The organism is Salipaludibacillus neizhouensis, from assembly GCF_002886185.1.
GTDB lineage: Bacteria > Bacillota > Bacilli > Bacillales > Salisediminibacteriaceae > Salipaludibacillus > Salipaludibacillus neizhouensis.
On the sequence record NZ_KZ614146.1, the window covers coordinates 1,867,973 to 1,925,643 of the forward strand.

General features: G+C 35.7%; 51 protein-coding genes and 2 pseudogenes (2 of these 53 running past the window's edge). 40 read left to right on the forward strand and 13 right to left on the reverse strand.

All coding sequences use genetic code 11. The features are described 5' to 3' along the window. The 4 genes from gerPC to CEF18_RS08680 all read right to left on the reverse strand — a co-directional run. On the reverse strand, window positions 1–214 hold the 5' end (the start) of the coding sequence (gene gerPC / locus CEF18_RS08665; protein ID WP_110936096.1) for a spore germination protein GerPC. Its footprint begins 404 nt before the window's first position; 214 of the gene's 618 nt are visible here — the first part of the coding sequence; its start codon is at window positions 212–214; its stop codon lies beyond the left edge, outside the window. A gap of 34 nt (window positions 215–248) precedes the next feature. Then, complete coding sequence (locus CEF18_RS08670; protein WP_110936097.1) at window positions 249–467, reverse strand: spore germination protein GerPB; 219 nt, start codon at window positions 465–467, stop codon at window positions 249–251. 12 nt (window positions 468–479) lie between these two features. Beyond that, entirely contained in the window at window positions 480–701 is a 222-nt protein-coding gene (locus CEF18_RS08675; RefSeq protein WP_110936098.1) for a spore germination protein, read from the reverse strand. Between the two features lie 297 nt (window positions 702–998). Further along, complete coding sequence (locus CEF18_RS08680; RefSeq protein ID WP_110936099.1) at window positions 999–1,214, reverse strand: spore germination protein; 216 nt, start codon at window positions 1,212–1,214, stop codon at window positions 999–1,001. Window positions 1,215–1,408: 194 nt separating this feature from the next. On the opposite strand from CEF18_RS08680, the gene CEF18_RS08685 reads away from it, so the two are divergent. From CEF18_RS08685 to CEF18_RS08700, 4 genes are all read left to right on the forward strand, one after another. Then, complete coding sequence (locus CEF18_RS08685; RefSeq protein WP_110936100.1) at window positions 1,409–2,038, forward strand: class I SAM-dependent methyltransferase; 630 nt, start codon at window positions 1,409–1,411, stop codon at window positions 2,036–2,038. Continuing rightward, window positions 2,025–2,879, forward strand: coding sequence for a metallophosphoesterase (locus CEF18_RS08690; protein WP_223292273.1), 855 nt, complete (start codon window positions 2,025–2,027; stop codon window positions 2,877–2,879). The genes CEF18_RS08685 and CEF18_RS08690 overlap by 14 nt, the downstream gene beginning before the upstream one ends. Window positions 2,880–3,228: 349 nt before the next feature. Then, window positions 3,229–3,765, forward strand: coding sequence for a ribonuclease H-like YkuK family protein (locus CEF18_RS08695; protein WP_110937635.1), 537 nt, complete (start codon window positions 3,229–3,231; stop codon window positions 3,763–3,765). Between the two features lie 285 nt (window positions 3,766–4,050). Further along, a complete protein-coding gene (locus CEF18_RS08700; protein ID WP_110936102.1) occupies window positions 4,051–4,449 on the forward strand; it encodes a hypothetical protein in 399 nt (132 codons plus the stop codon). A 128-nt stretch (window positions 4,450–4,577) separates the two neighbouring features. Here the strand turns inward: CEF18_RS08700 and CEF18_RS08705 are convergent, their stop codons facing one another. After that, window positions 4,578–5,237 (reverse strand): haloacid dehalogenase type II, encoded by a 660-nt coding sequence (locus CEF18_RS08705; RefSeq protein ID WP_110936103.1) that lies wholly within the window; start codon window positions 5,235–5,237, stop codon window positions 4,578–4,580. Between the two features lie 380 nt (window positions 5,238–5,617). Here CEF18_RS08705 and CEF18_RS08710 point away from each other — a divergent pair, with 380 nt between their 5' ends. The 12 genes from CEF18_RS08710 (at window position 5,618) to CEF18_RS08765 (ending at window position 16,008) form a co-directional block, all read left to right on the forward strand. Next, entirely contained in the window at window positions 5,618–6,703 is a 1,086-nt protein-coding gene (locus CEF18_RS08710) for an NAD(P)/FAD-dependent oxidoreductase (RefSeq protein ID WP_110936104.1), read from the forward strand. Between the two features lie 182 nt (window positions 6,704–6,885). After that, entirely contained in the window at window positions 6,886–8,148 is a 1,263-nt protein-coding gene (locus tag CEF18_RS08715; protein ID WP_223292274.1) for an ABC transporter substrate-binding protein, read from the forward strand. Then, window positions 8,126–8,989, forward strand: a complete 864-nt coding sequence (locus CEF18_RS08720) for an ABC transporter permease (protein ID WP_110936105.1) — start codon at window positions 8,126–8,128, stop codon at window positions 8,987–8,989. The genes CEF18_RS08715 and CEF18_RS08720 overlap by 23 nt, the downstream gene beginning before the upstream one ends. A 1-nt stretch (window position 8,990) precedes the next feature. Next, on the forward strand, window positions 8,991–9,794 hold the full coding sequence (locus tag CEF18_RS08725; RefSeq protein ID WP_110936106.1) for an ABC transporter permease: 804 nt from the start codon (window positions 8,991–8,993) through the stop codon (window positions 9,792–9,794). Window positions 9,795–9,804: 10 nt separating this feature from the next. Beyond that, a complete protein-coding gene (locus tag CEF18_RS08730; RefSeq protein ID WP_110936107.1) occupies window positions 9,805–10,770 on the forward strand; it encodes an ABC transporter ATP-binding protein in 966 nt (321 codons plus the stop codon). A 5-nt stretch (window positions 10,771–10,775) separates the two neighbouring features. After that, entirely contained in the window at window positions 10,776–11,399 is a 624-nt protein-coding gene (locus CEF18_RS08735) for a TVP38/TMEM64 family protein (protein ID WP_223292275.1), read from the forward strand. Window positions 11,400–11,436: 37 nt separating this feature from the next. Then, window positions 11,437–12,027 carry a CDP-alcohol phosphatidyltransferase family protein gene (locus CEF18_RS08740; protein WP_110936109.1) on the forward strand — a complete coding sequence of 197 codons (591 nt, stop codon included), beginning with the start codon at window positions 11,437–11,439 and terminating at the stop codon, window positions 12,025–12,027. Next, on the forward strand, window positions 12,024–13,460 hold the full coding sequence (locus CEF18_RS08745; RefSeq protein ID WP_223292276.1) for a dihydrolipoyl dehydrogenase family protein: 1,437 nt from the start codon (window positions 12,024–12,026) through the stop codon (window positions 13,458–13,460). The genes CEF18_RS08740 and CEF18_RS08745 overlap by 4 nt, the downstream gene beginning before the upstream one ends. 170 nt (window positions 13,461–13,630) lie before the next feature. Beyond that, window positions 13,631–13,861: a spore coat associated protein CotJA gene (locus CEF18_RS08750; protein WP_110936111.1), complete on the forward strand. Its 231-nt coding sequence runs from the start codon at window positions 13,631–13,633 to the stop codon at window positions 13,859–13,861. After that, window positions 13,858–14,124 carry a spore coat protein CotJB gene (locus tag CEF18_RS08755; RefSeq protein ID WP_110936112.1) on the forward strand — a complete coding sequence of 89 codons (267 nt, stop codon included), beginning with the start codon at window positions 13,858–13,860 and terminating at the stop codon, window positions 14,122–14,124. The genes CEF18_RS08750 and CEF18_RS08755 overlap by 4 nt, the downstream gene beginning before the upstream one ends. A gap of 134 nt (window positions 14,125–14,258) precedes the next feature. Further along, window positions 14,259–14,828, forward strand: coding sequence for a manganese catalase family protein (locus CEF18_RS08760; protein ID WP_110936113.1), 570 nt, complete (start codon window positions 14,259–14,261; stop codon window positions 14,826–14,828). A gap of 283 nt (window positions 14,829–15,111) precedes the next feature. Beyond that, entirely contained in the window at window positions 15,112–16,008 is an 897-nt protein-coding gene (locus CEF18_RS08765; RefSeq protein ID WP_110936114.1) for a phosphotransferase, read from the forward strand. Between the two features lie 127 nt (window positions 16,009–16,135). On the opposite strand, the gene CEF18_RS08770 is transcribed toward CEF18_RS08765, so the two are convergent. Continuing rightward, the gene (locus tag CEF18_RS08770; RefSeq protein WP_110936115.1) at window positions 16,136–18,088 is read right to left on the reverse strand and encodes an LTA synthase family protein; all 1,953 of its coding nucleotides are present in this window, start codon (window positions 18,086–18,088) and stop codon (window positions 16,136–16,138) included. Window positions 18,089–18,787: 699 nt separating this feature from the next. Here CEF18_RS08770 and CEF18_RS08775 point away from each other — a divergent pair. The 4 genes and pseudogenes from CEF18_RS08775 to CEF18_RS08790 all read left to right on the forward strand — a co-directional run bounded on the left by CEF18_RS08775 (window position 18,788) and on the right by CEF18_RS08790 (window position 20,615). Beyond that, on the forward strand, window positions 18,788–19,084 hold the full coding sequence (locus CEF18_RS08775; RefSeq protein ID WP_110936116.1) for a hypothetical protein: 297 nt from the start codon (window positions 18,788–18,790) through the stop codon (window positions 19,082–19,084). 179 nt (window positions 19,085–19,263) lie between these two features. Continuing rightward, on the forward strand, window positions 19,264–19,371 hold the full coding sequence (locus CEF18_RS08780; protein WP_110936117.1) for a YjcZ family sporulation protein: 108 nt from the start codon (window positions 19,264–19,266) through the stop codon (window positions 19,369–19,371). A 228-nt stretch (window positions 19,372–19,599) separates the two neighbouring features. Further along, window positions 19,600–19,854 carry a small, acid-soluble spore protein, alpha/beta type gene (locus CEF18_RS08785; protein WP_110936118.1) on the forward strand — a complete coding sequence of 85 codons (255 nt, stop codon included), beginning with the start codon at window positions 19,600–19,602 and terminating at the stop codon, window positions 19,852–19,854. Between the two features lie 321 nt (window positions 19,855–20,175). Beyond that, window positions 20,176–20,615: pseudogene (locus CEF18_RS08790) on the forward strand (OsmC family protein). 194 nt (window positions 20,616–20,809) lie between these two features. Here CEF18_RS08790 and CEF18_RS08795 read toward each other — a convergent pair. Beyond that, complete coding sequence (locus tag CEF18_RS08795; protein ID WP_110936119.1) at window positions 20,810–21,496, reverse strand: Crp/Fnr family transcriptional regulator; 687 nt, start codon at window positions 21,494–21,496, stop codon at window positions 20,810–20,812. A 447-nt stretch (window positions 21,497–21,943) separates the two neighbouring features. Between CEF18_RS08795 and CEF18_RS08800 the strand changes: the two genes are divergently transcribed. The 6 genes from CEF18_RS08800 (at window position 21,944) to CEF18_RS08830 (ending at window position 34,771) form a co-directional block, all read left to right on the forward strand. Then, entirely contained in the window at window positions 21,944–22,564 is a 621-nt protein-coding gene (locus CEF18_RS08800) for a flavodoxin family protein (RefSeq protein ID WP_110936120.1), read from the forward strand. A 230-nt stretch (window positions 22,565–22,794) separates the two neighbouring features. Further along, the gene (locus CEF18_RS08805) at window positions 22,795–23,487 is read left to right on the forward strand and encodes a TVP38/TMEM64 family protein (protein WP_223292277.1); all 693 of its coding nucleotides are present in this window, start codon (window positions 22,795–22,797) and stop codon (window positions 23,485–23,487) included. A gap of 400 nt (window positions 23,488–23,887) precedes the next feature. Beyond that, window positions 23,888–25,756: a squalene--hopene cyclase gene (gene shc / locus CEF18_RS08810; RefSeq protein WP_110936121.1), complete on the forward strand. Its 1,869-nt coding sequence runs from the start codon at window positions 23,888–23,890 to the stop codon at window positions 25,754–25,756. A 1,189-nt stretch (window positions 25,757–26,945) separates the two neighbouring features. Further along, the gene (pelA, locus tag CEF18_RS08820) at window positions 26,946–32,192 is read left to right on the forward strand and encodes a pectate lyase (RefSeq protein ID WP_110936122.1); all 5,247 of its coding nucleotides are present in this window, start codon (window positions 26,946–26,948) and stop codon (window positions 32,190–32,192) included. Window positions 32,193–32,701: 509 nt separating this feature from the next. Further along, window positions 32,702–33,952: a YeeE/YedE family protein gene (locus CEF18_RS08825; protein WP_110936123.1), complete on the forward strand. Its 1,251-nt coding sequence runs from the start codon at window positions 32,702–32,704 to the stop codon at window positions 33,950–33,952. Between the two features lie 336 nt (window positions 33,953–34,288). Then, window positions 34,289–34,771, forward strand: a complete 483-nt coding sequence (locus CEF18_RS08830; RefSeq protein ID WP_110936124.1) for a DinB family protein — start codon at window positions 34,289–34,291, stop codon at window positions 34,769–34,771. Window positions 34,772–35,251: 480 nt separating this feature from the next. On the opposite strand, the gene CEF18_RS26415 is transcribed toward CEF18_RS08830, so the two are convergent. After that, the gene (locus tag CEF18_RS26415; RefSeq protein WP_223292278.1) at window positions 35,252–35,464 is read right to left on the reverse strand and encodes a hypothetical protein; all 213 of its coding nucleotides are present in this window, start codon (window positions 35,462–35,464) and stop codon (window positions 35,252–35,254) included. A gap of 323 nt (window positions 35,465–35,787) precedes the next feature. Here CEF18_RS26415 and CEF18_RS08840 point away from each other — a divergent pair, with 323 nt between their 5' ends. From CEF18_RS08840 to CEF18_RS08890, 10 genes are all read left to right on the forward strand, one after another. Continuing rightward, entirely contained in the window at window positions 35,788–36,501 is a 714-nt protein-coding gene (locus CEF18_RS08840; protein WP_110936125.1) for a cytochrome c biogenesis CcdA family protein, read from the forward strand. Between the two features lie 93 nt (window positions 36,502–36,594). Further along, window positions 36,595–37,758, forward strand: a complete 1,164-nt coding sequence (locus tag CEF18_RS08845; protein ID WP_110936126.1) for a F510_1955 family glycosylhydrolase — start codon at window positions 36,595–36,597, stop codon at window positions 37,756–37,758. Between the two features lie 197 nt (window positions 37,759–37,955). After that, window positions 37,956–38,480 carry a thiol-disulfide oxidoreductase ResA gene (resA, locus tag CEF18_RS08850; protein ID WP_110936127.1) on the forward strand — a complete coding sequence of 175 codons (525 nt, stop codon included), beginning with the start codon at window positions 37,956–37,958 and terminating at the stop codon, window positions 38,478–38,480. 170 nt (window positions 38,481–38,650) lie between these two features. Beyond that, window positions 38,651–39,343: an urease accessory protein UreH domain-containing protein gene (locus CEF18_RS08855; RefSeq protein WP_110937638.1), complete on the forward strand. Its 693-nt coding sequence runs from the start codon at window positions 38,651–38,653 to the stop codon at window positions 39,341–39,343. A gap of 82 nt (window positions 39,344–39,425) precedes the next feature. Continuing rightward, complete coding sequence (locus CEF18_RS08860; RefSeq protein ID WP_110936128.1) at window positions 39,426–41,333, forward strand: copper resistance protein CopC; 1,908 nt, start codon at window positions 39,426–39,428, stop codon at window positions 41,331–41,333. Between the two features lie 130 nt (window positions 41,334–41,463). After that, the gene (locus CEF18_RS08865; protein WP_110936129.1) at window positions 41,464–42,369 is read left to right on the forward strand and encodes a hypothetical protein; all 906 of its coding nucleotides are present in this window, start codon (window positions 41,464–41,466) and stop codon (window positions 42,367–42,369) included. A gap of 219 nt (window positions 42,370–42,588) precedes the next feature. Beyond that, window positions 42,589–42,804, forward strand: a complete 216-nt coding sequence (locus CEF18_RS08870; protein ID WP_110936130.1) for a hypothetical protein — start codon at window positions 42,589–42,591, stop codon at window positions 42,802–42,804. A 785-nt stretch (window positions 42,805–43,589) separates the two neighbouring features. After that, window positions 43,590–44,288 carry a response regulator transcription factor gene (locus tag CEF18_RS08875; protein WP_110936131.1) on the forward strand — a complete coding sequence of 233 codons (699 nt, stop codon included), beginning with the start codon at window positions 43,590–43,592 and terminating at the stop codon, window positions 44,286–44,288. Then, window positions 44,285–45,709, forward strand: coding sequence for a sensor histidine kinase (locus CEF18_RS08880; RefSeq protein WP_110936132.1), 1,425 nt, complete (start codon window positions 44,285–44,287; stop codon window positions 45,707–45,709). Before CEF18_RS08875 ends, CEF18_RS08880 begins: the two co-directional genes overlap by 4 nt. Window positions 45,710–45,979: 270 nt before the next feature. Then, window positions 45,980–46,213 carry an SHOCT domain-containing protein gene (locus CEF18_RS08890; protein WP_110936134.1) on the forward strand — a complete coding sequence of 78 codons (234 nt, stop codon included), beginning with the start codon at window positions 45,980–45,982 and terminating at the stop codon, window positions 46,211–46,213. 229 nt (window positions 46,214–46,442) lie between these two features. Here CEF18_RS08890 and CEF18_RS08895 read toward each other — a convergent pair whose 3' ends face one another. Then, window positions 46,443–46,562 carry a YjcZ family sporulation protein gene (locus tag CEF18_RS08895; protein WP_110936135.1) on the reverse strand — a complete coding sequence of 40 codons (120 nt, stop codon included), beginning with the start codon at window positions 46,560–46,562 and terminating at the stop codon, window positions 46,443–46,445. 424 nt (window positions 46,563–46,986) lie between these two features. Between CEF18_RS08895 and CEF18_RS08900 the strand changes: the two genes are divergently transcribed. The 4 genes from CEF18_RS08900 to CEF18_RS08915 all read left to right on the forward strand — a co-directional run bounded on the left by CEF18_RS08900 (window position 46,987) and on the right by CEF18_RS08915 (window position 50,983). Continuing rightward, window positions 46,987–47,850 carry an MBL fold metallo-hydrolase gene (locus CEF18_RS08900; RefSeq protein ID WP_110936136.1) on the forward strand — a complete coding sequence of 288 codons (864 nt, stop codon included), beginning with the start codon at window positions 46,987–46,989 and terminating at the stop codon, window positions 47,848–47,850. Window positions 47,851–48,413: 563 nt separating this feature from the next. Then, complete coding sequence (locus tag CEF18_RS08905; protein WP_110936137.1) at window positions 48,414–49,157, forward strand: metal ABC transporter ATP-binding protein; 744 nt, start codon at window positions 48,414–48,416, stop codon at window positions 49,155–49,157. After that, window positions 49,154–50,026, forward strand: coding sequence for a metal ABC transporter permease (locus CEF18_RS08910; RefSeq protein WP_110936138.1), 873 nt, complete (start codon window positions 49,154–49,156; stop codon window positions 50,024–50,026). Before CEF18_RS08905 ends, CEF18_RS08910 begins: the two co-directional genes overlap by 4 nt. Window positions 50,027–50,041: 15 nt before the next feature. After that, on the forward strand, window positions 50,042–50,983 hold the full coding sequence (locus tag CEF18_RS08915) for a metal ABC transporter substrate-binding protein (RefSeq protein WP_110936139.1): 942 nt from the start codon (window positions 50,042–50,044) through the stop codon (window positions 50,981–50,983). 918 nt (window positions 50,984–51,901) lie between these two features. Here CEF18_RS08915 and CEF18_RS08920 read toward each other — a convergent pair. The 4 genes and pseudogenes from CEF18_RS08920 to parC all read right to left on the reverse strand — a co-directional run. Next, the gene (locus CEF18_RS08920; protein ID WP_110936140.1) at window positions 51,902–53,059 is read right to left on the reverse strand and encodes a Ger(x)C family spore germination protein; all 1,158 of its coding nucleotides are present in this window, start codon (window positions 53,057–53,059) and stop codon (window positions 51,902–51,904) included. Further along, the gene (locus CEF18_RS08925; protein WP_110936141.1) at window positions 53,056–54,156 is read right to left on the reverse strand and encodes a GerAB/ArcD/ProY family transporter; all 1,101 of its coding nucleotides are present in this window, start codon (window positions 54,154–54,156) and stop codon (window positions 53,056–53,058) included. The genes CEF18_RS08920 and CEF18_RS08925 overlap by 4 nt, the downstream gene beginning before the upstream one ends. Before the next feature lie 38 nt (window positions 54,157–54,194). After that, a pseudogene (locus CEF18_RS08930) lies at window positions 54,195–55,646 on the reverse strand (spore germination protein). Window positions 55,647–56,174: 528 nt separating this feature from the next. Further along, window positions 56,175–57,671, reverse strand: partial view of a DNA topoisomerase IV subunit A gene (parC, locus tag CEF18_RS08940; protein ID WP_110936144.1) — the 3' portion only. It continues 969 nt past the right edge of the window; the window shows 1,497 of its 2,466 coding nt (coding positions 970–2,466); its start codon lies beyond the right edge, outside the window — the gene reads right to left on this strand; its stop codon occupies window positions 56,175–56,177.

Here is a 57,671-nt window from a genome sequence, read left to right on the forward strand (position 1 = left end):
TATTCAAAGTACCTTCCAGTCGCTCAATTTTTAATTGATCAAATTTATAATCAATCCTGTCAACTCGTGAAACATGATTTTCTTTTAAAGTCGCCATCTCATTTTTGAGTTGCTCATTGTCTGTCTCAAGCTTAGAAATCCTTTCATATTGGGAGTTTAAATGCCAATACAATTGTTGGATTTGCTGTATTACATCTGGGTTATTATTATACATACAACCTCCTCCTTAAATTATCATCTTTAAAAATCTAACCAGTAGGAGGAGCAAGAGGCACGAGCGGAGTTACCTCAGGTGCTTCCTGAGAGGTTTCAGCTCCCGGTGCCGGTTCAGTAAATCCTCCTGTATTATAAAGGTTAGATAATGATTTAATAATTCCAGCACTCCCAATTTGAAATACAGAAGAGTTCGTTATCCCGTCAATTTTCAAATTGTGGATCGTTATATTTTGATTTATGTGGAAGTTCATACTTTCCTCCTTTTAAATAACTGAACTGACATTTGAATCCGCTACATCTCTGTCATACGTATTGGTGGAACTTTGATTGTTTCTAACCCTTAAACCATCACCTGTGTTAAATGATCCGGATCCTGCAAATGTTTTAGCGGTGCTAACGGGGGCAATCGTAAATACATCACCTATATTAAACACGCCACTGCTCGAGACAGCTATTACTTTCACGGCACCTACCAAAGCTGGCATAAATAATCATCCTTTAATAAACTGTTTAACTTATAGTAGCCTATGTAAATCCGTGAAAATTGTTCATATTATTAAGTAAAAAGGAATAGTTGAGAGGGGATATAGGAATAATGGAATCATTTTAAGAATTTATCAACGAAGAGATAAAACCAGAAGGAGATGGAGGGGAGAGTAGTAATAGTACTTAGTACTGAATTTAATCGATGCGTTTATTCCTACTACCTCCTTTATTACAGCTAATACTCATTGCTTATCCTCCAGTCTTCAAAGGAGAATTTTGTTTAAGTCTCATTCCCCTTAAGCATTACCAGTTTGATTTTGATCTACAACATCTGGATCTGCTGTATTGTTTATGTTAATTCCGTTATTGGTCACGATAAAATCCCCCGTATTACCTGCTCCAGAACCAGAAACTGATTTTGTAGTGCTTTTTGGAGAAATATTTTGAGTATCGCCGAAGTTAATGACTCCTCCATTTGAGTTAATTTTAAAGGAACCGACAATTGAAGGCATAGAAACACCCTTTTCAATTTCTGTATTTCTATATTTTTATTCTGCCACAGAAAAATGGTTACATCTCAGCTAATAGTTGTATTATCTTTCGCTCACACCTACAATATAAATTTGAATTATGAGAACTTCTTTTAATATTTTGCGCCTTGAACATGTTAGTATTACTATACAATCACTGATTTTGGAGGTAAGGCATGAGCAATTGGTTCCCGAAACTTTATAACCCGCTTATGAAGCCATTGGAAAAAATAGGCTTCGGAAATATCCGAAAAGAACTGCTTTTAAATGCAAAGGGGCAGGTTCTGGAAATAGGTTCTGGAACAGGATTTAATTTCTCTTATTATAAACATGCCGATAAGGTCGTAGCAGTTGAACCGGCAACGCAAATGAAGGAACAGTCCTTTATCCAGATAAAAAAAGCCTCTGTTCCAATAGAAGTAATATCAGCAAGTGGTGAAAAACTACCATTTGCTGATAATTCTTTTGATACGGTCGTAGGAACTTTGGTCCTGTGTACTATTCCTAATCCTGAGCAAGCTTTAAAAGAAATGCGAAGAGTTTGTAAACCAAATGGAAAAATCCTGCTTTTTGAACATGTCCGCTTAGAAAATAAGTTTTTCGGTTCGCTTCAAGATTGGTTGACTCCTTTTTGGAAACATATATGTGACGGGTGTCATCTAAATCGAAATACTCTTCAATTAATCGAACAAACAGGGCTTCAAGTCGATATGATAGAAAAACATTATAAGAAAATCTTTCTTGTTATTGAAGCTTCAATAATAAGTAATGACTATGAAAGGCGGTCCGAGATTGAAAACATCTAGAAAAAAGCTTGTCACTATAGGTGCAGCGTTAACTTCTATTGTTTGTTTTTCTTATGAGCAAAACAATCGCATTTCAAGCAGTGAAATTACTATTAAGTCAGAGAAGCTTCCACAAAGCTTTGATAATTTCAACATTGTTCAGCTGTCAGATTTACATAATAAATCTTTCAGAAAAAATCATAGTAAGTTAGTGAAGAAGGTGATTCATGCAAACCCTAATATCATTCTTTTTACAGGCGATTTAGTTGATAAAAGAAGTTACCGTCCAGAGATAAGTTTAATTCTTATGAAGAAATTAGTTAAAATTGCTCCAGTCTATTATGTGACCGGTAATCATGAATGGGCAACAGGACACTTTCATGAATTCGAGAATAGTTTAATCAATCTTGGTGTTCACGTACTGAGAAACACCTATAAAGAGCTTGTCGTTGGGGATGAGATCATTCATTTACTTGGAATCGATGATCCGTCAAGCTTGGCCGAACCTATCAGAGAAAGACAATCAACTGGTGAGACATTAAGAACCCTTTTTAAAGAAATAGATAATAAGAGTAGCTATAAAATATTATTATCACATCGTCCAGAATTTTTGTCACTGTATGCACAATTTGACATTGATCTGATATTTTCAGGACATGCTCACGGGGGCCAGTTTAGATTTCCCGTTTTAGGGGGCTTATTTGCTCCTCATCAAGGATTTTTACCTCGTTATACTTCAGGTATAAATATAGAAAAGAATTCCACATTGATTGTCAACAGGGGACTTGGTAACAGTCTTTTTCCGCAAAGAATTTTCAACAGACCGGAAATCATTGTAACAAAATTATCCGTAATGAGATAATTTTGTTTAGATTAAAGTTTGTGAAAGATATAGTTAAAGGGATGTTTTTTTATTTTTAACATATCCTAAGAAGACTACAAGGTAACCCTTGTAGTCTTTTTCTCTTAAATCAATTCCAGTAGAAGAAGCATATAAATAAAGTATTGCTAATTCAAACGAGCTCATTCACCTCTTGAAACTAATCTTTTAATAATATAAAGGCTCTGTTAAATCCGAATGCTGTCAACAATTGATTAAGAGGGAAACTTGTCCCCACAACAAATGATTTTTGTTTGCAACGCCAAAATTGCCGAAAACAGCCTTCCATGTAACAAAGCCTATTGAAAAGAAAGATGCAGGTGTAGTTATGATGAAAAATTTAACCGTATTGAACTACTCATTTGAAAATTCTCAAGAAAAAAATATGACTTTCGACCATGTATTCAACAGAATCGTTCGTTTTATGAAACGAAACCCAAATGGAAATTATCGTTTGATGGTAGGAACGGATTCGCAAATTCACCCTAGGTGCACAAGATATATTACAGGGATTGTTATTAAACAAGAAGGAAAAGGCGCATGGGCCTGCCTACGGAGAAACGTAGTCTCTAGAAAAATGACAAATTTACATGAAAGAATATCATATGAGACATCTTTAACTGAGGAAGTAGCTTCTCTTTTCACACCCGAAAGAAAAGACGAACTAATAAATATTGTTTTACCATACATTTACAAAGGATCGTCCTTTACCATTGAAGGGCACATTGACATTGGATCTGGAGAAAGAAACAAAACAAGAATTTATGTTCGGGAAATGGTATCAAGAATTGAATCGATTGGTATGGACCCGAAAATAAAACCAGATTCCTTCGTAGCAAGTGGTTATGCAAATAGATATACAAAATAAATTCTGCTTGATCTATGAAAGGGAGAGTGCCTTAAATATTGTTTAGAGGGATACCTTTTTTTTAAAAGGGTGTTTTTACTATGATAAATATGGTATTATTCTTCATGGTGGCATGTATTGGATAAAACCTATCGCAGTAGGGTATTAGACTATTACTTATCCCGCTAGAGTCCTCGCCTTTAGCTTCTTTAAAACATTTTCCAAATACCGGAAATATTTTTGGGGGTCACTTTCTAAAAAAGTAATATTTTATGATAACAAAGCCGTAAATTAAGGAGAAACACAATGAAAAAGTTTTTAGTAATAATAACTATTCTGCTACTAGGCTTTATAGGACTTTCTAAATATATATTTGCCCAAGATGGGTTTGATATTAAAGTCATAAATGAAACAAATAAAGAGATATCAGGTATATACTTAACTTATGATCATATAAAGTCAGATATAATCGTACCTTCAATTGAACAAGGGGAAGTATATAAACTTAACGTAAATCCGACCGAGACCTTTGTGGAAAATGCGATGAAACTACAATATAAAGATAAGGAAGAAAAATTACACACAGAATATGTTATTGGCTATTTTGAAAAAGGGTATTCTGGTAAAGCTGAAATTACAATAAAATCAGTGGATGAAAACGGAAAACTAGACATTGAAATCGTACAAAACGCATCGGCATATTGAACTTAGTTTATTAATAACAATGTATTTTTCCAGAATAATAGATTCACTTAACCAAAAAACTGCCTTGAGTTTTTAACTATCAAGGCAGTTTTAATATTGTATCTTATATTCCATGAGATCAATTATTACTAATTCACTATCTCACTAATTTTCTTAATATCATTGGCTATATAATCCGGTCTGACTTCCATTTCCTCAGTTGGGGCATCTTTTCGGTTTACCCATAATGTTTTAAATCCAAAGGTTTTTGCGCCAATAATATCCCAACTATTTGATGACACAAACAGTACTTCTTCCCGGGTAAGATTGAGTTTCTTCAAAACTTGGTAATAAGATGCTGCACTTGGCTTATATTGTTTATGATCATCTACACTTATTACTTGATGAATATGTTCTGCTAGGACCGAATTTTTGACTAACGGTTCTAACATATCTCGTGAACCATTCGAGAAAATTACCAACTGTTTGTTATTTACTTGCTCAAGAACTTTTTCTACCTCTGGATAGACATCCAAAGATAAGTATTCTTTAAGAAGAATGCTTTCTTTCTCTTCATCAAGACTCACATCACATGCTTTACAAGCGTATCTTAATGCTTCTTTAGTTACAGTATAAAAAGGAACATAATTTCCTGTTAGCTGCCTTAAAAATGAATACTCAATTTGCTTTTCTCTCCAAAGAACACTTATCCTTTTACCCAGGTTTGGAAAAACTATTTCACATTTTTTCTCAATGGAATAGACATTATACAGTGTTCCGTATGCATCAAATACAATTGTTTTTATCATAGGTAAATAACCTCCGATAATTAATTATGGCTGAAATCCTATATACTATTGTTTTAATAAGAATAGGGACACACTTGCATTCGCGGCAAGCAGAGTCTTCCCACTAACAATACTTTACCTCTTCTACAACTGCTAGTCTCTACAGAGCCATTGCCTTTAGCTTCTTCAAATTGCTCTCGATTTACGAAATCGTTCGATCTTTGACCCAATCATAGTGCAAATGGATGAAAAAGTGAAGAAAACTTGTCTAACTTTTTTTCCGGTGTATGATAGCTTACATTCATAATTGTTTATTATCCTGTACTTTAGGTAATAGCAAGCTAATGAGACAGTGCACGGGTAAACTTGAAAATGGGCACTCTTATTGAAAGGATGAGTGTATGAAAAGAATCCTATTAGTAGGTGGCGGCCATGTTCACCTTTATTTTATGAAACAACTTATTAATAATCCTATCAAGTCCATAGAAATCTTTTTAGTTTCGCCTAGTACATATCACTATTACTCTGGAATGTTCTCAGGATTCGCTGAGGGATTATATTATGCTGAAGAGATTCGAATTAACTTAGAGAAAATCTCCGAAAGAGCCAACGTACGATTTATCAGAGATTCCATTATTAAACTCGCTCCAAACGAGAACTCTGTAACCACTAAAAATGGTGAATTGATAAAGTATGATGTCGTATCTTTTGATATAGGATCAGAAACATTAGGGAATGATCACCCTGACTTTCAAACTCATGCAAGGTTCATTAAACCGAATCATCGATTTACGCGAACGATTGAAGCAGTAAGATCAGCTTCTAAACCAGTAATTGTAGGTGGCGGCGCTGCTGGCAGTGAAATAAGTCTGGCTATTCAAGCGTGGAGGAACAAACAAGGACTGGAAACACCTGTTTCTATTATAACCACTTCAAATCTATTAGAGAGTGAAGGCAAAAATGCTTCAAATAAACTTCATACATACATGAAGGCTACTCCAGTTAAACGATACACACATGTAAAAATTAACAGTATGGATACACGTTTTATTTATCTGAACAACAACGACAAAGTTGAATATGACAAAATAATCTTACTGACAGGTGCTAAAGCATCAAACATTTTTAAAGAAAGTGATCTTCGAACCGACGAAAGAGGTTTTTTAGCAGTCCAAAATTCATTACAGTCTCGAGAATACGCAAACATTTTTGGAGCAGGTGACTGTGTAACTTTATTAGACCATCCCTTTTTACCTAAAAATGGCGTTTATGCGGTTAGGCAAGCTCCCGTTCTGTATAAAAATGTACTTCGTTTTATAAAAGGGCAAAAACTAGATGATTTCATCCCTAATGATAAATTTCTGTCGATTTTATCATTAGGGAATAAACGCGGTCTCCTTTTGTACGGTAAAAAAGTGATTGCAGGAAGATTCCCCTGGCGATTAAAAAACTATATCGATAAGAAATACATGGCCAGTTTCAAATAGACAGAGAAGTACATTATATCTGAAGCATTGCCCGCGGAAAGCGTTCGCCTGGAGCGAATTCGAGCACCTCTGTTCGAAAGCATAAAATTATCTCTAAAAATCATGTTTTTTAAAAATTCTTATCTTGTGACAAAGACAATCTAAAAAGTTACTATTTAAGGTATAAGAAAGGGGTAAATTTTTTGTTTAAATACATAAGATTGGAAACGAAGAATATTGCATACTTGTTTCCGTTTATTGTCATTTTACTATCTGCTTGCAGCAACAGCACCGATAACACCGCAGTTGACGAAGAAATACTTCTAAAAGAGTGGGATTCCTATAAGGAAAATGCTTCTGAGAGTGAAGTTAGCATTTTTATGTGGGGTGGAGATGAAGGAATTAATGCTTATATGGATGAATTTGTTTCCCCTGAATTAAAAGAAAAACATAACATTACGCTTAATAGAGTAGCGATGGATACGAATGAAATATTACAAAAACTAATGAATGAAAAGCGTGCAAATCAAGAAGAAGGGACGATCGATATAATATGGATTAACGGCGAGAACTTTTTGAATGCAAAAGAAAATGATTTATTGTTTGGACCTTTTACGGAAGTTCTGCCAAATTACCAGGAATATGTTGATACAGAGAGTTTAGACATTTTATATGACTTCGGCACGGAGGTAGAAGGTTTAGAAGCTCCATGGGGAAGTGTCCAATTTGTCTTTCAATATGACTCCGCAAAAGTTTCAGATCCTCCTAAGTCTTTTGAAGAACTATCAACTTGGGTGAAAGAAAACCCTGGAAAATTTGTATATCCGGAGCCTAGTGATTTTACAGGAAATGCTTTTTTACAACATCTGCTATATGACCAAATAGGCGGTCCCGATAAGCTTTTAGAAAATGGATTCGATGAAGAATTTGTTACGAACAATACAGATGGAATGTGGGAGTATTTAAGAGACATTGAACCTTTTCTATGGCGAGATGGGGAGACATATCCTGCCTCATTAACAGAGCTTGACCGTTTGTACAGCCAGGGAGAAATATGGATGACAATGGGTTATAACGAAGCTCGAGCGGAAAGTTTCATAAACGATGGAACTTTCCCTGAAAGTACGAAATCATTTGTACTTGATTCAGGTTCTATTGGTAATACACACTTTTTAGCGATTCCATATAACTCGCCAAATAAAGAAGGAGCTCTCGTAGCAATTAATGAATTACTCTCCCCAGAGGCTCAAATGACCAAATATGACACAACATATTGGGGAGAAAGCATGGGTATTGATCCAGAAAAGCTTTCTAATGACAACAAAGAAAAATTAGCTGCAATGGAACGTGGCGGTTCTGTTTTACCGGCAAATGAATTAAACGAAGCATTCCTTCCAGAAGTGGATACACAATATGGAGGGTGGATAAGAGAGAAGTGGTTGAATGAAGTGGTTCAAACAGACTAAATATGTGTGGCCACTGGTCCCAGCTGTACTTTTTGTTTTTATCTTTGTAGGATACGCAATCATGATGGCATTGCTTGAAAGCATTACTATTAATGGACAATGGACACTAGATGCCTATAAGCAATTACTTGAAAACCAGTCATTTCGTGATTCTATTTTATTTAGTTTGAAGGTAACACTTACATCAACTTTTATCTCGCTGTTTATAGGAGTAGTCATTACACGCTGGATGTATTATTATTTACGCAATTATTGGGTGAAAGTGCTTATCTGGATTCCTATGCTCTTTCCTCACTTTGTCTGGGGATACATCGTTATCCTTTTATTTTCACAATCCGGTTGGTTTTCAGGCTTATTATACGAATTGGGACTCTTAGAAGACTTTACTCATTTTCCAGTCCTAACTCAGGATCAGCATGGTATTGGCATTATATCTACGTATATTTTCAAGGAAGTTCCTTTCGTGATTCTAATCATTCTTCCTGTCTATATTCAAATGAATCACCAGTACAAGCACGTCGTCCAAACGTTAGGCGGTTCTAAATGGGAGATATTTAAAACAGTGGAATGGCCAACTATTTTCCCGGTACTTAGCGAAGCAGGAATTATTATTTTTGCATTCGTGTTATCTGCCTTTGAAGTTCCTTTTCTATTAGGAGCGACTTATCCTAAAATGGTTTCTATTCTATCTTATGATTGGTTCTTTCAAGGGGATTGGAGTCAACGTCCTATGGCTTTTGCTGCAATGATTATCGTTACTAGTATCATAGTAATTTGTTCTATAGTACTTTTTTCCATGACAAATCGTTTAAGAATACGTGTATCGAAAGGTGAGAGGTAGGATGAAAAACAGACATTATTCCTTTCTCTTCTCAATCATTGGCTTACTAGTTTTTTTCCCCGTCGCCTTTCTTATCGTTACTAGTTTTGCTTTACAATGGACTTGGCCACAAATCCTTCCTACTGAATGGAGTACAATAGGTTGGAATGCATTAATAGAAGAACCCAAATTATTTCTTGCGCTAAGAACATCTATTGGCATTGGTGCAATCGTTGTTTTTATAAATTTAGCAATCGGGTTTCCCGCTGCGAAAGTTTTAGCATTTCAGTCATTTAAAGGGAAAAGCTTTATTGAAGCCTTTCTACTAATGCCGATTCTTATCCCTGGTTTGGCAGTTGCCATGGGACTGCATTTAACAATGATACGTATAGGAGTTGCAGATCACTGGGCGGGGGTAGCGCTTGTTCATCTCGTACCAACAATTCCTTACACGATAAAAATATTTAGATCGGGGTTTGAACGTGTTGGGTCGTTTTATGAATTACAAGCTCTTAGTTTAGGGGCATCGCAAAAAGAAGTATTTACTAGTATTTATCTTCCACAACTTATTACTAGCATTCGCAGTGCTACTTTCCTGATATTCGTAATCTCTTTAAGTCAATATGCTTTAACGGCAATAATCGGTGGAGGAAACGTGGTGACGTTAGCGATGATTTACTTTCCTTATTTATCTTCTGTAAATAATGCTGTTATTGCAAGCTTTTCTTTGTTATTTGCTGGTATACCACTCTTGTTTATTTTAATTATTGAAATTGTTATTCGTATGTTTATACCATATCGGAGCTTAACTAACACACAACAATAAGAGGTGCAGCATGTCTTATATTACATTTACAAACTTGACGAAATCTTATTCAGAGGATGTTATTATCGATCATCTCTCCTTTTCCATTGAAAAAGGAGAAACACTATGTATCGTTGGTCCTTCAGGGGCAGGGAAATCCACATTATTAAGAGGGATCGCAGGACTTGAGGATTTTTCATCAGGAAACGTATTTTTAGAGGATAAAGACATTACCCGCTTTTCGGCAAAACAACGTCCTTTTGTCTTAATGTTCCAGCAACCTCTTTTATTCCCACATATGACAGTATTCGAAAATACTATTTATGGTTTAAAGTTCACTGCTTTAAGCAAAAAGGAAATCGCACAAAAAGGAAAGGAATTCCTTGAAAGGATTGGTCTTTTATCCTATCGTCAAGCATTTCCTCATGAATTATCAGGTGGACAGCAGCAACGTGTTTCTCTAGCAAGAGCTTTGATTACGCAACCTCAGTTACTGCTGCTTGATGAACCATTCAGTCACCTGGATCAAACGTTGAGAAAAGAAATGCGGTACTGGGTAAAGGAAATGCTTCGGGAACATAGGACCACAGCCATTTTTATTACTCACGACATTGATGAGGCAATGGAAATCGGGGACCGAATTGCTCTATTCGAAAATAAGAAAATCCAGCAAATGGGAAAACCTGAAGACCTATACGAATACCCGAAAAATCTTTTAGTTGCCAAATTTCTTTCTGAAGGACTAATTATAGAAGGGACTAAATTCATTCATGCTAATCATTTAGCTGTTCAAGGAGACCCCACTAATTTAATTAAGTATTGGAAAGCTTTCGTACAATCTGTTTCTTTTAAATTTGGTAAAAAAGTTTTTTTCCTGGATATTCCGCAACTGAACCAGCAAATCTCTTTACAGATTGATGATGACTTACAATTGTTCGAAGAAATTAGTATTGGTGTAACAGATTTATCTCATATTGTCACCTTTGGAGAGGAATGATTGGTTTGCAAATCAAATCATTTATAAAATGGAGCCTTGTTCTATTTGTTATATTACTCCTTTTATTTTTCAACTATCGTTACTTAAATATCAAACCAATTGAAATAAGAGAATGGATATTGAGCTTTGGTATCTTAGCTCCATTATTTTATATTATTGTTTATACGTTACGACCTTTGATTTTGTTTCCCGCATCCATTTTATCTTTAGCCGGTGGATTAGCTTTCGGGGCTGTATGGGGTACCATTTTAACGGTAATTGGTGCAACAGGTTCTGCAGCAGTCGCATTTTGGGTTTCCAGAAAACTCGGGAAAAATGTAGCTAAGAAAGAGTGGAAAGGGAAGGGTGAAAAAGTTCAAGAACAACTTGAGATAAATGGTTTTATTTATGTCATTATCGTGAGACTAATTCCGATTTTTAATTTTGATATGATCAGCTATCTGTCAGGCATATCAAGAGTGAAGTTTATCCAATTTATACTAGGTACAGCGCTAGGAATTATTCCTGGAACATTCGCTTATAACTTTTTAGGGTCCAGTCTCGTGGAACCTAGACTTGAGACTATTTTGCTGGCCGTCGGTTTGTTTCTAGTCATTTCTACCTTCCCACTGCTGTTCAATCAAAAATAAAGAAATAAGTTCGGTTTCAAAAGAAAGGAGCGTTAAGATGCTCGATACACACGCAAGAAAATATGTACAACCCATTATTGATAAAACAGCTACGCTTTGTGTGCAGGGAGGTCTCTCAGCAAATCAAGTGACCGTCATTTCCTTTCTGATTGGTTCATCTTCCGGAGTATTTTTTTATTTTGACCATCTGTTTTTTTCGGTATTTTCGCTTTGGCTATCAGGATTTCTAGACGCAGTCGATGGCTCTATTGCGAGGCAAACAAGAACGCAGTCGTCCTGGGGAACAGTCATGGATGTGACATTTGATCGTCTTGTGGAAATTAGTGTGATATTAGGGATAGCATTTCGCTTCCCAGAATTACAATGGGCCCTGTTAATATTGTCGGTATCGATTATTTTTTCTATGACGGTATTTCTAACAGTAGGTGCCGTATCGGACAAACAAGGAATAAAGTCGTTTTATTATCAAGCAGGACTTGCTGAAAGAACAGAAGGTTTTATCCTTTTAACTTTGATGATGGTCGCTGGTGATTACAGATTGCTCTTTACGCTTATCTTCTTTGCCGTTGAAACATTTACGGGGATACAACGCTTTCTAGAGGCTAAGAAAATATTAAATGAAGGATGATTATAGTGGAAAAATATGATCTTATCGTTTTAGGTGGAGGCGCCGCTGGTTTAACCGTTGCCTCTGGAGCGAGTTCACTTGGTGCAAAAGTAGCTCTAGTCGAAAAAAACGAACAACCTGGAGGAGATTGCCTTCATGTTGGATGTATTCCTTCAAAAGCATTGATTGAAATTGCTAATACCATTTATTCGAGTAAAAATACGGAACAATATGGCATGACATCGAGTGGGGAAGTCAACATGAAACAAATCAATTCCCGGGTACATGAATCGATTGCCCACATTCAAAAGCATGATGATGCCGATCGGTTCCGCGACTTAGGAATCGATGTATACATAGGATCAGGAGCTTTTTTATCCAAAAATGAGATCATTATTGATGGTAAGGAACGTATATTTGGAAAGAGAATTGTCATTGCTACTGGAACTCGTCCCCTTATTCCTCCTATTGAAGGTCTTAAAGAAAGTGGATTTCTAACGAATGAAATGGTTTTTGACCTGGAGGAACTTCCTAATCGTATTGTATTTATAGGCGGTGGACCAACCGGAGTCGAGCTTGCTCAAGCTTTTTCAAGACTAGGAAGCAAGGTCACAATTATTGAACGGTCTTCTTCCATATTTAAACAAGAAGATAAGGAGATTAGAGAAAACGTCCAAATAGAATTAGAGAAAGAAGTTTCTTTTGTATTTAATGCTTCCGTAACCAATGTACACTCTAGTCATGGGGAAAAAATAGTAACGATTCAAAAGAAAGATAAATCGACGGAGGAGCTAACGACAGACGAGATATTCCTAGCTACAGGCAGAACTCCCAACTCGGATAAACTAGATTTAGATAACGCAGGCGTGAAGCAAACAGATTCAGGTCATATATCAGTTAACAACAAGCTTCAGACAAATATCCCATCGATTTATGCTATAGGTGACGTTAATGGCACATTACCTTTTACTCATATTGCCGGGATGGAAGGAAAACTTATCGTTCAAAATGCGGTTTTAGGACTCAGAAGAAAAGTTGATTACACGAATGCTCCTTGGGTCATCTATACGAATCCGGAAGTGTTTCACCTCGGTAACACGGAAGAGGAACTGCAAGAAAAAAAGTTGAAGTATGATGTTTTCAAAGTGTCGCTAGCTAATGTAGATCGTTTTGTCGCTGACCATAAAACGGAAGGACTGGTTAAAATACTTACGAATAAACGGGGCTATATATTAGGTGCTCATGCAACTGGTAAGGGAGCTGGGGACTTTATGCAAGAGGTTATATTTGCTAAACAGTATAAAAAAAAGATAGGGGATTTATCCCAAGTCATACACCCATATCCCAATCATGCTGCGGCAGTTCAAAGTACAGCCGATTTATATTGGCGAAAAAAACTGTTTGAAGGTTCGTTGCCAAAGGTGATAAAGAAATATATTAAATGGTTTAGGTGAAATGCTAGGAGGAGCCTCACCGAGCGTTAACCGAAAGCGAACGGTACAAGAAAACACAGAAGACTTATTATTAGTCTTCTGTGTTTTCTTGTACCGGAACTTCGTCATAGGACATCTGTGAACTGCATATTAAGATAATGGCGTTCTATAAATTGAAGGAGGGGTGATCCGTGAAAGATTTTACAACGAGAAAAGTATATTATCCCTATGTGAGTCCTTTTGATCCTTGCCCACCAATTACGGAAAAGGTGTATTCCACACCTGCTCAGCTTTATTTAGGATTTCAACCAGAAAATTTACAGCAGTTCACACCACAAGAAGCTCTTTATGCCGGTACTTTATGGAAAGTGTTTTATGACCCTTATTACGGATGGTATGAAAAAGGGAGGGAAGATCAATGAGCAAGAAACAGCTCCCTAATGAATTTTATACCATGATGGAAGAACTGCAAACGGTAGATTTTGTTTTAGTAGAGTTGACCCTTTATTTGGATACTCATCCAAATGATTACGATGCAATTAATCAATTCAATGAGTATTCTCACACAAGACAGACACTAAAAATTAAATTTGAAGAGCTATTTGGTCCTTTACAACAATATGGGAATAGCTACAGTGGCTATCCTTGGAATTGGGATGATCCACCTTGGCCATGGCAAATTTAGAGGACGTAGGTTACTAGACAGAGAGCAGCTCCCTTCTACCACATTTCAGCCATTAGAAGGGCTGTTCTTGAAGGTTTAAGCTATTAAGGCAGATAAGAATGGTAGATATCTTAGTTAAAAGGGGGAGAACTCACTTGTGGATTTATGAAAAAAAACTGCAGTATCCTGTAAAAGTGACGGAATGTAATCCTAGGTTAGCTAAGTACTTAATCGAACAGTATGGGGGAGCAGATGGGGAACTGGCCGCAGCTTTAAGGTATTTAAATCAGAGGTACACAATCCCCGATAAAGTCATCGGATTATTAACCGATATTGGAACAGAAGAATTTGCTCATTTAGAGATGATTGCAACGATGATCTATAAATTAACGAAGGATGCCACTCCAGAGCAAATCAAAGCTGCAGGTATAGAGGATCATTATGTTAATCATGATAATGCCTTATTCTACACAAATGCTAGTGGAGTCCCTTTTACAGCTTCATACATTCAAGCTAAAGGTGATCCGATTGCAGATTTATATGAAGATATTGCTGCGGAAGAAAAAGCGAGAGCTACTTATCAATGGATCATAGACATGTCCGATGATGTTCAATTAAATGACAGCCTCCGTTTTCTGAGAGAAAGAGAGATTGTTCATTCTCAACGTTTTCGAGAAGCAGTAGATATGCTTATAGAGGAAAGAGACAGAAAGAAAATATTTTAAAGGATGTTCAAAAAGGGAGTTATTTACCTTTTTTGAACATCCTCTAAGCAATGAGCGAATCCGCTGCATAGTCTTAAGCATGGTCTGAGTGGTTTTCTCAGAACAGGCGTGCAGCGTGTATAGCCATTGCACATATTAATTAAAAGTCACTTCATCTAAAGAGATGCAACCTCACTTCGATATCCCATCGAAGTAAGGTTGTTTATTATGATAAAACTCTGTTATCTTTAGGGAAGCTGTAGAACAAATTAAGTACCAAATTACTTTCGAAACGGAGATAAGTATGGATATTCAAAAAATTATTAACGAATTATTTTATAATGGTATCATTCATTCAAATACAATAACATTTGAAGAATTAAACGGAGGGACTTCAAGTAAATTGTATTTACTAGAGAGAAGTGGGACTGAGAATTGTGTCGTTAAAATGAATGACCCACAAGTTCTTAAATCAGAAGTACTCTATTTAGACTCATACAAAAAGATAAATCTATTACCTAACCTTTTATACGTTGAACAATCTTACAAGTACATCGTTTATTCTTACATTGCTGGTGATACAGACCAAGTTAGAAATGATAAAAGTTACATACTTCACAAACTTGTGCTTGAACTTATTAATAACTATACGACCGTGCCTACTTCGAATCGCTGGGGATGGGAAGATGATTCTGCTGAAACATGGCCAGATTTTCTTTTGAATGAAGGAAATGAAGCAAAGACAATTTTAGGTACTCTTCTTAAAAATGAAGATTATATCTTAATAGATCATCTTATAAAAAGTCCGAAAAGAATTCCATTAAACGAAGAACCTTTTTTATTACATGGCGATTGTGGTATACATAATTTTATTTTTAATAACGCTCAGTTGTCTGGGGTAATCGATCCAACTCCTCTTCTCGGACTGCCACTCTACGATTTAATTTATGCCTTTTGTTCTTCACCCGATGACTTATCTAAACAAACAATAGAATATGCCGCAAATCACTTAGTAACAAAATGGGACGGCAAAGAGCAACATTTATATGAAGAAGTTCTTATCGGTTTGTTCCTAAGGTTAGCCACGTGTATGAAACATCATCCTAGTGATTTAGAAGACTATCTAAAAGCGTGGAGTTATTGGAAAACCATTGTGAGAAATAGTTGCAACACGACCGAGGGGAGGAGTACAGAACCCTAATAGGTATAATCTATCAGCCTTAATAACTATATCAATAAGAAAAAAGCCGACTTCCAGATTTGATATTAAACTGGAAGTCGGCTTTTTATATGTTTTACGTACCTAAATGCTTTAGAAGAAATCGGCTTTAGTGCTCTTGTTCATTAAAGGTATTTTTATTGATTGATTGGATCGGTTGTTGCTCTTTAATACTTTCACTAAAACGGAGTAAATCTCCTTGAATAATACTGTCCGAGAGCTGCAATTCTTCTTGAACCTTTTCTTTATAAGATTCACATAAAGGGGTTTCCGCAGGTTCACCTGTTGTTTTGTCATAACACGTATTGCCAATAAACATCGCTTCATCTGTAATAAAATCACCATTTCTCAATATAACTAACTCTTCGCGGTCTTCAGAAAAGAGATTGTTACCAAAAATCGTTTGATTCTCTATCTCCAGACCGAGTAAATGAAAGAGTGTCGGACGAACATCTATTTGTCCTGAGACAGTTGAAATTGTCTCACCTTCAGCACCAGGTATATGGATGATAAGTGGGACCTGTTGAAGTTCGACTTCAACGAATGGTGTAACTTCTTTATCTAAATATTGACCCATAGCCTTGTTATGGTTCGTTGAGATACCGTTATGATCTCCGTAGATGATGATCATAGAATCTTCATAGAGTCCGTTTTCTTTTAACTCATTAAATAACTCCTTAATCGACTCATCCATATATCGAACGGTTGGAAAGTATTTATTCAACGTATTACTGTTGGAATCATACCTGTCGATATACATATCTTCTTCGCCTAAATCAAAAGGGAAGTGGTTTGTTAATGTAATCAAATTCGTATAGAAAGGCTGAGGCATATCAAGCATATGATCGACTGACTGCTCCATGAAAGGAATATCCTTTAATCCCCATCCAATACTGTTTTCCTCTGTAACATTATAATCATCTTTTGTGTAAAAACGATCATACCCGAACTGCTCATACATGACATTACGGTTCCAAAAGCTTCCATTATTTCCGTGAAGAGAAGCTGTATAATATCCATTTTCCTTCATGACCTCAGGCATAGCATAATAGTCATTACTGGAATGTGTGAAAAACACTGCGCCTCTTGCTGATGGATAAAGCGAATTTGCAATCAGGAACTCGGAATCGGACGATTTCCCTTGAGCACTTTGATGATAAAACTCTTCAAAATACAAACTATCATCGATTAAATCATTCAGAAACGGAGTGATTTCTTCACCGTTAACGGTCTCGTTAATGACGAAATCCTGAAGTGATTCTGCAGCAACAAAAATAACATTTTTTCCTTCTGCAATACCAAATAAATCTTTTTCTTCGGATTTTTCCATATCTTCGTTATCTTCTTTAATAATATAATCAATAGCTTCCTCATTAATATAATCATTGACTTCTTCAAGTTCTGACTCGTTTGCAAAAACTCTGGGAACACTGGATGTTATGTGCAATTGGGCATCATAAATGTGATAACTATAGATCCCAAGATTCTTTACTAAAAGATCTCGGTCAAATGTGCGGGTTAGTAATTCTGGTCTTTCAATGTTTGCTAGACTGATATTCGCGATAGTTATAAGAATAATCAAACCATAGAGCGGACTAAGTTTTTTAAAACTGTATTTTTCGTCTGGTGTATTCCTAACTTTTTTCCATTTATAAAGCAATATCGCTGCAATGGGGATGTCTATGAAAAACAATAGATCATATCCGTTCACAAGCGTTTGAACACTAGAGCCTAAATCATTAATATTATTCCCCATGAGAAGTAATGGTATAGTGATGAAATCCGTAAATTCCCTATAGTAGACAATATTGGCATAAAGAATAGCTGAAATTAAACTCATGAAAATAAGTAGAAGACCAGTTTGTCTTTTTTCTTTTTGCATCAGTATAAATGTAAATGCTAATAAAAGCACAGGCAGTGGATTTAACAGCAATATAATCAATTGATTCACATTTTCTAAAGAAAATTGAAATTCTGTTAAACTAACAATGATTGTTTTAACCCATAAGAAAGCTAATACTACCCAAAAAACTAGTGGTTTACTGCTGATTATTTGTTTCATGATCTTTCCCCCATATATATTACATTATTAATTCCAAATAATTTTTGTGTTTTCTACTCATCTTTCATGTAAAAAATTTCACATAGTTTCACATAATTAATTACACTTTGAAGATCCTTGTTTCACTAATGTATCGACTATAATAACCCCTTTTTTCATATAATTGGAAGTAAAAAAACGAGTCCATACTCCTCATAAAAAAGAATATTTCCATTTTAAAAGGGATAAAACTATTGATTTCACCAAGTATAATGGCTATTTCAAACTATTTGTAGATAACTTCAAAATAGTAACGAGTCAAAAATACATCAATAATTATTCTAGAAGTTCGAGACATTAGATTATTGTATCATTAAAATTAAGATTAGCAAGAATTTTTGGGTGCAAATTGCTTTAGTCTAATCTTTTGCTTTTCATATTTCCATTCTTAAATAAAGAGATGATAACCGCATTTCTCTTCATTTCAATACGTTAGATAAAAGGGGGGAAGAAGGGCTACGGTTCAATTTTAAATGATCGATGGCAACCTAAAAGACGATTAGCAATTATTGTGCTAAAAATAGCTGGTTGGGCGAATTCATCAACAACTCAAAAAAAGGTATATGCCCATGACACATCTATCTTAATATCATAGGCTAGAGTGAAAGCCGATAAGGACATAAACACAAATTTACTGTTGTGTTTGAGAGGAGATCTAAAATGTACAATCAAGGAATGCGTTCGAATCCAATGTACAATCAACAAACAGCTCACACAAGAGATTCGAGATTAGGATACGGTAGTATAGGTCCGCTGAGTGCAGGGCTTTTGGGCGCTGGATTAGGTTATCTCGGCGAGGAATTATTCGATAATGATGTACCTGCAGGAGTTGCCCCCGGTGGTTACGGTGGTTATCCGGGTCCCTCTGGCTATGGTGCTTATGGTTATTCAGGAGCTAACTATGGTGGATATGGAGGATACAATAACTATCCAGGTAACAGACCCGGTTTATTTTAATTAGAAGAATGTGAACAGAAGAATGATGTAGTGTTTGTCTATATCACCCAAAATATATGTTTTTAAAGAAATGGTGTATTACTATAGTTTTCTTGTTTTCAGTTGAGTTTTTAAAGTCCAAACGATTTTAAACATTTTTGCATACGATTTACTATGTGATAATAATTGGTGGTATTAGAATGAGTGCAGTTGGAGGTTATGCTGGCGGTGGTTTCGCTTTAATTGTAGTCTTGTTTATCCTATTAATCATTGTAGGGTCAGCAGGTTATTTTACACCAACTTATTAATTTTTAATAAAGCAGGGAAACCTTTGCCCTACTTTGTTTATGTTTTTAGGTTGCGCTTTAAAACCAATCCAATCCCTATTACACTAATTTAATTTAACTCCCATCCAAAAAAATTATGGTTTTATGTATAGTTATATGCAGTTTTTCCATTCGTCCCCCATAGTACTTAGGATATTTTTAATACTTCCCGCTAAGAATGAGAAGAATATAGAAAGGGGAGGTTATTTAGTGGGGAAAAGGAATAAGATTCTTGTTCCAGAAGCAAGAGAACAATTAGATCAGTTAAAGGCAAGGGTGTCCAATACCAATGATCCAGATAATGCAAAATTTGAATCGGCCCAAGAACAAAGGATTCCTTTCGTCAACGGTTACAATGGAGAAATAAAAGCGAAAGACGCAGGAAAAATTGGTGGAAATATAGGTGGAAAGATGGTTCGAGAATTAGTTAAAATGGCGGAAAACCAACTAACCAAGAAAAACTGAAGTAAAATTTCTAATTAAAAGTTAATACAATTAGTGACGATAAACTTTTCATTAAACTTTAAGACTTCTTATGAACAAAACACTACCTTTTAATGAAAATAATACTGAAGGACAATAATCATAGCAAAAGACACCGTTACCCTAGAAATTGGTACTGGTGTCTTTTTCAATTTTGTAGTATTCAAAAGTTAAAAATAATGATGAGAGAGATTTAAAAGCTAATCTCATGCATCAGAAACCTAAACGTAAGCTAGCTTACGTTTGAATATGATCGTTTCCGGAAACCCATTCAATATAAGATAATAAGGAGGCAATATTAATATGAGTAATAAAATGACGTTCCAGGTTACTGGTACAACAAAGAACATGAAATCAACACTGAAGGCGAAGCAACATGAATTATTATAGATGAACCACCTAATATGGGTGGTACGGATGATGGACAAGATCCACTATCAAATTTACTCGCCTCATTAGCAGGCTGTGAAAACGTGATTGCCAATATGGTTGCAAAAGAAATGGAATTTGATTTAAAGTCCATCGAATTTGATGTAAATGGTGAATTGGATCCTCGAGGTCTAATGGGACAGGCAGATGTACGCCCTTATTTTGAAAAAGTATCTGTTCATGCAAAAGTAACGACAAGTGAATCTCAAGATCGAATAGATGAGTTAAAAGAAAAAACAGATGCACGTTGTCCTGTCTATACAACATTAAAAGCTGCTGGAGTGGAGCTAGAGGCTAATTGGACAAAAGCATAAATAAAAAATATTTCTATCACAACGCAAAACTTGGTCAAAAAGTCCTTCTTTTTGGCAGATTAAGCGCTTAATGATTGTTGAATAAAAGTAAATCATACCACTTTCATTCGCTATGACGGAAGTAACTCTTCAGTCAAAAATCCCCTTCCTCCGAAGATCGAGGAAGGGGATTCTTTTGTATTACAGAAATAAAGCTATTCTTCTTTATTTAAAATGCTAGTGATCTCGTCAGCTTTGATTGAGTACCCAAACAGACTTTTTTTCACAAGCCCTTCTTTACGAAGTTTACTCATGAGCAGTGTAATCGTTTCTCTTGTAGATCCTACCATAGTTGCAATATCTTCGTGTGTAAGTGTCATTCGAATGGATTGCCATTCTTTCTCACGCAGACCACTTTTTTCACTCATTTTCATCAGTAAAAACAATGATCTGTAGCGAACGCTACCGAGGGCAATCTTTTCACTAATTTCATAAATTTCTTTTAATCGATTGGATAATATTTCGATAAGCTTTAGTGCGGCAGGGGGGTGTGAGGCAATAAAATCTTCAAACTTTTCTTTATTCATCGTGCATAAATTACAGTCAGTCATGGCCTCGGCATAAGTCTCTTGGTCACTTAACATTAAGTTTTCCGTTTCACCAAATATATTTCCATCTAATAATATATCAGTCGTAAACTGTTTTCCGCTTGAGTTTATTCGATACAGTCGAACTTGTCCTTTTTTCAGAATAAATAATACTTCTAATAGTTTATCAGGAGAAAGGATTAATGTCCCTTTTTTTACAGGAGTCATTGTACTACTTCGATCAATCAACTGTAATTCTTTCATTTCAAGTTCTTCAAAAATATTGATATTAGATAGGAGTGTTAGTTTATCCATGATCGTACCCTCTCATTTCCAGAGTTATTAGTTATATTTATAACAATACTATTTCTACATAAGAAAAAATGAGTGTATCTAAAACTATCTTCTTCGTATTGTACCTCATTATCTATAAGCAAAGAAGAAAAGTGAGAACGGAATAAGAGACACCCACCAAAATATATAATTTATTTCGTAACTCATAAAGATAAAACGTAAGATAGCTTACATTTTATCTTTATGAGTGTTTACGGCAACTGAATTCAGGTTAAAGAACATACATCACGACAGTTACAATCTTTTATGTAACCGAAGCCTATGCGTGATGCCTGATAACATCTTCTAACAGAGCCGGAATGGGAGCATGCTTATAGAGGCTGTTTCCTGAACTAGTCTTAAAGTTTGGACAGATCAATAAATTATTTTGCGGTAACATATATCAAAGCTCTATAAAATATAGAAAGGATGTTTAAAATGAAAGCATTAATGTTAAATTGTTCCTTAAAGACAAGTGAAGAAGAGTCACATACGAGTAGTTTGTTACAAAAAGCTGCCGAATGGTTGAATAAAGAGGGCACGGAAACCGAAGAAATCCGTATCGCCGATTACCAAGTTTCGCCGGGAATGGCACCAGACATGGGAAATGGAGATGAATGGCCAAAAATTATGGAAAAAGTACTTTCTGCTAATATAGTTATTATTGGAACTCCAATTTGGATTGGAGAAAAAAGTAGCATTTCTACTCTTGTGGTGGAGAGATTATATGCGTCTAGCGCGGAAACAAATGAAAAAGGGCAGGCGATTTATTATAATAAAGTTGGGGGCGCTGTTGTTACAGGTAACGAAGATGGAGCGAAAGAGTCGGCGAAGTCCATCTTGTATGGCTTGCAACATATTGGTTTCACCGTTCCTCCTAACGTTGATGCATATTGGGTTGGAGAAGCAGGTCCAGGACCCTCATATATAGAAGGCGGAAAAGATAACGAATTTACCAATAAAAACACAAAGGTAATGTCTTATAACTTATTGCATTTTGCACGAATGCTTCATAAACACCCAATACCTGCAATTGGAAATACGAATTAAACTTGTTAGGATAACTACTTTGTTAACAGTTGAAATTGATAAAGTATAAAATTACCTGTTAATGACTTCGCTCATTTTATCAAAAAGTCATGAACATCAACTTCTTTAAAAAGCAGTCCGTATAGGGCAATAATCCGAAAAGAGTGGTCATACCCACTCTTTTTTCCTTCACTAGTGTATCCTAAAATATTCATACTAGAATTCAGAACGGATAGAAAGAGGCAATAGATTTGGTTAACAACCGGAAAAAGTATAGTTATGTCTTGGCCTTATTGATGATTCTATTATTCGCTTTATATGCATTGTCACAGAACTTCCGTAATTTTATCTTTGAAGCTATCACACAATTATCCCATGGCGATATAGAAACCGTGAAAAACTATCTTTTGACTTTCGGTGTTTGGGCTCCTGTAATATCTGCATTGTTAATGGTTTTATCTGTTCTGATTGCACCTTTACCAGCTTTCATTCCCACATTTGCTAATGGTCTTATTTTTGGAGCATTTTGGGGAGGGATACTTTCATGGTCGAGCGCACTGATTGGTGCAACACTATGTTTTTATATAGCTCGAACACTAGGAAGACCTGTTGTGGAAAAACTGGTTAATCGAAAAGCATTGGACTGGTCCGATCGATTTTTTGTGCGCTATGGAATGTACGCTATAGTTATCAGCAGAATTGTACCCGTTATGTCATATGGTATCGTCAGTTACGCTGCTGGTTTTACAAAGATGAAATTTAGGATTTATATAATTGGTACAGCGATTGGTCAAACACCGGCTACTATGTTGTATTCCTATTTGGGAGAACATTCAACGGAGTCCATAATGATGATCGTGTGGGCGTTTGTGGCTGTCGCTGTTATAGCCATTGCAGGAACGGCACTTAAACCATGGTTAGAACGAAAAATGAGAAAAAAGTAATTTAAAATTTAGTATACCCTCCATATGAACTGTAACCTATAAAATGGACAGTTTATAAAAAAGACCTATGCTGTGTGGATGAGTAGTTCGATATCATACAATTTCAGATAGAGCAATCCTCGGTAGACGCTTGGTACTCAAGGAAATTTTAGCATATATAAAGGACTATCGTGCTGAAAAGAAGAATGAGGAAGTTAATCAATACTATATCCCCGCTCTAAACACGATAAAAATGCAAAGTGTGCACTCTATTTTCCCTTTTTTGAAGTTAAAATAGATATAATTTCAAATGAGAATTTTTTATTCATTAATTCAGCGGGTAATATCATGTTTCTGACAATTAGAAAGAGATGCATAATAGCCGTCCTATTAATATACCTTTATGTATAGGAGGTGGCTAATGGAAAAAAAAATTCATCACACTATAGAATATTTAACCAACGTATTAAGAACAGCCCAAGAAGAAGATGGTTCTTGGCACTACTGCTTTGAATCTGGCCCTATGACAGATGCTTATATGATTATTTTATTAAGATCTTTACATGACGATGATGAAGAACTCATTAAAATTCTTGTCAATCGACTTCTTGCAATTCAGAATAAAAATGGCGCATGGAAATTATTTAAAGACGAAACAGATGGGAATCTTTCCGCAACTATAGATGCCTATTTTGCATTACAATATTCAGGGTATGTAGATGAACAGGATCAGCTTATGGTTAGAGCTAAATCCTTTATTATTAAAAATGGTGGTCTAACAAATGCTCAAGAATTGACGAAAGTGATGCTTTCCTTAACCGGTCAATTACCATGGCCTATCCATTTACAAATTCCAATAGAATTCATTTTATTACCACGATCTTCTCCAATTAGCTTATATGATTTTGTCGGCTATGCCCGGGTAAATATTGTACCGATCCTTATTACCTCAAATTTAAAATATCACCTGAAATCAAGTAGAACTCCTGATTTATCTGATCTTATTGTTCAAAGGCAGCTAAATGAAGAGACCTCTGAATTATCTCGAGGTCTCTTAACCACTGTAAAAAAAGAAATAAACAAACTCATTAACTTTCCGAAAAATCTTCGCAGTCTTGCGTTTGAAAACTCGAAACAGTTTATGCTAAGTCGCATTGAACCTGATGGAACGTTATACAGCTATTTTGTGGCTACCTTTTTTATGGTGTTTGCTCTGCTATCGCTAGGCCATTCCAAAAATGATCCTTTAATAGCAGAAGCGATGAAAGGCTCTAAAAATCTCATTTGTCAAACAAAGGATGGCTACCATTTGGAGAACTGTACTTCCACTGTTTGGGATACTGCGCTTATTAGCGATTCCCTGCAACAGGCTGGAATTAATCCTATAGATCCGATGATAGTAAAAGCTGGTGACTATCTTTTATCCAGACAGCACTATAAATACGGAGATTGGGCATTAAATAATTCCAATACAACACCTGGAGGTTGGGGGTTTTCGGACATTAATACGATACTACCCGATGTCGATGATACAACGGCCTCTTTACGAGCGATAAAAGATCTTCCAAGTGTTGATCCAAGTTATGCAAATAATTGGTCGAGAGGAGTGCAATGGGTTTTATCGATGCAAAATAATGACGGAGGTTGGTCTGCGTTTGAAAAAAACACAGATAACTTTCTAATATCACTACTACCAGTTGATGGAGCCGAAAGGATTTTTATTGACCCTTCCACATCCGACCTAACCGGTAGGACATTAGAGTTTCTTGGAAAAGATGTGCGTTTCAACACCGCTTATCCACAAATTCAATGGGGGATTCAATGGTTAGTCAAAAATCAAGAAGAAAATGGTTCATGGTATGGACGGTGGGGAATTTCTTATATATATGGAACATGGGCGGCTATTACAGGATTAACAGCCGTTGGAATCAGAAAAAACCACCGTTCTATTAACAAAGGTGTAAACTGGTTACAATCCATACAAAACAAAGATGGGGGGTGGGGAGAGTCCTGCCTGAGTGATATTTACAATAGGTATGTGCCTCTTCATGCTAGTACTCCTTCTCAAACAGCATGGGCCTTAGATGCACTGATATCTGCTGCCGATCAGCCAACAAATGCCATAAACAAGGGAATCATGCAACTAATCGATAGTGTTCATCAATCTAATTGGAAAACAGAGTATCCAACTGGAGCGGGTATTCCTGGTGCCTTTTATATTCATTACCATAGCTATCGCTACATTTGGCCTCTCCTTACGTTAAGCCATTATCGGAAGAAGTATTTGTGAAATATATGTAAAATGATGGATAATAAACTGAAACTTATTTAAAAATTTAATTGTTTTCCGGTTTCGATGGGGGAGATTTTCTGTCCCCTCTACCCTTTATAAATAACAACAAAAGAATAAGTAACCAACCATAATCCTATCAAAAGATCAAAATACATAATATCAGTTCAGTGTTTTTATTTATCGTAAAATATGGGGTTGTCAGGTATTTTTGATCAAACTTTATTTCATTTCAAAGCTACAAGTTTTGTTGAATGACAATTAAGTCCGGAACTGAAAAATATAGTTAGTCTATCATAAACAAAAAGGAGACAGCTTATTCAAGCTGTCTCCTTAAACGTTGTGGTTACAGATCTAATGCAGAAAATCAGGGCAATTAATAAACTTTAATGGTGGTCAAGTAGTTTTAATATTAATAGTTCACTGTGTTTCTTAAAAATATAGTTACTTTTTTCTTCTCAAAGAAGTGAGGATATGTATATGAAAATACTAATTGATTCTGCAGCTATTGAAAGTATTAAACATTTAATAGAATATTATCAAATTGAGGGGGTTACGACTAATCAATTCCAAATAAATTTCACCTCTATCTTCTACTCATCATCTTTGATTTTATTATAAAAATTTAAATAGGTGGATAACAAAGGATAAATGAAAAGTTTGGATTCCTAGTAAAAGGGTTAGGGAAAGCTTTGAATAAATATATACAGGCAAAAGGTTTAAGACCTTTAGACTAGTTTACGTGAGATTTTATAATATTTTAATAGATTTAACTAAACAAATATTCATAAAATCATAAAAATTCTAGATTAATTGATTTGCATATTGGAAGCGATTACAATTTTAATAACAACGTTGTTATATCCAAGTCATTAAATCTGTGACTATGGAAATTTAATATAGGGAGTTGATTTATGAAAGCGATGTAAAAATATTCATCAATTGGAATTTTATAAGAATTGGTAAACTAAGAATCCATCCACGAGACCATAGTAACGCTAATGGGAAACGGCAATTAGCTTGCTGACTCTACTGACAACAGTAATCGTTATAACTTCTTAGACCTCACATATATTCAAACTTCTATAAAGCTAACTCCTAACCAAAAGCTACAATCTAACACTTTTCTAACAACTTCTACTTTACATCCACTCAAAACTTTATGAAACTAAAAACAAGGAGGAAATGTATGAAGAAAATAGCGAAGTTTTTCTTGATTATTGTTCTTTTGATTTCTTATTTTCCGAGCAGTATTCTCTCGGTATACGCTGCAGAGGAGCCGTCTTTGGCTAACTTAATAAATGATGATTATGAAAATGAAACCATTGCAACACTTCCTGAAGGATATAATCAAACTGCATCAGCAGATGGGGTGACAAACGAGACCAGTGCTGTGTATGTTGACTCTGTTCCTGGAGATTCAGTCGGGAATGCGTCGACTAATGCATTGAGAGTATTCGATAATGATGGTCCAGAATCTAAGCGAGCAAGAACAATCGTAACGAAAACATTTGAACCGCAAACAGGAAGCTTTGTTACAGAATTAGATATAATGGAGCCAAAAGCAATAGGTAATTCTTATCCGATTCGTCTAGAAGACAAGGAGAATGGAAAATCAGGAATTATCCTTGAAGTATCTGGTGGTAATCTCGGTTACAGGGGGTCTGACGGTTCCTGGAAACAATTCATCTATGAAGGTGAAAATATTCCACTAGAATCGTATCAATGGTATCATGTTAAGATTTTAGCTGATATCAATAATGCGACATCTGATATCTATATTAACGATATGTATGTAGGAAACATTCCTTTTTATGAAGAGGTGGAAAGCCTAAATGCAATCGAGGCCCAAACGGCAGGTTCTTCAGTAGGGGATATATATTGGGACAATGCTCAAGTATATGTGGAGGCAACGGATTCACCTAAGGGATTAAGCGCTACGATTGGTGACCAAAAGGTAGAATTAAATTGGATTTCTGCTAAAGGTGCCTCTTCCTATAACATTAAGCGTAGTACCAATGAAAGCGGTCCTTTTGAAGTAGTAGAGTCTGGTGTATCCGAAACTCGGTACGTGGACAGCAATTTAGTAAATGATGAGACGTATTATTATGTTGTGAGTGCGGTTAATACAGTTGGTGAGAGTAACAACTCCAATCAAGTGATTGCCACTCCAACTGTTATTCCAAATCCTCCTGCTTCACCATCTGGATTATCTGTTATCCCGCGCGATAGTCAAATTGATTTAAGCTGGGGTTCATTTGGTCAAGGTAGGGACATCTTATTTGTCGGGACTGGAGTTAAGGCTGATGAGAAAACGATCAAACACTTGGAGTTACTTGGATTTTCCGTTACATTAACACTTGATTCTGAGGTGGTATCCGGAGATGAATCAGGCTATTCACTGGTGTTTGTCGGCGAATCGTCAGGCTCTGCTTTTATAGGAGATAAATTTAAGACTTCAACTGTACCTGTGGTGTATGCTGAACCTTTTGCATTAGATGATGTAAATTTAAGCAATGATCAGCAAGGAATGTTTGGTAGCTATGAAAATCAAACTGCAATTAAGATTGCGGACAGTAGCCATCCGCTTGCTGCAGGCTTAAATGGCATGGTAGAGGTCTACAGTCAAGTAGGGAAAATCAATTTTGGGACTCCAAGTGAGGATGCTACCATTATTGCTACTGTTGCTGATGATGACACAAAAGCAGCGATTTTTGCATATGAGAAAGGTTCGAAAAATGTTCAGAATGAAACCGTCCCTGCACGTCAAGTTTCCACATTCCTCTTTGCTGGGCAGGAAGATGTTATGACTGTAGAGGGTTGGAAGCTTATTGACGAATCAGTCAAGTGGGCACTTGGCATTGATAAGAGTGAGACGAGACCTAAAGAAACATATAATATCAAGCGAAGTACAGATCCTGGTGGTCCGTATACCACAGTTGCATCTGATATTGAAGAAACCAATTACAGGGATTTCGGTTTAGATAACGATATCAATTATTATTATGTTGTCACAGCTGAAAATATCGGTGGAGAGAGTGAGGATTCAGAGGAAATCCGAGTGATGCCAGTGGCACCGTTACAAGCCCCAAGTGGCTTGACAGCAACCGCTGCTGAAGGAAAGGTTACGATTAATTGGGATTCGAACGATGGGGCATTATCTTATGATGTGAAGCGCAGTACCGAAAATGGAAAATCATATGATGTGGTTGCTAGCAGTGTGAGTGGGACCGACTACACTGATACGAGTCTAACAAATGGTAAAGTGTATTACTATGTTGTTTCTGCTAAAAATGAGACAACTACAAGCGCGAATTCCGAATCGGTAAGAGTTGTTCCGACCCTAGAGAATGGAATACCGGCCATTCCAGCAGATATTGAGGTAACAGCTGGCAATTCTCAGGTTGTATTGACTTGGCCGTCAGTAACTGATGCTGATTCCTATACTATTAAGCGCGGAGCATTTGATAGTGGAAGCTCGAAGGTGATTGCATCGAATGTTCATAGTTCAAGTTTTCAAGATGTAGACTTAAAAAATGGTGAGACTTACGATTATGTAGTTTCAGCCGTTAATGAACATGGAGAAAGTTACAATTCTGAACCGGTAGCTGTAACCCCGGCAAAAGTGACTGTTGTAGCTAAGGATGGCAGTGGTGATTTTGAGAACGTTCAAGCGGCAATTGATTCTATACCTGATAACAGCAACAAGCGTGAGGTTATATATATTAAGAACGGAGAATACCGTGAAAAATTGACCGTGCCAGCTAGCAAAACAAATCTCAGTTTTGTCGGTGAAAGTAAAGAAGGAGCCGTTCTTGTCTATGATGACAATGCCAACACACTTGGTTCAGACGGTAACCCGATAGGTACATCGAAAAGCTCAAGTATTTTCATTTATGCGAATGATTTTATTGCTAAAAACCTGACATTCCAAAACGATTCAGGAGAAGGGACTGGTCAAGCCGTAGCTGCTTATGTTAGGGGTGACCGAGCCTATTTTGAAAACGTACAGTTTTTAGGGTATCAAGATACCTTGTATACAAATGATGGCAGACACTATTATAAGGACTGTTACATCGAAGGAGATGTTGATTTCATTTTCGGTGCAGCAACGGCTGTTTTTGATAGCTGCCAAATTAACAGTAAACGAGATAAAGGGATGTTAACAGCTGCTAGTACACCCCAAGATCGGGAATTTGGTTATGTCTTTCTAAATTCCGAAATCACAGCGGATGAAGGGATTGAAAATGTAGGTTTTGGTAGACCGTGGCGACCATATTCTGCTGTTTCTTTTATTAATACACATATCGACTCCTCGATTGCCCCAGATGGCTGGGACAACTGGGGAGATGAATCAAATGAAAAAACAGCTAGATATTCTGAATATAATAGTCAAGGTCCGGGAGCAAATCCAAAAGAACGTGATGGATGGACGAAGCAGTTGACACCTGAGGAAGCAAATCAGTATACCGTCCAAAATGTACTCGAGGGTAATGACGATTGGGATGTCACACGTATTGGCATCATCCCATTAACAGAAACCTCTCCGCCAATTATTACCGTTGATCAACATGACACATTTGTAAAAGAAGACAGTTTTACCATTTCAGGTAAATTGGATAATGAAGCAGTCTTAACGGTAAATGAAATAGAAGTCCCATTACATTCAGACTTTAGCTTTAGCACGACGATCCAGTTGGATCTTGGAGTGAACATCATTACGGTAGAGGCTATTGATGAAGATGGCAACCTAGCTATTCCGTTAGTGCTAAAGGTAACTTATGACAACGAATCGCCTATCGTCACATTAGATCCACTTGAAGGTGAGAAAAATGGGAATCACTACAATTCGAAGTTTAATCCTTACCCGGTTTCCGGAAAATTGAGTGAAAAAGGAACGGTTCTTGTTGATGGAGAAGAAGTGGATGTCTCTACTGACTTAACGTTCGATACGAAATTGAACCTTAAATCTGGGTTAAATAAAATCACCGTTTCTTCAGTAGATGTTGCAGGGAACCTATCTGCCCCCGTTGTTTTTAACGTTGTTCCTGAGGGGGATGCGGTACCACCTGGACCTGTAAAAATTACCAAAGCAGAAGCTACAAATCCGAATACCATTGAAGTGACGTTTAACAGCAAGCTTAAGGATTTTGATCCAAGTGATATTGATTTGCAAACGGCAATGGGTAATTGGTCTGAACTAAACCCTAAACTTACTTCAAACTTTACAATTGAGAATACGAAAACACAGGTTAAGGATGGAAAGACAGTGGCAATCATCGAAATAAAGGAGGCGTTAAACAATGACGCAACGATAACGAGACCGAACACTGACAATCCTCATAACATTCCTTACCTAAAGGTAGCCTACTATTCTGGTGATAGAGACAAAGATATTGTGCAGGCTGAATATCTATTGACTTGGCAGTTGGATAATGGCGGATGGTATAAAAACATGGAAGACAAATACAACAGAGAATGGGATGGCCAAGAAGCAAAATCTGGGTGGTACACTAAAGAAGATGGTGAATTAGGAACCATTGATAATAACGCCACAATAAATGAGCTTCTTTTCCTCGCAGTGATGTATAAAGAAACAGGCTATACACGTTATAAAGAATCGGTTCACAAAGGCTTAGCTTATTTGCTGGAAGCCCAGTATGAGAGTGGTGGCTGGGCACAGGCATATCCAGCAAGAGGAGGCTATTCTGACTATGTTACGTATAATGATAATGCGATGATTCGCGTTATGAATCTGCTAACAATGGTCAATCAAAAGAACTATCCGTTTAACTCAGATCTTGTTAATGAAGATTTTGTTAAGGATACCAGAGATGCTTTAGAGAGCGGGTTAGATTACATCTTGAAATCTCAAATAAAGGTGAACGGTGAGCTCACTGCTTGGTGTGCACAGCATGATCCCGAAACGTACGAAGCCCTAGAAGCACGTATATATGAACATCCATCTATTTCCGGTTCAGAATCAGTAGGAATTGTCCAGTATTTGATGTCCTTGCCTAATCCATCTGAAGATGTAAAAGAGGCAATTGACGGCGCCTTGAACTGGTTTGAGGCGAGTAAAGTTGAAGAGACACAATACGTGTCGGGTGACCCAGAAGGACAATACTTCTATTCGGATCCATCAAGCACTACTTGGTACCGCTTTTACGACATTGAAACCAACAATCCGATCTTTTCGGGTCGTGATGGTGTTATCAAAAACAGCATCCTTGAAATCGAGAAAGAAAGAAGAGACGGGTACCGTTGGGCAGGGAACTGGCCTGAGAAACTGTTGGAAGTTGCCAAGACTACAGGGTATTACGAAAATCGCGTTTACGTCAAAATTGTAGGCGACAACTCGTATAATGCTGCAGGTGAAACATTGGAAACCGGGGAATTGGTCCGGATTGAAGATGCTATTTCTGACTATAACTAAGCCAAAAGCTTTACCAAGAAGAAAAGCCTCTAAGAATAGATTCTTAGAGGCTTTTTGGTACTTTTTCCACATCCTGGGGCGAGGTAATAGTGGTGCCATATGAGCTAATCAATATACTGTCAATCTGCAAAAAAAACCAAGTCTAAATTAAACGGTAATTTCACTAAAATAAAAAAGCATCATTGAAGGTATGCGGATACATATGTAAAGTTAGTTTGATAATGAGCGAGGGAGTGAAGGATATTGAATACCGAAAATAATCGTGTAAGAAAAAAGAAGTATGTTTTAGTTGGTACAGATGGTAGGGCGGAATTTTTTTTGTGGAGCGTTGGTGACAAGCTTTAAAGAAACAGGGGAGCTTGTTGCATTTTGTGATATTAATCAAACATAGCATGACCATAAATATTACGGGCAATAGTCTTTAAATTCAATTTTTTGACACCATATCGTGATGCTGTTAGTGTAATAAAAGTAATTCAACCTATTTTTATCGGGAAAGGGTGTTTTAAATGACTAAGGTTCAACCTATAGATGAAGTAAAAGATCCAGTTCAGGAAAAAAGTGCTGATTTAAATAAACCTCAAAAGTCACTAATCATTGGTGGTCTAGTTGTTGCGGCAATTTTATTGAGTTATCTTGCATTCACACAAACTATTGCTCAACCTTTGTTACTAGTTATTGGCGTGCTGCTTGGTTACACACTGCTACATGCTCGCTTTGGCTTTACTTCGGCATTTCGCAGGCTTGCGTCTGTTGGAAATGGGCAGGCTATACGTTCACACATGCTAATGTTAGCAGTAGCGGTAACATTATTTGCTCCAATTTTAGCATTTGGTTATTCCTTCTTTGGTGGAGGAGTCAGCGGATATGTGGCACCATTAGGTGTTAGTCTTCTAGTCGGTGCTTTCTTATTTGGAATAGGGATGCAGCTTGGAGGGGGATGTGCTTCTGGTACGCTGTATGCAGTTGGAGGCGGACGTACTGTTATGTTTATAACACTATTATTCTTTATCGTCGGTTCAACAATAGGAGCCTATCATCTACCATTTTGGACCGAAGATTTACCAGCCTTTGAACCTGTTTCTCTAGCAACATCTACAGGACTCGGTTATGGTGGTGCTTGGGCCTTATCGATTGCATTATTTGGTCTTATCACTTGCATTACGATCATTATAGAGAAAAAGAGAAAACCACCAAAAATGGCACCTGTACCGTCAACAAGAGGTTGGAAAAGGATTTTCCGCGGCTCATGGCCATTGTTCGCAGCAGCGATTGCACTTGCGGTCCTTAATGCTTTAACGTTAATGACTCGTGGTACGCCATGGGGGGTTACTTCTGCTTTTGCATTGTGGGGATCTAAAGTTCTCATGTTTTTTGGAGTTGATGTCGCTAGTTGGGGATATTGGCAAGGTGCAAATGAAGCAGCACTGCAATCATCCATTTTTGCTGATTCAACTACTATACTGAACTTAGGTGTTATTCTTGGAGCATTCCTTGCTTCAGCAGCAGGTGGACTTTTCAAGTTTACTAGTATTAATCTCAAAAATGTAGCAGCGGCTGTCATTGGAGGATTGTTGTTAGGCTATGGTGCCCGTCTCGCTTTCGGTTGTAACATTGGCGCGTATTTCGGCGGCATTGCGTCATTTAGTCTTCATGGTTATATTTGGGGAATCCTAGCACTAGCAGGGACTTCTGTTGCATTATATATTAGACCACTATTCGGGTTATCCGTTCCAAAATCAAAAGATTCGTTTTGTTAAGGAATGAGGATAAAAATCACCATGCGAAATAATCGCATGGTGATTTGTTATTAACAGAGGATAATGTATCGTTTAGGTTTCATATATTCTTTGCATAAACATTATAGTTTATCGATTTTTTATTTAAAACGAAGAATAATAATCAAGGATTGTTAGATAAATCTGCTAAGATAAGGGGAAGACTAGTGTCCATCATCAATGAAGTCAATTTGCTGCTAGTAATTATTCGTGAAGGAATATTTTCTGATGGTTTTAGTAAGGGGTACTTTTATGCTAAAGTATAGCCAAAGTTGAACTTGAAAAATAAAAAAGTTCCGGAAGGAGAAATCAAACAATATGAGTACATATAGAAACGATCAAGTTAAAATGACAACAGAAGTAGAATCGCTGCGAAACATGCTTTCCTATGTAGAACATTTGCAAAGTTATGATGCAAAAATGCTGACAGTTCCCATAAAGTCCGGAAAATGGTCAATCCGTGAAATCATCGGACACTTATACTACTGGGACAGCTACTTGATGGAATCAGTAATTCCTCGTTTGGCTCAGGACGCGTCGCTGCCGCCCTTTCCGTATCCTGCAGTGTATAACCGAGCAGCTATAGCTTCCCTTGAAGGTCGCAAGGTATCGCGGATTTTAGAAGGATTTATCACAAGTCGTAAATTGTTAATTGAACAAATCATGTCTTTGGACGATCAGATGACGTTTAAGATAAGGGGATCCGAAGAAACATTCACAACGAATAAACTCGTCGATATGTTTTCAAAACACGACATGCACCATCAAGAGCAAATGGAAAGCTTCTTAACGCAGGCTTAGACAGTGATCAGTTTATTTATTCGTCAATAAAAACAGATAGTTAACTGATGAAGGGAAGCAGGATGAACTGAAAGGTTCATTTCTGCTGTTTTTCATTCTAAATATGTGATTTCAAACGCATCTTATTTCGATTAATACAATTTTTAATTATTATCCAGAGTTTATTCGAATAAAGAAAGATTGAAATAAATAATAATAATCACACTGAAAATCACGCAAATGATCCATGCAAACGGGGGATTTTTATTATGGATAGCTGTTACCAGAAACATGACAACCCATGTAGCAACTGACCACCACATATGCCAGTCGTTATGAAATGTAATAATTCCAAGAAATACATATAAAAACTCAAATATCGACCCGAGAATTATAAATATAATAGTATAAATTATTTGCAGATAAATCTTTGAGGCATATGGATAGAGTGAAAGGTAAAGTAATATGATAGCAGGAAGTGATAGAAAAGCGACCCGTAATTCATTCATTGTCGTTTGGAGACAAGAAAATTCCATGATATAACCACAGTGGTTGATCATACGTTAACGCATAGGCAAAAAGGCAAACTAATACGATAAAAAGAATTGTCGGATAGTATTTCCTCCAGTTTCCCCAGTCACCAAAACACCCTGTTAAAATCAAGAGTGATGCTGTAAAAAAGAATGGAATATACCAAGAAATCGTTTGCAACATAGACTGCTACTCCTTAGTAAAAACTTCATATATTATGTCTTTATATTATGCTCTTTTGCCTTTACAATATTAAACAATTGGGGAAGCGTTCATATAAATGCGAATTCAGAGATTTATTTATTTCTTTTTGTTGGACCTAATTGGTCACGTTACTATGTAAATTAAAGGTATGACAATCGTATGTAGGAGGGGATACCATTTATTAGTAACTCGCCTTATTCTGTTTAATGTCTTATTCTTCATAGATTCATCACATTTATATTATATGATTTTGAGTATGCTTTGGAATTATTTAAGAGGTTAAGTATTGAGGAGGTAACACTATCTATGACGTAACACTACTATTATTAGCATTTGGTGCTGGACTATTATCTTTTATTTCTCCTTGTAATCTTCCTTTATACCCTGCATTTATCTCATATATTACAGGGATGTCAACGGACCAATTAAAAGAGGGAGGCAAAGCATTTAATAAACAAGCTGTTGCTCACACTCTCCTTTTTCTAATAGGATTCTCCCTCATTTTTATCGTGTTAGGGATGTCATCTTCGTTTATTGGAACATATTTTTTAAAGTATAACGATTTTATCCGTCAAATAGGAGCAATTACCATCTTCTTTTTTGGATTAGTAATACTGGGTTTAATAAAACCAAAGTTTTTAATGAAAGAACAAAAAATCACATTGAAAAATCGGCCAACTGGATACCTTGGTTCAAGTTTGATTGGTATTGGTTTTGCGGCTGGTTGGACACCTTGTATAGGACCAATTTTAGCTTCAGTTATTGCCTTAAGTGTCGCAAATCCGGGGTCTGGTCTACTATATATGGTTACTTACAGTCTTGGATTTTCAATTCCTTTTTTCATTATGACTTTTTTTATTGGGAAATTATCCTTCATAAAAAAACATACTCATAAAATTGTCCAATTTGGCGGGTACATGATGATCATCATGGGGATCATTTTATACTTTGATTGGTTGTCAAAAATATCATCATTTTTAATTTACAATGTATTCAACGGCTTCACAGGTTTTTAATGTGTGATAAAATTTTATTTATCACATTTCTACCACATCTTTCATTTATATTAAATAAAGAAAAAAACACAAAATTTGTTGGAGGCAGAATAAATGAAACACTTACTATACAGCTTTGCTATGGTTTTAACTTTGTTAGCCATTCCTTTTAATGTTTTAGCACACGGAACAGAAGAAGAACATCAACAAGAGCTTCTATTGAATACGATGCTCAAAAATGGAATGATTGGATCTTTAGTTTTATTCGGCGTACTTCTCTTAGTTTGGTACGCTTTAAAAAAGAAAATGAATGGACTAAACATGCAAAAGAAAGAAGAAAGTGTTAAAAGAAATAAATTAAACAAGTTATCAAAATCAGTTCTCTTCATTAGTTTTATCCCTTTGTTAGCGGCAGTTACTCTTGGATTCTTACTTAATAACGAGAGTACTGAGAATGTTACATTTACGCATATCCACGGCTTAGGCTATACGAATAATGGACAGGAGATTTATGTTCCTTCTCATGATGGCTTAAAGGTATATTCAGATGGTATATGGTTTAGTCAAACAGAAGGTGAACAACATGACTATATGGGTTTTTCAATGGTGGAAGATGGATTCTATAGTAGTGGACATCCAGCTCCTGGTTCAAAAATGGCAAATCCCTTTGGAGTTTTAAAAAGTACTGATAAAGGAAAAACGTTAGAAACACTTGATTTATACAAAGAAATAGATTTCCACTGGATGACAGTAGGATACACCACAAAAGATATTTTTGTATTGAATCCGGAACCAAATTCAAGAATGCCTGAACCAGGGTTTTATTATTCAACGGATGAAACGAAAACATGGAATCAAAGTAAACTAGAAGGGTTAGTTGGACAAGCTTCTATATTAACCGCTCACCCAACGGAAGAAGGGACAGTCGCAATTGGCACTGATAGTGGAGTCTTTTTATCTACGGACTATGGCAATTCATTTGAGCCTTTACTCGAAAATGAAAAAGCAACAGCTGTATCCTTTGATCATAACAATTCCCTATTGGTAGCTGTGCCTGGGCAATTATTGTCAATCAGTTTAGTTGATAATAACCTGAGTCATCTCAGCATTCCTTCATTAGATAGTGATGATGCTATTGCCTACGTGAGGCAAAACCCTCAAAATGCTAGTGAATATGTTTTTTCCACTTTAAATAAGGATATTTATATCACAAAAGATAGCGGGGACACATGGACGAAAATTGTCAATAAGGGTAGTGCCGAAAAGACAGAGTTATAGTAAGAAAACGTAAATTTGTTAAAACGCTTGGGCCTAATGGGTTCAAGCGCATTTTTATTAAGTGACAATTCATAGATTGCCCAACCTTCTCAGTAGGTATTGGACCGACTGTATTAAGAATAAGATCTTCACAATTTAATCACAAATTATCGTTATAATTTCACAATAAATAAGTTAGCTTTCAAGGGGAGAATAAAATGAAGAAACGTAGATTAATAGTTCGAGCCTCAATTTTGTTTGTAATGACGCTGGCAATTGGATATACTTTTTTTCTTCAATTTACAGAAGAAAGAGGACTAGTAGACACAGGGGATGTTGTGCCAAACTTTATTCTTAAAGATGTAAATGGGAACAAATTTGAACTCGATGATTATAAGGGTAAAGGTGTTTATTTAACTTTTTGGGCTACTTACTGTAAGTACTGTACGGCGAAGATGGAGTATCTAAAAGAACATTATGAAAAATATAAAGAAAAAGGGGTAGAAATTATTGCCGTGAATGTAGATGAATCGTCGGTTCAAGTCCAAAGTTTTATTGATCGACACCAAGTACCATATCCCAATCCAATTGACCGTAACATGCTTGTAAGTAATGCTTATGGTGTCACTGCTCTACCTCATACATTATTACTAGATGAAGAAGGTATAGTTATAGAACGTAAAGTTGGGGGCAAAACGGAAGCAGAAGTAGTTGAAGCATTGGAAAAAGTTGTTCCAAAGTAATAACAAGTATGTGGCAGGTATCATTTTAAGAGCGCGGTACACTTTACTCTATTAAATAAGAGGGATTTACCATCGTTGTTATAACTATTCAAAAATCAACCCCCAAAGGTGGGAGTAGTGTGTTTTATCAGTTAGTAGATCAAGTCAGTGCATTTTTTAGAGAACCTTTTATGAATGCTGCAAACAGTATGGAATCAATTCCTCTATTTTTCGCCTTGGTACTAGGTCTGGTTGGTGCTTTAGCGCCGTGTCAGTTCTCTGGAAATATTAGTGCTATCACCCTCTACGGGTCGAAGTCTCTTAACCAAGGAATTTCTTGGTCTAACACTCTCTTTTATACACTCGGAAAAATTGTTGCTTTTACAGCTTTAGGAAGCATCGTTTGGATTATTGGACAAGAATTCCAACGAGAACTCACACCATACTTTCCATGGATCAGGAAGATTCTAGGCCCACTGCTTATTTTAATAGGTTTCTATATGCTTGGTTTCTTTACAATGAAGTGGACAGTGAAGCTATGGAAACATCAAGAGTCAGGAGGAAACAAGGGACAAAGAAAAGGGAACTGGGGCGCATTTATGCTCGGTTTTAGTTTTTCACTTGGGTTTTGCCCGACAATGTTCATTTTGTTTTTTGTGTTACTCATGCCAGTTACTTTTTCAACTCACTATGGAGTGATATTGCCAGGTGTTTTTGCGATAGGCACTGCAATTCCGCTCTTCATAGTAATTTTTGTGATTTGGTTTCTGGGAGCTGGAGGTTCCATATTAAAAAAAGGGAGAAGGATAGGACGAGTGGTACAAAGTATTGCAGGGGGAGTCATGATCGTAATTGGTATATTAGACATTATGACGTTTTGGTAATTCATGGTGACCAAAAGTTATACAAACCCTATCATATAAATCTTTGTTCTACCTACTCTATAAAACTAGGAAGTGCTTAAAAGTGAGAAAAACGAATTATTTCAAGGGAATATGGATGATTTTAGCTTTATTTTTTTCTGTCTCATTCATTACTACAGAAGTTGAGGCCCATTCAGATATTGAAGAAATCAAACCAGATGTTATGTCAATGTTAGAGGATATTCCTGATAAAATTGAAATCAGTTTTGGAGTACCTATTAACCTATATACTGATTCTATTCAATTGAAAGATTCACAAGGAACTTCTATTAAAATAGAAGAACCCACTTTAGAAAATAATAATAAAAATGTGTTTGTACCCATACCCGATGATTTGTCACCTGGTACATATACTGTTTTTATAAATGTTGTCGCCATAGATGGCCATGAATTAAATGAACAATTCACATTTGAAATATCACAGTCGATAGAAGAAAAAGAAAAAGTTCAAATTGAAACTGAAAATCATCTACAATTTGAAAAAACAATTCCTCATGATGGGGCATTAATCAAAAAAAGACCGGAGAAAATTGAAATATGGTTTACAGGTGAAATTGAAAATGACAGTGACGTCTTATTTGGTTTATTTAACGACAAAATGAACCCAATAGACATTAAAAAGGAATATATTAATCCTGAAAATCCACGAAGTTATATTATTGAGCTTAATGAACAGTTAGAAAGTGGAACATATCAAGCAAACTGGTATACACAAGGGAAAAATGGGGGAGATAGTGGGATATTTTATTTTGCCGTTAATGAAGTAACATCCATTGTTAACTCAAAAGTTCCTATTGATAATGTAGATAATAATATTGGATTCAATAAAACAGCTAAATGGCTATCGTACGTTGGAGTTTTTGTGCTATTTGGAGTGATGTTTTTCCAGCTGTTTATATCAAAAGGAGCAGAATATCTCCAAAGATGGAACATAATGGTACGTCTGTTTTATATAACAGCATTAATAGGGTTTATTTTATTACTAGTATTACGATTTAGAGAGTTGGAAAGTGTACCTTTTAATGAACTTTTGACCTTCCAGTTCATGTGGTTAACTTTCGCTCAATTCATTCTTCTAGTAACTGCTTATTGGATTAAGCGCATAAAATATCGTTTAATAGTTATTAGTTCAGTTATTGTATTATGGTCTGTTTCAGGACATTCCTCATTATCTGGTCATGGTGGCCTTTACGCTATCTTTTTCGATCTAATACATGTTTTCGCATCAGCTATCTGGATTGGTGGGCTTTTTGCTTTATTAATTATGATACCTAAAGATAATCCAATCGTATGGTTAAAAAAATATGGGAAACTTTATTCTGAGTTTGCTTTTTTAAGTATTATCTCCCTTTCTTTATCCGGGCTAGGAATGATTATACTATACCTTCCCTCCTTTAGTTTAGAAAGTCTTATGGTTAGTAATTGGGGGAATTACTTGTTATTAAAAATAATTCTTTTTGTAATTATTCTTTTGATTGGTTTACTGCAAAGGTACTTCCTGCACTCAAAAAAACAGCTTACTTCTAGTTTTTTATTGAGAACTAAAACAGAAATAATTATTGGTGTTATTATTATTTTTTTAGCCGCTTCTTTAATGAGCTCTTCACCAAGAACTGCAGAGCAAGGCATTTATCCAAGCCAATTAGTTTCTGATCATGATGTCAGTGTTACAGTAGACATCACCCCTTTTAAAGTCGGATACGGTGATATGGTATTAGAATTTGATACGGAACAATCCATTGAAAGTGTAGATATTGTATTAACTATGCCACCTGATTATGAAAGGGAGCAACGAGCATTTAATTTAGGGGATGGGAGGTTTCAAGTTACTGGAGCACTTTTGCACGCTCCTGGCACAATGAATCTTAATATTTCAGTAAAAACCTCCAGAGGTGACATAGTTGAAATCCCTTATATTATTCAAGTACCGGGAGAAACAATGGGTAATTGATCTTATTGGGGCAATGAAGAATATTTTGTGAGGATTTGATGGTGCAATATACAGTCTTTCAATAAAGAATAATCATTAAATGAATGAAACAGAAAATAAATACAAATACGGGATAAGTAAGGTGAACAGCATGAATTCTATCGATATAGTAAACTGGGTAAATATCATTTTTACTATCCTAGCAGCTTTTATTACCTTAACAATTTGGTTTACACTTATTTACTCAGGGATTCGTCGTAACAATTATAAATGGACATTTAGATCCTTTACTGTACTTAATATGTTTTTTGCATGGATGCTAATAATTCTCATCCAAAACTGGCTTTCCAATCACTTTAATAACGATTTGTTTAATATAACATACAAAATTGGTTTCGTACTTTTACCACTAACTCTTATTGCTTTGTGGCGAGTGGTTTTCATGGCTACAGGCGATTATCTACGTTCCGTTCTTAAAAGAAAGTATTACCGAAATATATTTATATTAGTTATTTTTATTTACAGTATTGTTTATACATTCACCTCTGGTATGGTTACGGTCACTAGTTCTTCTGAGGATCTTGTACCACTTGAAAGGTATATTGAAATTACTCAAACCTATGGTCCGTTATCCCCTTGGCCAAGTATCGAATTTTGGTTCCCAACTGTCAATCTGTTCGGAACCATCTCACTTGCAGCTGTTCTTATGATGGTTACAATAACATCCATGTTTAGTATTACTATTATCTTGATGGTTTACTACTGGAAGTTGAGAAAGAGGTTAAGCATGAAAACAGCAACCTCTACGGTTGGATCCGGTGTTTTTGCAACACTAACTTCCTTTGCTTGCTGTACATTTCCAGTTATTTACCCAATCCTCATCTTATTTTTTGGTTCGGCTACTGCAGAACCACTTTTACGCTTAATCACTAACGAATCGGGTTTGTTTATTAACGTCATGCAAATGGCCGTTCTATCCTTAATGGTTTTTTGCGTTATCTATACTGGAAATCGCATAAATTTGGAAGTGGCAAATCAGAGAATACCACCGAAGTGAATAACGTAGACTTGTGAAAATGCTATAAATCCACATTTATTTGAATACTTATAAGTCAATGGATGAGGAAAAAAAGATCGAACCGCTAACCTTTTAAAACTTTGATACGAGGTCATGCTCTTTTTAACAAGTATAATAAAAACATAATGTTTTCATTCATCACAGTTTTATCACATCTATGGAGTATATTGATAGATAACTGAAAGGAGGAAATACAAAATGCTTAATAAAAAGTTAATGTTACTCATGTCATTTGTTCTCGCAGCTTTCTTGGTTATCGGAGGTACAGCTTTTGCTTCACCGATTGAAGGGAATGGAATGATGAACATGATTAATGGAAACGGGATGTCTAATATGATGGAAGCTATGAACTCTCCTCAAGGACAAGAAATGATAGATGGCTGTCAAGATTTTATGTCCTCCTATGATGACTAAGGCATTACCTAAGAATAAAATTTTCATGATATGTAGAGAAGAGGAAGGCTAACATTAAAAGGTCTTCCTCTTTTTATTAAAGGAATCTTATATCTACAGTTAATCTGAATAATAAAGATTTTAACTATAGGTAGGCCACTAATGGAAGAATAGGTACTAATGTTGGATAAGTCTTGTGATTATAAAGAAATTCAGAAGATAAATGATCTTATAAAACTTTGTTATACAGAATAATACTTTAATATCCTCATAAACTAGAAGGGGTACAGCCAAAAAGGCTGCCTCGATTAATTAACCTTTCCTCCCTAAACACGCCTTCTATGGTTGCCCCTCCTATTTCAGATTAGCTCAATACTGGCTATCATTTCACGAATCCGTTTAAAATATATTGATCATTTCTTCTTACATTTCTGCTGGGTTGAGCATCTACACCATCTGTATTTCGGAGAACTACCCAGCCTCACGACAATGCGAAAGATAATGTCATGGTTTATCTGTCATTGGAAGTTGGAGAATGTTAAGTTTATGATAAATTAAAACAGGAAGAGGGAAAGGTTCCATGATCTATATTGATCCTTCCCCTCTAAAATCCTTCTATCTATCGTAATTTTAATGTTAAAAATAAGACAGTTTTGGATCATTGTAGATATTTCATTGAAAAAAGGACTATTTTCAGTCTGAAAACTGTTTTAGTTGCAAAATAAATTAAAATAATCACAGTTTCATCAAATTTGTTTTGTATAGTTAGAAGTACATACTAATAAATAAATAATGAGGGATGAAATATGAGGAAATCTTTAGTACTAGTAGTTGATGATGAATGGAATATGAGAAACCTTTTACGTGTTTATCTTACTAAGGGTAACTTTGATGTAATCGAGGCCAAGGATGGTCATGAGGCATTGTCAACCATACAACACCAAAATATTGACTTGATTATTTTAGATATAATGATGCCAGGAATGGACGGATGGGAAGTTTGTGCCCATATACGACAAACCAGCCGAACGCCTATTTTGATGTTAACAGCTCGAACTGAAACGAAAGATAAAGTGCAAGGATTAACTATGGGGGCGGATGACTATTTAGTCAAACCGTTCGAACCAGAAGAAATGATGGCGCGTGTAAAGGCGCTACTTAGAAGATCAGAGGGAACTAGTTCAAATTCGACCATCCTCACCATTCAGGATATGAAAATTGATCCTGAAAAGAGAAAAGCTTATATTCATGATCAACCATTCGAATTAACGCCCAAGGAATTTGATTTGCTATGTGTACTAATCAATCATCCTGGACGGGTCTTTAGCCGCGAAGTGTTACTGGATCAAATCTGGGGAAATGATTATTTCGGAGATTTAAGAACAGTTGATACCCATGTCAAGAATGTCCGCGAAAAAGTTCGCAAAGCTGGTTTAACTTACAGTCCCATCCAAACAGTTTGGGGAGTGGGTTATAAATCGAAGGATCTTGAGGAGAGAAAATGAAAGTAAATCGAATTGCCATTAAATTAGGATCCACCATCACATTACTGCTGCTTGTCGTTTTACTTCCTTTAGGGTTTGTCATTGATCAGATATTTTCAGGTTTTTATTACGGTCAAGTTCAGGAAGACATTGATCAACAATCTTCCCATTATGCTACTGCTTTAGCCGACCCCGAAAATGGGATGATGGTGCAGATGATAGAGATGATGGCCGAATTATCACAAGTGAAACTCTATATTGTGGATACTGAAGGCGAGATTATCGCCAATTCAAGTGTTCCAGGATTATCTAAGGGATCTTTCATACCTGAAGAGGAAATGAACACTTTGTCTAGTGGTAACACCATTAAAAAAGAATATGAAGCTCGAACAATGGGGAGTCGTTTTCTCGTCTCCGGTCAACCGATTCATGATGGGGATACTTTTTATGGTGGAGTCTATGTTTTATCAGCGGTAGACAGCATTTATGAATCCATACAAAAGGTCAGACAAATGTTGGTTTTGTCTAGCATCGGAACTTTCTTTCTTGCGCTTGGATTTACTGTGGTTTTGTCTAGAAAACTCTCTAAACCAATGGTACAAATGGAACAGGCCACTCGTAAAATTGCAAAGGGAGATTTAGATGCACGGGTGAAGGTTGTAACAGGTGATGAAACTGGTTCTTTGGCTCAGGCCATCAATGATTTAGCCGCTGATTTGAAGGTATATCGAGATACAAGAAGAGAGTTCCTCGCTAATATTTCTCATGAATTGAGAACCCCGATGACTTATTTAGAGGGGTATACAAAAATCTTAAAAGAGAACTTGTATCAGAGTGAAGCAGAGAAAGAGCAATATTTAGATATTATCCAACAGGAATCAGTGCGACTAAACCATCTCATTAATGATTTGTTTGAACTATCTAAAATGGAAGAGGGAAAGTTCAGCCTGAATCAGGAGTGGATTGACCTCAGGGAAGTGGTGGAGAACATTCATCACAAGGTTTCGTTAAAAGCAAAGGAAAAAGGAGTAATTTTTGCCTTTACTATTGAAGAAGATGTATCGTTGGTTTTTGGTGACGGTCTTCGAATGGAGCAAATTTTCAGCAACTTATTAGATAATGCCATTCGATATACAGACCAAGGGATAATTAGTTTAAATATAAAAAGTTTACAACCTTACGAGATCTTAATCGAGATTATAGACACGGGGAATGGAATCCCTAAAGAAGATCTTTCTTACATTTTCGAACGTTTTTACCGTGTGGAAAAATCTAGATCACGGGAGCATGGAGGTACCGGATTAGGACTGGCTATTGTAAAACAGTTGGTAGAAATTCAAGGGGGGACCATTCAAGTATTTAGTGAATTAGGGAAAGGAACCAGGTTTGAAATCAGGTTCCCTGTAACCTCAAAGAAAGGAAATGGGGGAGAAGAATTATGAAAAGGATAGAATGGATTTTGGCGATATCATTGGTGGTGATTGGTCTGTCTTGCTTGACAATGTCTGCCAACTGGCTTGTGACACCCGATTCAATGAGACCTTATTTAAATACATTATTTCTCATTTGCTTCTGGGCATGTGTTCCAATTATTGTCGCAACCTTGCTGTACTTAATCTTTAGGAAGAAAAAAGGTGATTCATAAATATATTCCTAAGATGCACGGTATAACACGGACTAATGATAACAGATTATTGAGGGGATGAATTTATATGATGAACATGATGAATGGGTCCATGATCTTAATGATGATTTTCTGCATTTTGGTCATAGGATTGGTGATTTACGGTGTATTTTCATTGCTATTTAAAGGTATTGAAAAGAAAAAAGAACCCATGCACCACGACGATAATTCAGCTTTTCAGATGTTAAAGGAAAGGTATGCAAGAGGGGAAATCAGTGAGAAAGAGTTTGAACTGAAAAAAGCAATACTTAAAGAGAAATAATCGTTGAAAAAGATACAAGTAGCCAGAAATTTGGTAATGGTGACAGATGAAATTGCCATGGATTGTGAATATTAGAAAGTAGTAAATAGGCGAAAAAATCTTGTGGTACCAATACTTTGGAAAAGAGCTTGCTCAGTTTTCAGGGATAAGGTATGGATCAGCAAAAAAGGTTAAGTTAAACAAACAAAAAAAGGAACCTAAAATAACGTTTTAGGCTCCTAAATATTTTTTAATAAGCTCCATACCCGCCATAACTAGCACCGATAATTATTAGGAGAATAAAAAGTACCACTAATAATGCAAATCCTCCACCGTGACCATATCCTGCTCCTGCTACTGCACCACTCATTTGAACAACTCCTTTTATTTTTTTTAGTGAAAATACCTTACAGTTACAAGATATGTTGATAAGAACCTTCTTGCTTGGATTTATACCTAAAAAATACTTGTGTAGGTTCCGTTGGTAAAATAAGCGATTCCAGGGTCTGTTGAGTTGTATTGGTTTGGTAAGAGCAAACCTTCAGTATATGGAGACGAAATGTTAGTTGGCTATACATATAAGCCGTTTGTGCATAGAATATTTTTGCATTTTCAACATCGCGATGCCCAGTTACAATATTATTTAATAAATTTTAAGATAGAAAGCAATTGGCCAATTTAGTGTGCTAATATTGGTATAGTTTGTGAAAAATATACTTAAACTAAAGTGCAGTTAGTAGAAGAAGAGAATCTTTAAACAAAGATTTTTCTAGATGGCAATGGAGGAAGCAAGGATGCAGCAGTTAAAAAGAATAGGAAATTCATTTTGGTATATGACACCCGTTTCAGAGACTGACAGACCGACTTTAGGAATGGTCGTTGGCAATGAAAGGAACTTGATGATAGATGCAGGTAATTCAGAAGCACATGCACGTTTGTTTTTAGAAAAGTTAAGTGAACATAATATTTCAAAACCAGATTTCGTTACAATAACTCATTGGCATTGGGACCATATTTTTGGATTGTCGGCCCTAAAAGATTCTTTGTCTATCTCATCTTCAGAGACGAAAAAAGAAATAAATAAACTTACCGGTTATGAATGGACAGATAAGGCTTTAGACGAACGAGTTAAAGAAGGAACAGAAATTGAATTTTGTGCTAATTGTATAAAAAAAGAGTATGGTCAAGAAAGAAATATACATATTCTTTTGCCTAGATTAACATTTGATAATCAGCTTGAAATAGATCTTGGAGGTGTCACATGTGTGTTAAAACATGTGGGAGGTAACCATTCACAAGACTCTGTTGTTGTTTATATTAAGGAAGAAAGAATATTATTTCTAAGTGATAGTATTTATCCAGATATTTTTTCCTCCAAAAACAACTATACAACGAAACGCACATTAAAATTAATACAAGAACTAGAAACATTTGATGCAGAAACATACATCCTTTCACATTCGAAAAATTTGAATAGAACTGAGTTTTTGCAAGAAATAGAGTTGTTAAAAGCAGTCGGATTCTATACTGAGAAATATAAAGGTGATACCGAGAAAATAAAGTCAAAGTATAAACAAACGCTAAATAGAGAGTTAAATGAAGAAGAATTACAAACAATAGAATATTTTGCAAATGGCTATGAAATGGATTATATCTAATACACATGGAACTTTAGTAGTTATGGGATTACAATCGGATGGAGGGAGAGAAGTCGCTCTTTTTTCCCTTTTCTTTTTTACTAAAATCGTGTTTACATATAAGTCGAGTTTGCCCCATGTTAAATCCACTAATTAAATAAAATATATTGTTGCACATTCCGACGAGATCAGGACATTGAATTCGTTTTGTGAAATCACTGATAACGATATAGATCGGATAAAATATTAAATAAATTAATTCCTCTATAGTTTCTTAGTTTCTTATACATATCCAATTTAATAGCGTTCATAATGTGTATATCAGTATAATATGAGGCTTGTTTCAATTTCTCCTTTATTAGGAATTATTTTAATTTAACGAAACATTATGTATTGACAAAGACAACTAATAGCATATAGACTTATATTATACAGAAAGTTGATCTCAGGCAAAATATATAACTATACACAACTTTTGTTATGCTTAAAGATACAAAAATTAGAATCGTGCTTTTTTTTACGGAAAAAGTTGACCTAAGGCAAAAAAAGTAGTGATGATCTACTTTTTAGTGAGGAGGAAAGAAATGACGGCTATAAATGTAAAAGGTCTCTATGTTTCTTACTTTGGGAATGAAGCCATTAATAATATTTCATTCCAAACAAATACAGGGACAATTTTGGGAATCATTGGACCGAATGGTGCAGGGAAATCAACCTTATTAAAATCCTTATTAAGCCTGATCCCAACTGATAGAGGGGTTATTGAGTACTATGGAAAGCCAGTAAAAGAAACCAGAAACAAAATTGCTTACGTACCTCAACGTAGCGATATCGATTGGGATTTTCCAATCACTGTGCTTGATACAGTTGTTATAGGAACATACCCAAAATTAGGTCTTTTTAAGAGACCGAAACAGAAGGATAGGGAATGGGCTTATCATTGTTTAGAGAAAGTTGGAATGAGTGATTTTGGGAAACGTCAAATTGGTGAATTGTCAGGAGGGCAACAACAACGAGTATTTTTAGCAAGGGCACTAGCTCAAGAAACGGAAATGCTTTTTTTAGATGAACCTTTTGTTGGAATTGATGCATCAAGTGAACAAACAATCATTACGATTTTGCGAGAATTAAGAAATCTAGGAAAAACGATTGTTATTGTACATCATGATTTAAATAAAGCAGCTTCTTATTTCGATGAGATACTATTGATAAATAAAGAATTAGTAAGTTATGGAAAGGCTCAGGACGTATTAAAACCTAATAATATAACAAAAGCCTATTCTGGCCAGCTTTCATTCTTAAAAGAACTTGGGGTGAATTTATCTTGAATTTAATTTCTTTTTTTGATGCAATTATCCAGTATAGTTTCTTGCAAAAAGCGTTAGTAACATCGGTTATGGTAGGCATTATATGTGGTGTAATTGGTTGTTTTATCATATTAAGAGGAATTTCGTTAATGGGAGATGCGATTTCACACGCAGTTCTGCCAGGTGTAGCGGTGTCCTATATGTTTGGGATAAATATTTTTTATGGTGCGGTATTTACTGGCTTATTAACAGCTATCGGGATAGGTTATATTAGCCAAAATAGTAGAATTAAGCATGATACATCTATTGGAATTATGTTTAGTGCGGCATTTGCCTTAGGAATAATTCTTATTACTATCATGCAAAGCAGTGCGGATTTGTATCATATTTTATTCGGGAATGTTCTTGCTGTTCCAGTAGCAGAGATGTGGATGACATTCATTGTAGGCGTCATTGTTCTAACAACCGTTTTTCTTTTTTATAAAGAATTGTTGGTTACTACCTTTGATCCAACGATAGCTGCAACATTCGGTTTACCAAATAAGCTTATACATTACATGCTAATGATACTTTTAACAATGACCACCGTTGCCTCTTTACAGACAGTGGGTATCATCCTAGTCGTTGCCATGTTGATTACACCTGCTGCAACCGCTTATCTTTTAACGAATAAGCTTTGGGTAATGATTATGTTATCTTCTGGATTTGGAGTTACTTCTTCAATAGTGGGAGTATATTACAGTTATACTTATAATTTATCATCTGGTTCAACCATTGTTTTAGTTGCAACGATATTATTTTTTATTGCGTTTTTCTTTTCGCCGAAACAAGGAATTCTATGGAAATCAATAAGAGCAAGAAAACATCGTTCACAATTAGCAAATAATTAATTAGGGGGAAGCATCATGATAAAAAGAAAGATATTCAGCGTATTAGGAATGTTACTACTGATTCTACTTACGGCCTGTGGAGAGAATCAGACAACTCAAGAAATAAAGGAAGAAAAAAAATTACAAATAGTTACGACCTACTCCATTATTTTCGACATTGTAGAGAATGTTGCAGGTGATCATGCAGAAATATATAGTATCGTTCCTATTGGTGCTGATCCTCACGAGTATGATCCACTGCCAGAAGACTTAACAAAAACGACAGATGCGGATGTTGTTTTTTATCATGGTCTAAACTTAGAAGAAGGAAACGGTTGGTTTAACAAATTAATTGATACAGCAGGAAAGTCTAAAAATGTTGTGCATCCTGTTAGTGAAGGTGTGGAGCCGATATACCTTGAAACACTAGGGCAAACGGATGATCCAGATCCACATACATGGCTTGATGTAAGTAATGTCATTATATTTGCGGAAAATGTACGTGATCATTTAATAGAAGCTGACGTTGAAAATCAAGAGGTTTATAAGAAAAATGCCGAAAAATATATACAACAATTAGAAAAACTTCATACTAAAACTCTTGATAAAATACAGGACATTCCTGAGGAAAATCGTTTTCTAATAACGAGTGAGGGTGCTTTTAAATACTTTGAAAAAGCTTATAACATTGAGACAGGGTACATTTGGGAAATTAATTCAGAAAATGAAGGCTCCCCAAAACAAATGAGTGACGTTGTTGATTTAATTAGGGAAAAGAATATTTCAGGATTATTTGTTGAAACAAGCATTGATCGCAGAAGTATGGAAACAGTTTCAATTGAAACAGGTGTACCAATTGCAGGAGAGGTTTACACTGATTCATTAGGGAAAGAAGGAACTGATGGCGATTCTTATATTAAAATGATGGAATCAAATCTTAATGTATTATATCAAGGGTTAATTGATGGAGATGATTAATGAGACAACATGAAGGCCTCTCGGATTCATGTTTACCCCGTTTCTGTTCAAAAACACGGATTCCGTGCCAGGTAACTGGTTCTCTAATTGTTCTTCCCTGAACGCTTGAAATAGTGGGATAACAACGGAATGAAGAGGGAGGAGGCATTCTTTTCTTCCTTTTCATTCAACACGGACCGTACCACGGTAGATCCACTTATTCTTGCCGTCTCATACCTGATGTTGCGAGTAATTTAAATAGTATTTGGTTAAGCATAGCAAGCGATCGTGATCATTTTCTAGAAAATATAATATCTTTTGTAATTCTTCTAAGGTCATAATAACAAATGATTGCTTACCAGCCATGAAACATTTTGCATGTAATTTTCTTTTAAACAAAACACACTGAACGACTGTAAACATGAAATATGCCGCTGAATGGTCCGTGATTTAGCATGGTGATTCATGACTTGATCTTGAATAAACCTTCGACTCGTTGATGGAATTAACGTATCTAACAGTTATGATCGATCATTTGTTCGTAAAAAGTCTTGATAGCATTTTAGATCAAAAGCATGCCACAAAGTGTATTTATCGAATAGTTTTTTTCAACTTCAAGATACATCATAAAATCATCGAAAGCTTCTTGAAAATTCATTGTAAAGACCTCCAAATCAAGTGAATTAACGGACGACACTGAAACTTATGGATCGATCCTATAAAACTTATGAAGTCAGTCCTAATAGTCAAGTGAGGGAATTAAGTTCACGATAACATTTATTATCGTAACAAGGAGTTATGGTTATTGTCCCTTTTTGATTCATTTCTAGTTTACATAATATATATTATAGGAACCCGAATATAATATTAATAATCCGTCTCAATTAATAAGTATTCTTATTGTTTTGAGACGGAATTAAAATTTTTTATATATTTTTATTATTTACCAATTTTCTTTTTATCCAACTTACTTCGTTGACCTGTCTCTCTAATTCTAATATCAACTTCAATCGTTATTTCAGATTTTTGCCACCGGTCTTTTAACCACTCTTGTTCACTAAAGTTTTCATGGTCTCGAATCCACAGACGATGTCCTAATAACCAAGGTTCAACATTGATATCTTTCATTTTTTGAATGGTCTCATACATATTTTCTTCAATGGATACTTCGACTTCTTTTTCGACTTTTCCAATGAGGTCTTCCGAGGTTTTTATTTCACCAGAAGCTATGTGAATTAATTCCCCCTCCCCACTTACCTTAACAAGGAATTTATCAGGGTCAATCGACACTACCTCTATTTTAGAGTCTGTATTTATTCTCAAAGAGACTTCTATCATGGTGTTAGAGCCGGAATCGACTTCAACTGTATAATTCAAATTATCTAATTTCTCTTCTTTTAGTAATGAGCTCATGCTACTTTGCTTTCCTTTAAGTACGTCAATCATCTTCCTATCTTTAAAGATAGCATGATCTTGGATAACATAATCAGAATTAGTACTAATCATCGGAATTTTTGCAGCTTTCGCAATCATATTCGAATCTCTTCTAAATTCGTATAACTTCAATTCTTCGACACGAACCATTTTTTGACCGGCTTCAAAAAAATTACTTATATATAACGCTGGAAGTGATGCTAGTGGAGATTCGAACGAAAGGACGTCATAGACGGTCTGGTTTTCTGGTACTACAAGTAAGTGAACACCATTATCAACAGGGGCTCTACGGTCAATTAAATCAATAACATCTCCAATCCCCTTTCTTGCTAATTTTTCACCTATCACAACTGTTTTTAAATGACCGAAAAATAACACAGTTGGTGTTCTTGCTTCAATGTCTGCGATTGCATCCCATAAGGAAGCATGCACGGCCATAAGTGTTTCAAATTCAGAACCTTGCTCTCCTCCACCTCCTCCGGGTGAAAACTGTGGAGTAACTACTGGCATTTGCAACGATACTTCATATTCTTCATCTTCGGTTATGTCGATTCCTAAACCTAAAATCATCGTTCGTTGATCTATTTCCTTAGAATCAGGAATACATCCTGCCAGTAAGCAAATAAAAATAAGAATAACTACCTTTAAACTAATTTTTATCATTGGCTTTCTCCCCTTTTACTGGCAATCAAAAAAATGCCGAGTATACTCGGCACAAGGAAAGAATAAAGGATTAGATTCATGTTTTGAAGAGTCAAGTCCAAATTGACATATCCAGGAGTAAGTATAACTAAGAAAAACAACGAAACAACAACAAGTAATTTTGTCATGATATCTGTCTTTTTCAAAGGTGGGATAAGCTTCTTTAATAAAAAACTTGTGAACCAAATTTGAATGACCGATATCTTGTAGAAAGAAACGAGCCAAATAGTTAGAAAAATCAAATCTAGCCTTTCAAAAATTCCAGTCCCCTTTGTCACAGACTGTATTAAGGTCGTTAGTGGGGATAGTAAGGTCAGTGCTTGGTCAAAACCAAATGTCCCTAACACCACTATCGCAACCATCGAAAAAGTGATCATTACAAACAATAAACTTATCGTTGATACCTTTAAAAATGGAACATCATTCTTCATATACGGAAAAAATCCTAATAACGCAACTACCCCCGCATATCTAGACATATCTGATATCGAACTCTTCAAAAAAGTCATCGTATCAACACTTAACACTGGTGGTATATAGATCCATTTAAAATCCTCAGTGAAAAAGAGAAAAATCACAGTAATAAAAATAACGATATCCATAATAAATAGTGTCACCAAAAATTTTGCGATTGCTTCTATTCCATAGATAATCGAGAAAAATATAATAAATAAAAAATATCCAACTATAATCCAAGCACTTGTATTTGTTAGTAAATAGCTATTTACAATAATGAGCAATGTCTCTATTCCCCAGCGACAGGTAGCAACCGCACTTATAAACAAATATAAGATAACAGGAATGTGAATAATAGCTAAAGTCTTTTCACGGAAGACTTCTATTAAATCTCCTCTTTCTTGTTTTTTTAAAGTTAAATGAAACAAACCAAGCAGAATAAGATAAGGAATAACAGAAAGTATAACTTTAAGCCATGCACTCCTTATCTCTTCACTACCTACATATGGCAAGAGAATAACTCCTAAAGTAATCGTAGAACAATAGGTATATACAAACAGCTTAGACGTACCGAATTTTTGATCAGAGTCACGTAAATTCATAGGGCATCCTCCAATTCCCTTCTTTCATAGAGACAAATTCATTTTTCGGGGTAAAAAAAATGAAACAGTTTTTTAAATTGCAAAGGTACAACTGGTGAAAGATAACTATGTCCTAAGTTATTCAACTTACATAAGTGAAGAATTGTCCACCCTACTGCTAAAGTCATTCCATACAGTCCTAATACCGATGCAGCTATTACATATAAGTATCTTAAAAGACGCCACGTAGCAACAAATTCCCAGTAAGGAACCATAAAGATGGCGATTGCAGTAAAAGCAATCGTTATCACCATTATATTACTGACTAGACCTGCTTCAACAGCTGCCGTTCCGATAACTAACCCACCAACTATACCAATCGTTTGTCCTACAAAGCTTGGTAATCGTATACTAGCCTCTACTAGAACATCTAAAGCAAATAGCATTACTAATGCTTCCGTTGGTGCATCTAACGGTATTTGTGATCTTGACTGAGCAATTGTAATCGCCATTTTAGTTGGAATTAATTCAGGATGAAATGCTACTAAAGTAACATAAAGAGCAGGTAAAAGCGTGCCGATAAAGACTCCTACAAAACGTAAAAGACGAACAAAAGAATAATTCCATTTTACGGTAAATGATCGATCTTCATTTGAAGAAAAGCTTTCAAATAGTTGGATAGGTGTAATAATACAAAAGGTATGGTGATCAAAAAATATAACTACTTTTCCACTTCTTAATCGAGCCGCCGCTTGATCAGGCCGTTCTGTCAATAAGCTTTGAGGAAACAAAGATAAATGACCTTTTTGAAAAAAACGTGCTAACTCACCAAGATCGTATATATCTTCATTTTCAATCTCTTGCATTTTTTGGTGAATGTGATTCTTAACTTCATCATTTACAGCAGAGGCTAAATATACAGCATTGATTTTCATATTTCTCGTTTCACCAATACTGGCTTCAATCGTATGCAAATTATAATCCCTTATAAAATTTCGGATTATCACAACATTTTTATCTGCATCTTAAACAAAACCGATCTTTGGGCCAAATACCTGATACTCCGTAGTAGGCTCACTAATCGACCGTGTTTGTATTTCCCTCAATTTTAATAAACGCGGAGCATTTCCTTCGAATTGAATAAGTGCATCTCCATTTAGGATCCCTTTCATAATGTCATACCAATTATCAGGTATATCAGAGGAGACAGTTTCATAAATACGATTCTGGGCTATTTTGTCGTCACTTTCTAAAAAGACGTCATTTAATGCCCTTCTAACAACCAAATCATCTAACTTTTTCGTGTCAGTTAGTCCTATAACATAGGAAATATTCAAATTTGAATAAGTAGATCTTTCAATGAGTCTAACCTCAAAATCATATGTATCAGCAAAGATTTCTTTTAGAATTTTTTCATTTTGAGATAAAGTCTTGGAAATTACGTTAGGGTCATCGATAATCTTGTTAATTCTATTTTCCGAAATGGGCTGCTTATTAGGTATTTTTTTCATTATAAACCTCCCATTTTTTTAGTAATCATAGTCTGTGGAATTAAGCTGTAAATATACAAAGATCAGACGCAAATTTTCTCCGTCTGATCTTTGTATTCAGTAATTATTCATCATTATACAACGTCGCTCACCAAGTTCTTTATAACGAATGGCAAGCGAATTTAAATATATACTGAGATAACTATAGTAATCGGTGTATACTATCCTTCTATAGCACATCTCTGAAAACCTTGAAAATAGGCGATATTTTACTGATATTTTGCAAACAAATAAAACAATTCAAGAAATATTCAGTTTACATAATAATCTTATTGTTAACTAAATGCTGTTCTTTAATATCTTTTAGTCAGTCGTTAATATTTTTAGAAAAGAAGCAGCTAGCTTTCCCCGCAGAAAGCAACCGTCAAGAGCGGATTCGAGCTCCTCTGTTCAAAAACATATAATTAGAATTTAATAAATTCTAATAAAAAAAGCATTCAGCTAATAATTCATTAGCTGAATGCTTTAACAAAACGTAATTTTTTATTATTAAGAACTATTTTCAGATGACTTTTTCTCTTTCGGCCTGTTTATATCCTCTTTTTCAATCCAAGTATCAACTACTTCGCCTGTTGAAGCAGTATCGAATAAGAATGAACCATTTGTATATCGATCGTTAGACCGTAAATCACTTAACCTAATTTCTCCTACAGAGCCATCCTTTACTTTCACGTGAATAACGTCACTACCATTTAAACCATACACGATCGCTACTGTATGAGGTTGACGTTTTAACTCCTTAATCATAACAAGACCACGCTTTGCTCTTGTTGTTCTCTCAAATGCCTTAAGTGGCATTTTTTTGTATGCAGTTCGTTGTGTTAAAAGGAAAATCCATGGTGTTTCCCCATTTGTAAAGAAAAGACAGCTTTTCACTTCGTCATCTGGTTTTAAACTTATAGCCTTTACGCCAGCAGTTCGTTGACCTGTAATGCCGACTTCCTCTTCTCCATACCATAGGCCATAACCGAATTTTGTTGCTAAGAAGACATCTTTATTTCCTTGAGTATGCTCCACAGAAATTAATTCATCTTCGGGTTTTAATTTCACAGCCATTAAAGCTTTCGAATGGCGTTGGGGCTTGTACTCACTTAATAAGGACCGTTTGATCATTCCGTTTTTAGTAGCAAAAATTAAATATTCATCGTCAGAAAATTGTTGGATAGGAACCCCATGTAAAATTTCATCATTAGGATTCATCCCGACAATATTGGCTACATGTTGTCCATTATCTTTCCAACGAAGTTCAGGAAGAAGATGCACAGGTATATAGAGATAGGACCCTTTTTTAGTAAATAACAGCAAGGTGTCTGTTGTATTCATTTCCATAGAATGCAACAAACGATCCGTTTCTTTCATTCCCGGACTTTCTCCATTAGAGGCAGTAAAGGACCTGATACTCGACCTTTTGACGTAACCTTCCTTTGTGACAGAAACACGAACGTCTTCAGAGGGAACAACCACTTCCAGATTAATTTTAAGATCCTCAATCTCCTCTTCAACCAACGTTCTGCGATCCTCACTATAATTTTTTTTAATTTTACGCAGCCCTTTTTTAATTTCATTTATTAAATTTTTCTCTGAGGCTATAATGCTTTCTAAAGTTTCAATTGATTTTTTTAACTCATCTGCTTCCTGTTGTAAGGTTGTAATATCTGTATTCGTCAAACGATAAAGTTGCAAATTAACGATAGCTTCCGACTGAGGTTCCGTAAATTCAAAACGTTCTTGCAATCTATCTTTCGCATCTCTTTTGTCTTTAGAAGCACGAATTGTTTCAATTACTTCGTCTAATACAGAAATAGCTTTAATTAAACCTTCAACAATATGGGCACGATCTCGAGCTTTGTTTAAATCAAAATTTGTTCTTCTGACAATGACTTCCTTTTGATGCGTAATGTATGCGTCAAGCATATGCTTAATGCCAAGAAGTTTAGGTGTTTTTCTGAAAATAGCAACCATATTAAAGTTGTATGAAATCTGTAA

Excerpts from the sequence above, each read along its gene's own strand:
- CEF18_RS08670 (WP_110936097.1), bottom strand. The coding sequence starts at position 467 with ATGAACTTCCACATAAATCAAAATATAACGATCCACAATTTGAAAATT.
- CEF18_RS08675 (WP_110936098.1), bottom strand. The coding sequence starts at position 701 with ATGCCAGCTTTGGTAGGTGCCGTGAAAGTAATAGCTGTCTCGAGCAGT.
- CEF18_RS08680 (WP_110936099.1), bottom strand. The coding sequence starts at position 1,214 with ATGCCTTCAATTGTCGGTTCCTTTAAAATTAACTCAAATGGAGGAGTC.
- CEF18_RS08685 (WP_110936100.1), top strand. The coding sequence starts at position 1,409 with ATGAGCAATTGGTTCCCGAAACTTTATAACCCGCTTATGAAGCCATTG.
- CEF18_RS08695 (WP_110937635.1), top strand. The coding sequence starts at position 3,229 with ATGAAAAATTTAACCGTATTGAACTACTCATTTGAAAATTCTCAAGAA.
- CEF18_RS08700 (WP_110936102.1), top strand. The coding sequence starts at position 4,051 with ATGAAAAAGTTTTTAGTAATAATAACTATTCTGCTACTAGGCTTTATA.
- CEF18_RS08705 (WP_110936103.1), bottom strand. The coding sequence starts at position 5,237 with ATGATAAAAACAATTGTATTTGATGCATACGGAACACTGTATAATGTC.
- CEF18_RS08710 (WP_110936104.1), top strand. The coding sequence starts at position 5,618 with ATGAAAAGAATCCTATTAGTAGGTGGCGGCCATGTTCACCTTTATTTT.
- CEF18_RS08720 (WP_110936105.1), top strand. The coding sequence starts at position 8,126 with ATGAAGTGGTTCAAACAGACTAAATATGTGTGGCCACTGGTCCCAGCT.
- CEF18_RS08725 (WP_110936106.1), top strand. The coding sequence starts at position 8,991 with ATGAAAAACAGACATTATTCCTTTCTCTTCTCAATCATTGGCTTACTA.
- CEF18_RS08730 (WP_110936107.1), top strand. The coding sequence starts at position 9,805 with ATGTCTTATATTACATTTACAAACTTGACGAAATCTTATTCAGAGGAT.
- CEF18_RS08740 (WP_110936109.1), top strand. The coding sequence starts at position 11,437 with ATGCTCGATACACACGCAAGAAAATATGTACAACCCATTATTGATAAA.
- CEF18_RS08745 (WP_223292276.1), top strand. The coding sequence starts at position 12,024 with ATGATTATAGTGGAAAAATATGATCTTATCGTTTTAGGTGGAGGCGCC.
- CEF18_RS08755 (WP_110936112.1), top strand. The coding sequence starts at position 13,858 with ATGAGCAAGAAACAGCTCCCTAATGAATTTTATACCATGATGGAAGAA.
- CEF18_RS08765 (WP_110936114.1), top strand. The coding sequence starts at position 15,112 with ATGGATATTCAAAAAATTATTAACGAATTATTTTATAATGGTATCATT.
- CEF18_RS08770 (WP_110936115.1), bottom strand. The coding sequence starts at position 18,088 with ATGAAACAAATAATCAGCAGTAAACCACTAGTTTTTTGGGTAGTATTA.
- CEF18_RS08775 (WP_110936116.1), top strand. The coding sequence starts at position 18,788 with ATGTACAATCAAGGAATGCGTTCGAATCCAATGTACAATCAACAAACA.
- CEF18_RS08780 (WP_110936117.1), top strand. The coding sequence starts at position 19,264 with ATGAGTGCAGTTGGAGGTTATGCTGGCGGTGGTTTCGCTTTAATTGTA.
- CEF18_RS08795 (WP_110936119.1), bottom strand. The coding sequence starts at position 21,496 with ATGGATAAACTAACACTCCTATCTAATATCAATATTTTTGAAGAACTT.
- CEF18_RS08800 (WP_110936120.1), top strand. The coding sequence starts at position 21,944 with ATGTTTAAAATGAAAGCATTAATGTTAAATTGTTCCTTAAAGACAAGT.
- shc (WP_110936121.1), top strand. The coding sequence starts at position 23,888 with ATGGAAAAAAAAATTCATCACACTATAGAATATTTAACCAACGTATTA.
- pelA (WP_110936122.1), top strand. The coding sequence starts at position 26,946 with ATGAAGAAAATAGCGAAGTTTTTCTTGATTATTGTTCTTTTGATTTCT.
- CEF18_RS08825 (WP_110936123.1), top strand. The coding sequence starts at position 32,702 with ATGACTAAGGTTCAACCTATAGATGAAGTAAAAGATCCAGTTCAGGAA.
- CEF18_RS08830 (WP_110936124.1), top strand. The coding sequence starts at position 34,289 with ATGAGTACATATAGAAACGATCAAGTTAAAATGACAACAGAAGTAGAA.
- CEF18_RS26415 (WP_223292278.1), bottom strand. The coding sequence starts at position 35,464 with ATGTTGCAAACGATTTCTTGGTATATTCCATTCTTTTTTACAGCATCA.
- CEF18_RS08845 (WP_110936126.1), top strand. The coding sequence starts at position 36,595 with ATGAAACACTTACTATACAGCTTTGCTATGGTTTTAACTTTGTTAGCC.
- resA (WP_110936127.1), top strand. The coding sequence starts at position 37,956 with ATGAAGAAACGTAGATTAATAGTTCGAGCCTCAATTTTGTTTGTAATG.
- CEF18_RS08855 (WP_110937638.1), top strand. The coding sequence starts at position 38,651 with ATGAATGCTGCAAACAGTATGGAATCAATTCCTCTATTTTTCGCCTTG.
- CEF18_RS08865 (WP_110936129.1), top strand. The coding sequence starts at position 41,464 with ATGAATTCTATCGATATAGTAAACTGGGTAAATATCATTTTTACTATC.
- CEF18_RS08870 (WP_110936130.1), top strand. The coding sequence starts at position 42,589 with ATGCTTAATAAAAAGTTAATGTTACTCATGTCATTTGTTCTCGCAGCT.
- CEF18_RS08875 (WP_110936131.1), top strand. The coding sequence starts at position 43,590 with ATGAGGAAATCTTTAGTACTAGTAGTTGATGATGAATGGAATATGAGA.
- CEF18_RS08880 (WP_110936132.1), top strand. The coding sequence starts at position 44,285 with ATGAAAGTAAATCGAATTGCCATTAAATTAGGATCCACCATCACATTA.
- CEF18_RS08890 (WP_110936134.1), top strand. The coding sequence starts at position 45,980 with ATGATGAACATGATGAATGGGTCCATGATCTTAATGATGATTTTCTGC.
- CEF18_RS08895 (WP_110936135.1), bottom strand. The coding sequence starts at position 46,562 with ATGAGTGGTGCAGTAGCAGGAGCAGGATATGGTCACGGTGGAGGATTT.
- CEF18_RS08900 (WP_110936136.1), top strand. The coding sequence starts at position 46,987 with ATGCAGCAGTTAAAAAGAATAGGAAATTCATTTTGGTATATGACACCC.
- CEF18_RS08905 (WP_110936137.1), top strand. The coding sequence starts at position 48,414 with ATGACGGCTATAAATGTAAAAGGTCTCTATGTTTCTTACTTTGGGAAT.
- CEF18_RS08915 (WP_110936139.1), top strand. The coding sequence starts at position 50,042 with ATGATAAAAAGAAAGATATTCAGCGTATTAGGAATGTTACTACTGATT.
- CEF18_RS08920 (WP_110936140.1), bottom strand. The coding sequence starts at position 53,059 with ATGATAAAAATTAGTTTAAAGGTAGTTATTCTTATTTTTATTTGCTTA.
- CEF18_RS08925 (WP_110936141.1), bottom strand. The coding sequence starts at position 54,156 with ATGAATTTACGTGACTCTGATCAAAAATTCGGTACGTCTAAGCTGTTT.